49 protein-coding genes and 2 tRNA genes (2 of these 51 running past the window's edge) are annotated in these 57,671 nt (G+C 58.5%); 20 read left to right on the top strand and 31 right to left on the bottom strand.

Annotation, left to right across the window (positions count from 1 at the left end; genetic code table 11):
• The 6 genes from RFER_RS06920 to RFER_RS23395 all read right to left on the bottom strand — a co-directional run.
• Positions 1-2,018, bottom strand: partial view of a hybrid sensor histidine kinase/response regulator gene (locus tag RFER_RS06920; RefSeq protein WP_011463677.1) — the start only. It extends 3,649 nt beyond the left edge of the window; only the first 2,018 of its 5,667 coding nucleotides appear in the window; the start codon lies at positions 2,016-2,018; its stop codon lies off the left edge, out of view.
• 44 nt (positions 2,019-2,062) lie between these two features.
• Positions 2,063-4,342 (bottom strand): methyl-accepting chemotaxis protein, encoded by a 2,280-nt coding sequence (locus RFER_RS06915; protein ID WP_011463676.1) that lies wholly within the window; start codon positions 4,340-4,342, stop codon positions 2,063-2,065.
• A gap of 20 nt (positions 4,343-4,362) precedes the next feature.
• Positions 4,363-4,893, bottom strand: coding sequence for a chemotaxis protein CheW (locus RFER_RS06910; RefSeq protein WP_011463675.1), 531 nt, complete (start codon positions 4,891-4,893; stop codon positions 4,363-4,365).
• Between the two features lie 15 nt (positions 4,894-4,908).
• Positions 4,909-5,274 (bottom strand): response regulator, encoded by a 366-nt coding sequence (locus RFER_RS06905; protein ID WP_011463674.1) that lies wholly within the window; start codon positions 5,272-5,274, stop codon positions 4,909-4,911.
• On the bottom strand, positions 5,274-5,672 hold the full coding sequence (locus tag RFER_RS06900) for a response regulator (RefSeq protein WP_011463673.1): 399 nt from the start codon (positions 5,670-5,672) through the stop codon (positions 5,274-5,276). The genes RFER_RS06905 and RFER_RS06900 overlap by 1 nt, the downstream gene beginning before the upstream one ends.
• 61 nt (positions 5,673-5,733) lie before the next feature.
• Positions 5,734-5,886, bottom strand: a complete 153-nt coding sequence (locus tag RFER_RS23395; RefSeq protein ID WP_011463672.1) for a rubredoxin — start codon at positions 5,884-5,886, stop codon at positions 5,734-5,736.
• Positions 5,887-6,142: 256 nt separating this feature from the next.
• On the opposite strand from RFER_RS23395, the gene hemL reads away from it, so the two are divergent.
• Positions 6,143-7,453, top strand: a complete 1,311-nt coding sequence (gene hemL, locus RFER_RS06895; RefSeq protein WP_011463671.1) for a glutamate-1-semialdehyde 2,1-aminomutase — start codon at positions 6,143-6,145, stop codon at positions 7,451-7,453.
• Between the two features lie 405 nt (positions 7,454-7,858).
• Here hemL and RFER_RS06890 read toward each other — a convergent pair whose 3' ends face one another.
• Genes RFER_RS06890 through RFER_RS06870 form a run of 5 tightly spaced genes read right to left on the bottom strand, consistent with a single transcriptional unit; the run spans position 7,859 to position 15,934 of the window.
• On the bottom strand, positions 7,859-8,479 hold the full coding sequence (locus RFER_RS06890) for a hypothetical protein (RefSeq protein WP_011463670.1): 621 nt from the start codon (positions 8,477-8,479) through the stop codon (positions 7,859-7,861).
• Entirely contained in the window at positions 8,476-12,345 is a 3,870-nt protein-coding gene (locus RFER_RS06885; RefSeq protein ID WP_011463669.1) for a type I restriction enzyme subunit R domain-containing protein, read from the bottom strand. The genes RFER_RS06890 and RFER_RS06885 overlap by 4 nt, the downstream gene beginning before the upstream one ends.
• An 18-nt stretch (positions 12,346-12,363) precedes the next feature.
• Positions 12,364-13,632, bottom strand: a complete 1,269-nt coding sequence (locus RFER_RS06880) for a restriction endonuclease subunit S (RefSeq protein WP_011463668.1) — start codon at positions 13,630-13,632, stop codon at positions 12,364-12,366.
• Positions 13,633-13,646: 14 nt separating this feature from the next.
• Positions 13,647-15,740, bottom strand: coding sequence for an HsdM family class I SAM-dependent methyltransferase (locus RFER_RS06875; protein WP_011463667.1), 2,094 nt, complete (start codon positions 15,738-15,740; stop codon positions 13,647-13,649).
• On the bottom strand, positions 15,737-15,934 hold the full coding sequence (locus RFER_RS06870) for a hypothetical protein (RefSeq protein WP_011463666.1): 198 nt from the start codon (positions 15,932-15,934) through the stop codon (positions 15,737-15,739). Before RFER_RS06870 ends, RFER_RS06875 begins: the two co-directional genes overlap by 4 nt.
• 114 nt (positions 15,935-16,048) lie before the next feature.
• Here RFER_RS06870 and RFER_RS06865 point away from each other — a divergent pair, with 114 nt between their 5' ends.
• From RFER_RS06865 to RFER_RS06815, 10 genes are all read left to right on the top strand, one after another.
• The gene (locus RFER_RS06865; protein ID WP_011463665.1) at positions 16,049-17,305 is read left to right on the top strand and encodes a hypothetical protein; all 1,257 of its coding nucleotides are present in this window, start codon (positions 16,049-16,051) and stop codon (positions 17,303-17,305) included.
• Entirely contained in the window at positions 17,302-18,090 is a 789-nt protein-coding gene (locus RFER_RS06860) for a hypothetical protein (protein WP_011463664.1), read from the top strand. The genes RFER_RS06865 and RFER_RS06860 overlap by 4 nt, the downstream gene beginning before the upstream one ends.
• A 199-nt stretch (positions 18,091-18,289) precedes the next feature.
• A complete protein-coding gene (locus RFER_RS06855) occupies positions 18,290-18,547 on the top strand; it encodes a helix-turn-helix transcriptional regulator (RefSeq protein ID WP_011463663.1) in 258 nt (85 codons plus the stop codon).
• Positions 18,548-18,644: 97 nt separating this feature from the next.
• A complete protein-coding gene (locus RFER_RS06850) occupies positions 18,645-19,463 on the top strand; it encodes a toprim domain-containing protein (RefSeq protein ID WP_011463662.1) in 819 nt (272 codons plus the stop codon).
• Positions 19,460-21,088: a YfjI family protein gene (locus tag RFER_RS06845; RefSeq protein ID WP_011463661.1), complete on the top strand. Its 1,629-nt coding sequence runs from the start codon at positions 19,460-19,462 to the stop codon at positions 21,086-21,088. The genes RFER_RS06850 and RFER_RS06845 overlap by 4 nt, the downstream gene beginning before the upstream one ends.
• A gap of 218 nt (positions 21,089-21,306) precedes the next feature.
• Positions 21,307-21,642, top strand: a complete 336-nt coding sequence (locus RFER_RS06835) for a hypothetical protein (protein WP_041790321.1) — start codon at positions 21,307-21,309, stop codon at positions 21,640-21,642.
• Positions 21,623-22,420 carry a hypothetical protein gene (locus RFER_RS06830; protein ID WP_011463659.1) on the top strand — a complete coding sequence of 266 codons (798 nt, stop codon included), beginning with the start codon at positions 21,623-21,625 and terminating at the stop codon, positions 22,418-22,420. Before RFER_RS06835 ends, RFER_RS06830 begins: the two co-directional genes overlap by 20 nt.
• 138 nt (positions 22,421-22,558) lie before the next feature.
• On the top strand, positions 22,559-23,164 hold the full coding sequence (locus tag RFER_RS06825; protein WP_011463658.1) for a hypothetical protein: 606 nt from the start codon (positions 22,559-22,561) through the stop codon (positions 23,162-23,164).
• Positions 23,165-23,357: 193 nt separating this feature from the next.
• Positions 23,358-24,203 (top strand): ParA family protein, encoded by an 846-nt coding sequence (locus RFER_RS06820; RefSeq protein WP_011463657.1) that lies wholly within the window; start codon positions 23,358-23,360, stop codon positions 24,201-24,203.
• Positions 24,204-24,212: 9 nt separating this feature from the next.
• A complete protein-coding gene (locus RFER_RS06815; RefSeq protein WP_041790318.1) occupies positions 24,213-24,803 on the top strand; it encodes a hypothetical protein in 591 nt (196 codons plus the stop codon).
• A 1,109-nt stretch (positions 24,804-25,912) separates the two neighbouring features.
• On the opposite strand, the gene RFER_RS06810 is transcribed toward RFER_RS06815, so the two are convergent.
• The 7 genes from RFER_RS06810 to cysS form a co-directional block, all read right to left on the bottom strand.
• On the bottom strand, positions 25,913-27,127 hold the full coding sequence (locus RFER_RS06810; protein WP_011463656.1) for a tyrosine-type recombinase/integrase: 1,215 nt from the start codon (positions 27,125-27,127) through the stop codon (positions 25,913-25,915).
• Between the two features lie 186 nt (positions 27,128-27,313).
• A tRNA-Ser gene (locus RFER_RS06805) sits at positions 27,314-27,406 on the bottom strand.
• 37 nt (positions 27,407-27,443) lie between these two features.
• Complete coding sequence (locus tag RFER_RS06800) at positions 27,444-28,712, bottom strand: aspartate kinase (protein ID WP_011463655.1); 1,269 nt, start codon at positions 28,710-28,712, stop codon at positions 27,444-27,446.
• A 12-nt stretch (positions 28,713-28,724) separates the two neighbouring features.
• A complete protein-coding gene (gene tilS, locus RFER_RS06795) occupies positions 28,725-29,663 on the bottom strand; it encodes a tRNA lysidine(34) synthetase TilS (RefSeq protein ID WP_085998771.1) in 939 nt (312 codons plus the stop codon).
• A gap of 63 nt (positions 29,664-29,726) precedes the next feature.
• Positions 29,727-30,704, bottom strand: coding sequence for an acetyl-CoA carboxylase carboxyltransferase subunit alpha (locus tag RFER_RS06790; RefSeq protein WP_011463653.1), 978 nt, complete (start codon positions 30,702-30,704; stop codon positions 29,727-29,729).
• A 129-nt stretch (positions 30,705-30,833) separates the two neighbouring features.
• Positions 30,834-31,484, bottom strand: coding sequence for a DNA-3-methyladenine glycosylase family protein (locus tag RFER_RS06785; RefSeq protein WP_011463652.1), 651 nt, complete (start codon positions 31,482-31,484; stop codon positions 30,834-30,836).
• A gap of 45 nt (positions 31,485-31,529) precedes the next feature.
• A complete protein-coding gene (gene cysS / locus RFER_RS06780; RefSeq protein WP_041790315.1) occupies positions 31,530-32,909 on the bottom strand; it encodes a cysteine--tRNA ligase in 1,380 nt (459 codons plus the stop codon).
• Between the two features lie 184 nt (positions 32,910-33,093).
• Here cysS and RFER_RS06775 point away from each other — a divergent pair, with 184 nt between their 5' ends.
• The 5 genes from RFER_RS06775 (at position 33,094) to RFER_RS06755 (ending at position 37,380) form a co-directional block, all read left to right on the top strand.
• Positions 33,094-34,128 carry a L,D-transpeptidase Cds6 family protein gene (locus tag RFER_RS06775; protein WP_011463650.1) on the top strand — a complete coding sequence of 345 codons (1,035 nt, stop codon included), beginning with the start codon at positions 33,094-33,096 and terminating at the stop codon, positions 34,126-34,128.
• 69 nt (positions 34,129-34,197) lie between these two features.
• Positions 34,198-35,442 carry a L,D-transpeptidase family protein gene (locus RFER_RS06770; RefSeq protein WP_011463649.1) on the top strand — a complete coding sequence of 415 codons (1,245 nt, stop codon included), beginning with the start codon at positions 34,198-34,200 and terminating at the stop codon, positions 35,440-35,442.
• Positions 35,439-36,038, top strand: a complete 600-nt coding sequence (locus RFER_RS06765) for a peptidylprolyl isomerase (RefSeq protein WP_011463648.1) — start codon at positions 35,439-35,441, stop codon at positions 36,036-36,038. The genes RFER_RS06770 and RFER_RS06765 overlap by 4 nt, the downstream gene beginning before the upstream one ends.
• Before the next feature lie 3 nt (positions 36,039-36,041).
• The gene (locus RFER_RS06760; RefSeq protein WP_011463647.1) at positions 36,042-36,548 is read left to right on the top strand and encodes a peptidylprolyl isomerase; all 507 of its coding nucleotides are present in this window, start codon (positions 36,042-36,044) and stop codon (positions 36,546-36,548) included.
• Position 36,549: 1 nt separating this feature from the next.
• Entirely contained in the window at positions 36,550-37,380 is an 831-nt protein-coding gene (locus RFER_RS06755) for a UDP-2,3-diacylglucosamine diphosphatase (RefSeq protein ID WP_011463646.1), read from the top strand.
• 55 nt (positions 37,381-37,435) lie between these two features.
• On the opposite strand, the gene RFER_RS06750 is transcribed toward RFER_RS06755, so the two are convergent.
• From RFER_RS06750 to RFER_RS06700, 11 genes are all read right to left on the bottom strand, one after another.
• Positions 37,436-37,512: transfer RNA gene (locus tag RFER_RS06750), tRNA-Pro, on the bottom strand.
• A 38-nt stretch (positions 37,513-37,550) separates the two neighbouring features.
• Positions 37,551-38,000: a MerR family transcriptional regulator gene (locus RFER_RS06745; protein ID WP_011463645.1), complete on the bottom strand. Its 450-nt coding sequence runs from the start codon at positions 37,998-38,000 to the stop codon at positions 37,551-37,553.
• Positions 38,001-38,103: 103 nt separating this feature from the next.
• The gene (locus tag RFER_RS06740) at positions 38,104-38,439 is read right to left on the bottom strand and encodes an integration host factor subunit alpha (protein ID WP_041790313.1); all 336 of its coding nucleotides are present in this window, start codon (positions 38,437-38,439) and stop codon (positions 38,104-38,106) included.
• 37 nt (positions 38,440-38,476) lie between these two features.
• A complete protein-coding gene (gene pheT / locus RFER_RS06735) occupies positions 38,477-40,909 on the bottom strand; it encodes a phenylalanine--tRNA ligase subunit beta (RefSeq protein WP_011463643.1) in 2,433 nt (810 codons plus the stop codon).
• A 24-nt stretch (positions 40,910-40,933) separates the two neighbouring features.
• The gene (gene pheS / locus RFER_RS06730) at positions 40,934-42,007 is read right to left on the bottom strand and encodes a phenylalanine--tRNA ligase subunit alpha (protein ID WP_011463642.1); all 1,074 of its coding nucleotides are present in this window, start codon (positions 42,005-42,007) and stop codon (positions 40,934-40,936) included.
• A gap of 171 nt (positions 42,008-42,178) precedes the next feature.
• Positions 42,179-42,538, bottom strand: a complete 360-nt coding sequence (gene rplT / locus RFER_RS06725) for a 50S ribosomal protein L20 (protein ID WP_011463641.1) — start codon at positions 42,536-42,538, stop codon at positions 42,179-42,181.
• Between the two features lie 25 nt (positions 42,539-42,563).
• A complete protein-coding gene (gene rpmI / locus RFER_RS06720) occupies positions 42,564-42,767 on the bottom strand; it encodes a 50S ribosomal protein L35 (RefSeq protein ID WP_041791621.1) in 204 nt (67 codons plus the stop codon).
• 194 nt (positions 42,768-42,961) lie between these two features.
• Positions 42,962-43,543, bottom strand: a complete 582-nt coding sequence (infC, locus tag RFER_RS06715) for a translation initiation factor IF-3 (protein ID WP_084795458.1) — start codon at positions 43,541-43,543, stop codon at positions 42,962-42,964.
• Between the two features lie 89 nt (positions 43,544-43,632).
• Positions 43,633-45,558, bottom strand: a complete 1,926-nt coding sequence (thrS, locus tag RFER_RS06710) for a threonine--tRNA ligase (RefSeq protein ID WP_041791618.1) — start codon at positions 45,556-45,558, stop codon at positions 43,633-43,635.
• Between the two features lie 262 nt (positions 45,559-45,820).
• Positions 45,821-47,140, bottom strand: coding sequence for an isocitrate lyase (gene aceA, locus RFER_RS06705; RefSeq protein ID WP_011463637.1), 1,320 nt, complete (start codon positions 47,138-47,140; stop codon positions 45,821-45,823).
• Between the two features lie 385 nt (positions 47,141-47,525).
• Positions 47,526-48,770, bottom strand: coding sequence for a nitronate monooxygenase (locus RFER_RS06700; protein WP_011463636.1), 1,245 nt, complete (start codon positions 48,768-48,770; stop codon positions 47,526-47,528).
• A 314-nt stretch (positions 48,771-49,084) separates the two neighbouring features.
• On the opposite strand from RFER_RS06700, the gene RFER_RS06695 reads away from it, so the two are divergent.
• Positions 49,085-49,993, top strand: coding sequence for a CoA transferase (locus tag RFER_RS06695; protein ID WP_011463635.1), 909 nt, complete (start codon positions 49,085-49,087; stop codon positions 49,991-49,993).
• A gap of 40 nt (positions 49,994-50,033) precedes the next feature.
• On the opposite strand, the gene ispD is transcribed toward RFER_RS06695, so the two are convergent.
• Entirely contained in the window at positions 50,034-51,290 is a 1,257-nt protein-coding gene (ispD, locus tag RFER_RS06690) for a 2-C-methyl-D-erythritol 4-phosphate cytidylyltransferase (RefSeq protein ID WP_011463634.1), read from the bottom strand.
• Between the two features lie 110 nt (positions 51,291-51,400).
• On the opposite strand from ispD, the gene mfd reads away from it, so the two are divergent.
• The 3 genes from mfd (at position 51,401) to serB (ending at position 56,526) form a co-directional block, all read left to right on the top strand.
• Positions 51,401-54,886, top strand: coding sequence for a transcription-repair coupling factor (gene mfd / locus RFER_RS06685; protein ID WP_041791615.1), 3,486 nt, complete (start codon positions 51,401-51,403; stop codon positions 54,884-54,886).
• A gap of 57 nt (positions 54,887-54,943) precedes the next feature.
• Positions 54,944-55,744 carry an NRDE family protein gene (locus tag RFER_RS06680; protein WP_011463632.1) on the top strand — a complete coding sequence of 267 codons (801 nt, stop codon included), beginning with the start codon at positions 54,944-54,946 and terminating at the stop codon, positions 55,742-55,744.
• 68 nt (positions 55,745-55,812) lie between these two features.
• A complete protein-coding gene (gene serB / locus RFER_RS06675) occupies positions 55,813-56,526 on the top strand; it encodes a phosphoserine phosphatase SerB (protein WP_011463631.1) in 714 nt (237 codons plus the stop codon).
• Positions 56,527-56,543: 17 nt separating this feature from the next.
• Here the strand turns inward: serB and RFER_RS06670 are convergent, their stop codons facing one another.
• Positions 56,544-57,671, bottom strand: partial view of a TrpB-like pyridoxal phosphate-dependent enzyme gene (locus RFER_RS06670; protein ID WP_011463630.1) — the 3' portion only. 243 nt of this gene lie beyond the right edge of the window; 1,128 of the gene's 1,371 nt are visible here — the last part of the coding sequence; the start codon falls outside the window, past its right edge — the gene reads right to left on this strand; the stop codon is at positions 56,544-56,546.

Raw genomic sequence — 57,671 nt, 5'->3', positions numbered from 1 at the left:
TCAAGCCCGGCATGAAGCACTTCACGCGCTTCTTCAAGGAAGATATCCTTCAAGTCAGTCTCATCGTCATCGTCTGCCGGCTCGGCCAGCACCAGGGTGACCGGTTCTGGCGCCAAGACCAGCGCCGGAGCTGGCTCTTCGGCAGGAACTGCTGCCGACAAGCTCTCAGGAGGCGCTTCCACGGCAGCCAGCGCATTGTCGGAAACCTTGTCAACGCCAGGCACCGACGGGCTCTCTGCGGTCCGATCGCCCGTCTTTTCACGCCCCATCAAGGGCTTGAACTCACCCAAGTCCTCGTCGTACACAAAGAGTTTCTTGGCCAGCGTGCGCTGGTAACTCAGCATGTCAATCAGAAACCCGAGGGCCCCCAGGCTGTTGCCCAGCTTTTCAAAAACGCCCGCTCGCGCAGCATCAGCGTCAATATCGTCAACCAGAAATTTCTCGACACTGTCACGCATGCGCAGCGTTGCCAGGGCTGCCTGATCAAGACCCAAAACCGAAAAGACTCCCCGCATCTGTGCCAGCTGACTAGGCACCTCGTGCAAAGGAACCTTATCAAGAGGATTACGAAAGAATGAATCCAGCGATTTTTCAACGCCCCCAAGCGTCATTCGCAACTCGTCAACGACACTACCCATGATCTGACGATCACTGACCCTGCGGTACAACTCCTCCATCCAAGCCTCGAGCGGCTCCGGTTGCCCGCCCGCGTTGACATTCTCCATCCGGGCTGCAAGACTGGCACTGCGCTCTTTCATCTGCGAGTCGGTCGGATCCAGATCGTCATAGGCGGCCTCAAGATACAGCACAACGGTTGCAACTTCCATGGCAAGTGCGGGGGCAGGCGCCTCACCAGATAGCGCCGTCTTTTCAATCGCCTGCGTCAATGCCCGCACCAAATCGGCACTCTCGGGATGCATTTTCAATACTGAATCGGTCACCAGAGTGAATTGGTCAAGGGCCACCTTCAAGCGATTGGTATCGCCCCCGGCTAACGCGGACCAGGTTTCGGTGGCGGCCGCAATACGCTTGCGGGCCTGAACCAGTAGCGCTGGATCGAAACGTCCAAACTGAGGCCGTTCGTAATCAAATGATTTCGTCTGGGTCAACCCATACGCAGCACGAACCGCAGCCAGTACGGGCGCATCAGCCGCCTGAGCAGGCACCGCCTGTGCACAAAAGAACAACAAATCCTGCACCAATCGCTCGGAAATTCCCGGTTCGCCTCGCGCCAGGGTCCTGTATTGATGAAGGATTCGGGAAGCTGCCAGCTTGCCGTAAACATCCGGCGGGCACAGACCCAAGGACAGAGCTTCAAAATAGGCCGCAGAAATCTTCCAAAAAACGCGTGCTTCCAATGTCTCTTGGGCCGCTGCAAACCCCAGACTGATACCGCGCATGGTCTGTGCAGCGGCGACGTCGCCTGACTTGACGATTTGCAGAACTGCCTTATCAAGGCGGGTGCGAACCAATGAATCATAGCCAAGCGCCAACGCTTCTTGTGGCAAAACGACGTCAATCCAGCGCAATTCGAGTGGCCACAAGTCCGCAGGATGAACACGATCATTGCCCACCAGCTCCAAAACATCGCGGTACTGGGGAAACAAGGCCACCGGCGAAGCGTTTTTCCCTTTGAGAACCCCTTCCAGATATTCAGTCAGGGCAAAACTGGCACGCTCTACCTTGTTAGCGGCCTCGTCACTGCACAACTCGGGGCGCTGCACAAATCGCTGCGCCAGCGCTTCCATCGATCGCAATATCTTGGCCGGCACAGCCATGCCGACCATCTCCAGGGCGCCAACCGCCTGATGCAATTGCTGGCGGGCGATGCGCAACTGACTGGCGTCCAGCGCAGCCAGATCAGAACCTCGCGCCAACTCGGCATCACGGACGAACCGGCGAAGGGCTTTGGTCGCACCGCTCAACGACTTACGCAGCTCTTCGAGCACCCAGGCCAAAGGCCCAAGGTCGTGGGGCACCGGTTCACTGGTGCCGGTCGGGGCAGCGTTTACTTGCATGGGATCGTGCACTCCTGAGGGCGACAAGGTCAGATTGAAGAAGGTCAGGCAATCTTGAACCGTGACACTGACTGCCGCAACTCTTCAGCCATTTTCGAGAGCTCGCGGACCTGGGCTGCCGTGGAACGAGTCCCCTCACCCGTCTGTTCGGTAACCGCAAAAATGTGCTGGATATTGTCAGCCACCACGTTGGCCAGGTTCGCCTCGCGGGAGGTTGAACTGGAAATTTGTTCGATCAGCTCCGCCAGGCGCCGGGACACCTGGTCAATTTCAGTCAACGCAGTACCGGCGTTGTCCGAAAGCTTGGCGCCTTCCACCACCCCTTGGGTTGACCGCTCCATGGCACCCACCGCATCCTGCGTGTCGGTTTGAATCGCTTTGACCAGTGCCGAAATTTGACGCGTCGCGTCGGCTGATCGTTCGGCAAGCCGCTGTACCTCCTCGGCCACCACCGAGAAGCCCCGCCCGGCTTCACCGGCCGACGCGGCCTGAATGGCGGCATTGAGCGCCAACACGTTGGTCTGTTCGGTAATGTCGGAAATCAGTTCCGTGATTTCACCAATTTCCTGCGACGACTCGCCCAGGCGCTTGATGCGCTTGGATGTCTCCTGTATCTGGTCCCGAATCGAGTTCATGCCGCCAATGGTGTTTTGCACCGCCTTCAAACCCACCTCCGCAGCCTGCAGAGACTGCCTGGCAACCGAGGCAGATTCCTGTGCCTGCACGGAGACGTCATTGATTCGTGACGCCATATCCACGACCGAGCGGCCGGTTTCCCGAATTTCATGCAACTGTTCATTGGAGGCTGCCAACAACTCTGTTGACGTCGTGTCCACTTCAGCGGTCGTCTGCGCCACACGGGTGACCGTACTTTGCACGTTACCCACCAGCGATCGCAACTCCTCCACCGTGTAATTGACCGAATCGGCGATGGCCCCCGTGATGTCCTCTGTCACAGTCGCCTCTTGCGTCAAATCGCCTTCGGCGACAGTTTGCAACTCGTTCATCAAACGCAAAATGGCAGCCTGGTTCGCATCGTTCACACGTTTGGCCTCCTTCTCCTGACGCTCGGCCTCCAGGCGCTGCGCTTCGGCCGCGACCTGACGCTTGCGGCTGTCAAGCAATTGAACATAGGACAAGCCACCAGCACAAAGCAGCGCCAGCAAAACAGAACCCACCAGCATCGACAAAGCGCCAGCACCGAGACCTGCGTGTGCTGACAGTTTGCCCTGCAGCTCTTCAAGATTTCGACGCAGAGGTTCACTGTCCGCAATAATGGAAACCTGTGCTTCACGGGCCGAAACAAGCCCCTGCAGATTACCCAAAATGGCCCCCGCCTGCTTTCGGGTCTCCTCAAAAAGATTGATCAAGGCAGCCAACTGCTCACGTGTTTGCGGGTCTTTCGTCGCACCCAAACGCAACTCGGGACTGCCATCAAGCATGCCTTGGGCGATTTCCTTGAACGAGTTCAAGTCCTTGCCCAACAGAAAAACCGCCTCCGGACTCACGCCCTCAACCGTCAGGAACTCATTTGAAGACTTGCCAATACGCTGTGTCAACATCACCAACTGACCGGCCGCCGATATCTCTGCGGCGGCGGCGTTTTGTTGCAGCTTGAGGGAGGACGCCGTCTCTGCTATTTCCAGTAAATCCGACGATTGCCGGTTGATCAGCCGAAGCGCGGCACCGACCTGCGTCAATATTTTTTGTTGGCCCAACACAATCGCCGCATTCTTTTCTGCCCTCTCCATCAGCGGCGTGATCTTGTCAAGCTCGGGCAAATAATCTGGACTCAAGGCACTCAATCCCATTTGCCCATCACCGGCTTTCAGACCGCGGACTGACTTGGCCAAAACGCCCGAGCTCTCCACCACGTCGGGGAATGCCTCTGCACCACCCACCAACGCCTGAGAAACCGACTTCGCCAGACGCTGTGACTGCATCAGCGACTGTCCCGTGGCCCCTAATTGCTGCGCCACCTTGTTCGCTTGGTTTAACGCAAACAAAGTCACAACTACGAGCAAAACCAAGGCCAGACCCAGCAGTATCGAAAGCAGGCGCTGATGCTGGACTACCGTTTTCTTTCCCAAAATCGGAAGGGCAATCAGGTTGGCCGCCTCGTCATCAATCGCCTCACCCGTGTCGCCACTGGATCGCCCTGGCGCAACCGGTCTTTGTTGTCCGGATTCTGTTGTGCCCGTCATTTGATCCAACTCCATCGGATATAGGGTGGCGCCCGGCACGCCAAGGCTCAAGCGGGAATCTTGATCAGACTCAGGTACTTTTTTGACAAAAAAATTTTTCAGTTGATCAACGACGGACATGATGAAACCCTAGGTAAAACTTAAGCGCTAATGCTGAGAAATTCTGGAAGTTGAGACAAGGACTGCAAGTTGATTTCCTGCCAATGCGCGCCGTCGCGGTCAGTAAACCGGGTGCCAAAAAAAACCGGAGAACCCTCGGGTGGCGCCTCGGCACCGGCAAACGCATCACGCTTGCGAAGTCCGGCCAGGCCGTCCACCATCAAAGCACAATTGAGCTCCAGCGCCGAGTTGATCGTGATGACACTGGACTCAGCGAGCGACTGTTCGGTTCTGCCCCGAGTCGATCCGCCGCTCATGAAACTTGCCAGATCGACAACGCCAAAAAGGCCACCACGAAGATTGACGACACCCATGAACCATTGACGGCAATAGGGGACAACCTGAACGTTGGTCAGTGGAAATATCTCGCCGGATTGCGCCAGCGGAAAAAGGTAGTTTGACTCGCCCGCCTTGACAGCCAGCCACGCAACTGACACGTCCCCGGAGCGAGCTGCCTGCAATCGACTGGCAAGGCGGGTCTGGAGTTCTCGAAGTGCTTCGCGATTAGCCATGCGATCCTGGGGAGTTCAGCCCAGTGCCTTGATCTTGACCAACAACTCGGCTGCATCAACCGGTTTGGTGATGTAGTCGCGCGCGCCTTGGCGCATACCCCATACGCGGTCTGTCTCCAGACTTTTACTGGTGCACATAATGATGGGGATATCCGAATACTCGGGCGTACGATTGATGGACCGCGTCAGTTGAAAACCGTTTTGGCCCGGCATCACCACGTCCATGAGGATCAGATCGGGTTTTTCTTCTGCGAGTCGGCGCAGCGCTTCATCAGCGCCCTCTGCCGTGCGCACCGACATACCGTTTTTTTGCAGCAAATTGGTCATGAACATCAACTCGGTTTTTGAGTCGTCCACGATCAGAACTTTATGGATAGCCATCAGTTAACTCCTTGCGCCACTTTGCCGAACTGCTGTACAGCTTGCAATAACTGGTCTTTGGTAAATGGTTTTGTCAAGTAATCTTGCGCCCCGACCATGCGTCCGCGTGCTTTGTCAAAAACGCCGTCTTTCGACGACAACATGACTATGGGCACGTCTGAATACTTGGCATTTCGCTTGATGATCGCACAGGTCTGGTAGCCATCCAATCTGGGCATCAGGATGTCGCAAAAAATGAGCTGGGGCTGGTAGTCATTGACTTTTGCCAAGGCATCAAAACCATCTTCAGCCAGCATGACTTCGTGTCCGCCTTGCTTCAAAAAAATCTCGGCACTGCGCCGGATGGTGTTGCTGTCGTCAATCACCAGAACTTTGAAAGTCGATCCAGTCGTATTCACAAAACAAGACTCCTGAAATGGTGATAAATCTCGCTGATGGTACACATTTCAATAATGGCGCCTAAATTTGCACCATTTCGAAATCCTCCTTGCGCGCACCACATTCAGGGCAAGTCCAGTTGACCGGCACTGCTTTCCATTCTGTCCCCGGGGCAACGCCGTGATCGGGATCCCCCCTGTCTTCGTCATAGATCCATCCACAAATCAGACACATCCATGTTTTGGTCGATTCCACAGCTTAAAAGGCCTTCGAATAGAATGCAAGCATCGAAAAAAAAGCGGCATTCGCAATGCTTCGCCGCACGCCACGCTATGTGATATTTTGCCTGAAGAAACACACTGGCCCGCTCACACCAGCCCCCATGGTTTCCCTAGTAGCCAAATACTTGAACGAGTCATTGGCAGAGGTCCGCCAAACCAGCGCGTTACCCTCATCTGTCTTTTTATCCCCACTCTGAAACCCCCTTCCCATGACACTTAACACTGATAACAACCAAATTTTGTTCGAACGTGCCAAACGCGTAATCCCCGGCGGTGTCAATTCACCGGTCAGGGCCTTCAAGGCAGTTGGCGGCACGCCACGTTTTGTCAAACGCGCCCAAGGCGCCTACTTCTGGGATGCCAATAACCAGCGTTACACCGACTTTATTGGCTCTTGGGGCCCCATGATTCTGGGACACGGGCACCCGGCGGTCGTAGAAGCGGTGCAGGCCGCTGTACTTGAGGGCTTTTCTTACGGCGCGCCAACTGAACGCGAAGTTGAGCTGGCCGAAGAAATTCTGCGCCTGGTTCCGTCCATGGACATGGTGCGCCTGGTCAGTTCCGGTACCGAGGCCGCCATGAGCACTATCCGCCTGGCGCGCGGCGCCACCGGCCGCAGCAAGCTCATCAAATTCGAGGGCTGCTACCACGGTCATGCTGATGCACTTTTGGTGAAGGCCGGTTCAGGTCTGGCCACTTTTGGTAACCCGACCAGCGCCGGCGTGCCACCTGAAGTGGTGCAACACACAGTGGTGCTGGAATACAACAACATTGAGCAATTGGAGGAGGCCTTTGCCATGCAGGGCAGTGAAATTGCCTGCCTGATGATGGAACCCATTTGCGGCAACATGAACTTTGTGCGCGCCAGCGTGCCATTTGTGAAACGCTGCCGCGAGCTCTGCACCCAGTACGGCGCACTGCTGGTTTTTGACGAGGTGATGACTGGTTTCCGGGTGGCGCTGGGCGGCGCACAGAGCGTTTATGCCAAGGAAATCCCCGGCTTTGAACCCGACATGACGGTGATGGGCAAGGTGATTGGCGGTGGCATGCCACTGGCCGCTTTCGGCGCCAAACGCGCTGTCATGGAACATCTGGCACCCTTGGGAACGGTCTACCAGGCCGGCACACTGTCAGGCAATCCGGTAGCGACCGCCTGCGGCCTGGCCACCCTGCGAGAAATCAGCAAACCCGGATTTTATGAAAGTCTTGCGCGCACCACCCGCTCACTGACCGACGGCCTGAAGGCTGCCGCGACCGCCGAAGGCCTTGCTTTTAGCGCCGACAGCGAAGGAGGCATGTTCGGCTTTTTCCTGCTGGATACCCTGCCGCAAAATTACGTCCAGGTCATGAAATCCGACAGCGCCCGCTTTAACCAACTTTTTCACGGATTGTTGGATCGCGGTGTGTACATTGCTCCGGCCTTGTATGAAGCGGGGTTCGTGAGCGCAGCCCATACCGCTGAAGACATTGCGGCCACTGTGGCAGCGGCGCGCGCGGTGTTCAAGATAATCTCAAAATAACAGGGTGAAATTTTCGCCCGACATGGCTCAACACCCCAACTCCAATTTAATCGTCGGCTAGGGTGTGCCGGTCAAGACCCAAAAAAATAGCCCCGGCTCCAATGAGGAACCAGGGCATTTTTTTGGGTCATTTTTTCAAGTCACGGAGACTGTCAAAAATAGTCAATTTGGCGGAACGGAGTCGTTCACATAAAGCCTTAAAACCCGCATGGATGCTAGGTTTCAAGATTTGAACAATCACCAATACCCCCAAAAATACCCCCAATGAATTTAGCGACCCTCTTTTCATCAGGCTTCGGGCAGTTTAGCGTCCGACAAGCGACAACAATATTTTTCACGATGTCGCCAAAGTCCAACGCAAAACATTCGTCCAGCTTCGTCACGCGCGGTCAGACCGAAGCAGCACTATGCAGAACCCCCGTCAACATGCAAATTGCAAGCAACGTGACTAATGCGGATGTTGTCACCACAAGAATGGAAGTGATTGGAATCGAAAGCCCACTTCAGTACATGCGGCGTGGTCAGCCCCCGTTGATCTGCCGGTTTCTCCTCATCCATGGTGTCGCGAACCTTCTTCATCAGTCCTGAACCATTTGCATCACGCATGTAGATCACCATCAGGCCTCGAAGCTCCCTGCCGGTCATGTATCCCAACAGTTGCCCAACTCCGTCAATGTGATACTTCGGACCACGATGAATCTTTGCTTCACCAAGAATTCTGCGCGAAATTCCCAACCGATACGACTCGAATGTGAGATCAGCGTGACCGTTTGAATGTTGCTCCAAAGAGACTGATAAGCCAGGGACCAACATGGCAAGGCGCAGAACCGCAGAAAGCGCGGGCTCCTTCAAGGCCTGAAAACCGTCCTTACTCTCCTCAAGTCCCGCCAGGGCTTTATTCAAGAGCGAATCAAATGCAACCTGAAATTGATCGTCAGTCAAAGAAGCGAAAAGGTCCAGATGCTCGGGTGACTTCTGACGCAACTGATCGGTTAAATCAAATAGAGTGCCGCCTTCGAGACTCATTTGGCTGCTCCTTGCGCTACCACGGGTGACCATGACACCGCATATTGCGATGCCCACGCTTTCCATTCGGCATCCGTCATGGTCTTACTCTTCCACCACGCAGCCAGCTTTTGCGACACCTCCTCTGCCGGAACTTCAGTGCCGTCTGGTGCACGCAATTCCATACGCAAAAGTGCGGCCTTGGGCGCTCCAAGCAAACCCAGCACCGCCAATAGCTCCGATTGCTGCCACCCGCCAGCGTCCGCAATGGGGCTCAAATCCGCAAGGCAAAGCACCCTTCGGTCACTTTTCACAATGACAGACCAAAAGGCGTCATTGATTTGGCTCCACTTCGAATCGACTCCGAGCTGTAGCCGAAGAAACTCAGCCGATCTCTGCTTGATGCTTCTGAGCTCGTCGAGCACTTTCGATGCACTTGTTTTGACTACTTCGCGTTCAACAGGCTGGTCGCCCATCGCAATTGAAGCCCCCTCCGACACAACCCACTCTTCATAGTCTGCCATCATCAGTTCAGGCCGCTTCAACAGTGGCAGCAGCAGCGCTTTGCGGTCAGGGTGGGTGAGTATTTTCAAATTGGTGGCCGTGGTATCCAGCAGCCCCTTGAATTTGGTAAAGCGCTCATCCCATGGAAAATCCGCGCCCTCGTTCGCCATCGCCTGAATCATCTTGCGGTGGATGTCGTTATTGCGCTTCGCGCCTTCGTTGTCGATGACCTGAAACAACGCAATCAGAAACGACTTTAGCTTTTCGATGAGCTGGAGCTTTTGTTGTTCGGTGAGCTGCAAGGCGGCGAGCAATTCAATGGCGTCCAGCGAGGACATTAACCCGCCCACGGAATGCGGCAAGCCCGCCTCGCCCTTGGGTTTTTTCTTTTTCTCCTCGGCCTCCGGGAGTTCATCCAGGCCCCAACCGACCGCATCCTCCACCAGGTCGATGTCGAACACCGCGCCGACGCGATCATCATCGTCACGCAGCTTGCTGGCGAGATGCTTAACCACCTGTTCGGCGAACGCTGCCCGCTTCTCGTCGGCGTGCTTGGCCAGTGCCGGTTTGGTGAAGTCGAGAATGCCGGATAACCGCTCGCGGCTGGACAACCAGGCTGAACCGGCCTTTCTGATGGTCTTGGCGCGCTCCACTTCGTTCTTCACCAGCCCATCCAGAAAATCCGAAAGGCCGGTTGCCGATTCCTGATCCTTACCGCCGGATGAAGTGGCCTTCCAGGCGCGCCAATGGGCATTGATGTCCTTTTCATCGAAAAAAACCTTGAACGCCGCGTCCATTTTGTCCTTCAACTCCATCGCGTCCAGGCTCGAAACCGTGAGGCCGCCATACTTGGCAAACACCTTGGGCAAGTTTTTCGAGACTACGCCGTCATGGGAGAAATCCACCAGCAGGCAATCGTTTTTCCACTTGCGCCAGCGGTTCACGCGGCAGGCGGCCTGGAACAGCAGCACATCGTCCATGCCTCGGTCGATGAACAGCGTGTGCAGCGTCGGTTCGTCAAAGCCGGTCAGCAGCTTGTCCACCACCACGATGAGCGCGTTATGCACCTTCGCGCCCTGTTTCGCCCCTTCACCCTTGCGGCGGAATTCGTCGATGATGGCATCCTGATTCCTGCCGCCGTTGAGGGAAGCGCATGAGGCTTCCCCCTGCTTGTCGGTATAAAGCAGCAGCACGGGCGTGGCCTTGATTGCCTGCGCGTGCTCGACGAAGCGCGGATCGTCCGCCAGCTTGTCCAGCTCAGCGCGCAGCAGCGGTTGATAGGCAATCGCCGCCTTGATTGAATGCGCCGCGAACATCGCCTTGCCATCGCCCAGGGCGCGCCCTCCCGGCGGGCGTATCGCCATCATGGTCTTGGCCACAAACACCAATGCCGCATTTTTGGCGACCATGCTTTGCCGGTCTGGGTTCTGGTAAATCTCGTCCGAACTCGGCGGGCGCAACTCATCGCCGGGCCTCAGCTTCTGCACCGTGTCGGTAATCCGGTACTGCAAATGATCCTCGAAGCGGATCACGTTCTGTATCGGGTTCAGAATCACCCTCTCGCGAATCGCCTGCGTCATGGTGTAGGCGAAATACGGCGCCCAGCGGATGTCATCCCCCGCCGCCCGTGGCGCACGCCATTCGCCGAAGCGAGCAAGCACCTCGTCGCGCGGGGTGGCCGTCAGGCCAATGATGAGATTGCGCTTGGCGCCCGCCGGACGGAGGCTGCCCCACTCGTCGAAAATTTCGATAGTCGCATCGTGCAATACACCGCCTTGCGAGCGATGCACCTCGTCGATGATGAACGCTACCCGCTTGCCAGTCAGAAGCTTGGACAGCGCTGCATCGTCCTGCGCCAGCCGCTTGATCGAGGGGAATTTCTGGATATTCACCACTACCACCCGCGCTCCGTCTTGCAGGCTGTCGTACAGCCCCTTGAAGGTTTCCGCCTCGGCGACGATGTTCTTGGTCGCCCCCAGGCGCGCCGCCTCTTCCGCCACGTTCTGGCGCAGCTCGGTGCGGTCAGTGAGCAATATGCACAAATCGAACAGCGGTGATGCCGCCTTGCTGCGCGGGTCGGGCATGTCCGAAAGCGCCTGCGCCAGCCAGACAATCACATTGGTTTTTCCCAGCCCGGCAGCGCCTTGTAACAGGATGGAATGCGACTCCTGCCCGTTGCGGTGCAGCAGGGTTTTGGCCACGATCTCGTTAACCTTTTTCGGGTCGAGGTCGGGCAACGATTCTGCGAGCGCCGCGCGGATGTCCGGCTCGTTGATCTTGGATTTACTCTCGTCGGCGTACAGCGCGCACACCCGCTTGACCGACTGATGCAGCATCGCCCGCTGCGCCGGGCGGGGGCGCAGAATCTCGGTGCCGGTGGTGGTGCGGCTGGGGCGTATCTGGTTGAAGAAATAGATCTCCCGATCCACGCCATCCGCAGCGGAAAAAAACGAGGCCAGATGGTCGGCCAGCGCCTCCGAGGCAGGCTTGTCGCGCATCTCGGCGGCGCGCATGAAGGCGTCCATCACCTTGCCCGGCAACGTCTCCACCAGCGCCTGGGTATCGTTGGCCTCGATGGCGTCGTCGATTTCCGGCAGCAGCCATTCGATGTCCGACAGGATCATCATCGCGCCCATGTCCACGCAACTGATGTGCGCGGCTTTTTCGTACAGGCATATCGACTGACGGATTTCCTGGCGCTCCTTTTCGCGCAGATCGCGGTGGCGAAAGCCCGGCCACTTGCCGCCCTGTGCCGCGTAGCGCTCGCGCGCCTCCTGCAAGGCCGCGCTGCCCGCCTCGATGCAGTCGTGGGCAATCTTCTTGCGCCCGTGCCCGGCGGCGGTCTGCCCGGTCTGCGCGGTTTTCAGCTCGGCATAGGAGAGGTACAGCCCATTGACGAAAAACACCACGTCGGGGCGGCGCTTGATGCGCTTGTTGCTGTGCGGAAAGACGCGCTCGAACGGCGCTTCGGGGATCACGCGCAGGTAGTTCTTCTTGAACAGGTCCGCCGCGCCGGAATCTGCCCCGGTGCGCGGCGCTTCGTTCCACAACACGAAAGACTGCCCGGCAAAGGTGATGCTCTCGCGCAGCACAAAAGCGGCATTCGCCTTGGCCTCGATCTTGGGCAACAACGCATCAAGCAGAAAGGCTTGCAAAAAATCCATGTCGGAGCCGTACCCCTTGCTGGCCTTGGCAAAGGCAGCAACATTCAGCGGGCAGCCGTCGCGCAGAAAGTGCAGCAAATCCCCCGGCACGATCCAGCGCGCGGCGTCGATGTCGGTGGGCTTTCCCTGTATCCAGTCCAGTCCACCTGGTTGGGGCGCGGTCAGGTAGGGGATGAAAATGCCGTTCTGAAAGTCGCTTTCCTTGAAACCGTGTGCCATGGGTATTTCCTCTGGGGCTCAGGCGGCCTGCGCCTCTGAAGTTTGCGGCACGTAGCCGGATAGGTCGATCTTGCCGGTCACCGCCTCGTGGATGATGGCCTTGCGCAGTACCTTCAACACCTGAGCCTGCTCGTCCAGCGTGGCAAGCTGGGTATCAATAAGCGCGGTTTGCCGGTCGAGATAGTCGGCGATGGCGCGTTGTTCGGCGGGCGTTGGCAATGAAAACAAAAGCTCGGCCAAATCCGCAAATTTCATGGATTGCCGAACACCACCGCCCAAGCCATAAAACAGTTTTTGAATGTCGCCGACATCATGCAGAAGATACGCAGAATATCGATCATTGAGTGACCGGCTCGATACGCACAAATAGGCAGATGTGATAATTCCTTTGGTCGTTGCGCGACCTACACGCAAGCTTTTCTGGTCGTTTTGCAGATCAGTCAGACGCAATACAACGTCGCCCGGATGTACACCCTGATATGAATCGAAACTTTCAGGTGTAACGCCTTTCTTTTCCTCCATGTCCTTGACGATCACTTTACCGTAGCTCAACGACAAAACCGTCTTGTTCGGCTGGGCGCGGCTGTTAGAGATAAAGCAGTCTTTCATTCGCTTGATTTCCCACCCCTGCGGAATCTCCCCGATCCACGCCACCCCGGAATCTTTCATCGGGGCGTTCTTGTTCAAGCCCTTGGTCACAGCCTCGTGGATAGTAGCCTTGCGCAGTTCGGCCAACACGGCTTTCTTTTCGGCAAGGGTGGTAAGGCGCTGGTCGATCAGCGCGGTTTGCCGGTCGAGATAGTCGGCGATGGCGCGTTGTTCGGCGGGCGTTGGCAATGAAAACAAAAGCTCGGCCAAATCCGCAAATTTCATGGATTGCCGAACACCACCGCCCAAGCCATAAAACAGTTTTTGAATGTCGCCGACATCATGCAGAAGATACGCAGAATATCGATCATTGAGTGACCGGCTCGATACGCACAAATAGGCAGATGTGATAATTCCTTTGGTCGTTGCGCGACCTACACGCAAGCTTTTCTGGTCGTTTTGCAGATCAGTCAGACGCAATACAACGTCGCCCGGATGTACACCCTGATATGAATCGAAACTTTCAGGTGTAACGCCTTTCTTTTCCTCCATGTCCTTGACGATCACTTTACCGTAGCTCAACGACAAAACCGTCTTGTTCGGCTGGGCGCGGCTGTTAGAGATAAAGCAGTCTTTCATTCGCTTGATTTCCCACCCCTGCGGAATCTCCCCGATCCACGCCGCGCCGGAGTCTTTCATTGCCCTTGTCACGCTCATGCCCCCGAGATGCTGGCGGTGAAGTCTGCTTCCTGTTCCGCGCCCTTGGCGTTAAGCCGGTGCAGTTTTTCCAGTAAGTCCTTGACAGTGCCCACTTCGCTTTTCTTGGGAAACTGCTTATTGAAGTTGATTTCGCAGCCGACCGTGACGGCGTCGGGCACGCGCTCGAACGGTTCTTTCACCCAGGTGGCGAGAAAGTCGCGGATGATGGCATCGTTGCCGGCCGGGTCGAACGAAAAGGCTGTGGTCTCGGTATCCTTCTCTTTTAGCGGGCCGAGGGTGACTTCGACCTTGAGCACTTCCGCGCCCCTGGCCTTGGCGACCTTGGCCTTGACAGCCAGCACGCCCAGGCCGAGTTCGGAGAGGGTCGTGCCATCGTCAAGGCGGATCGCACCAGTTTCGTTGTCGCGTGTGTAGGTGAGCTTGCCCGATTGCACGGTGAGGGTTTCCGCCGCCTTGATGGCCTCGTTGAACGCGGCGGCAGCTTCCTTAGTGGTCAGGTGATCCGGCTTGATCAACGGGCCATTCTTGATGATGTGGCTTTGCCCTCCAATTGTCACAGTGATGACCTCGCCATTGAGGGCGGTTTCTTCCTGGATGGCACGCCCTTCCGCGTCGTGGCGGTGCAGGATGATTTCGACCTTGTTGTAGAGCAGTTGATCGACCGTGAGCACTTTAGAGATGGGGCCGTCTTTGCAGGCGCGGAAGGCTTTCACAATCGCTGCGCAGTTGGCTTCGTCGATCTTGCAGTTCTTCTTGTTGAGATTCTTCTTGAGTTTGACGAACTGGTCTTCGGCATTGATGAGTAGCACTTTGCCCTTGCGCGCCTGCGGCTTGGCGCGGTTGAGTATCCACAGGTAGGTGGAAATGCCGGTGTTGAAAAACTCGTTCTTGGGCAACTGGATGATGGCTTCGACGATGTCCTGTTGCTGGATCAGCCAGCGCCGGGTTTCGGATTCACCCCCACCGGCATCGCCGGAAAACAGGGTTGAGCCGGAATGAACAATCGCGGCTACCCCAACCTCGGACAGGTGAAACGCGGCGTGCTGCAAAAACAGGAGCTGACCATCGGAGGTGGGTGGCATCCTGTCCTTGGCGAAGCGCCCCGAGGCATCCATGCCCAGGCTTTGCTTGAAGTCTTTCCAGTCCACGCCATAGGGCGGGTTGGCGACAATGGCGTCGAATTTATCGAGGAGGAAAAGATCGTTGGTGAGGGTGTTGCCCCATTCGATTTGGGCATCCTCGCGGAAGCGGGCTTCGATGGATGCCAGCGCGAACAGCGGATCATTCAGTTCTTGGCCACGGGTGCGCACGGAAAGCTTGGGGAAGGCGTCGCGCAGAGCATCTTCGGTGGCGAACAGAAAGTTGCCGCCGCCGCAGGCCATGTCATACACATCGGCAATGCCGGTGCCGCCTTTGCCTTCGCGGCGCAGTTCGATGATGATAGCGGTGGCAAGGTCGATGACATCGGAAGGCGTGTATTGCTCTCCGGCGGTTTCCGCCGAGATGTCCGCCCACTTGCGCTTGATGTGTTCCTCGATGGTGGTGATCTCGGAGTTATCGAAGGGCGTGAGGTCTATCGACGCCCACTTCTGCGCGAAGGGATAGAGCGGGTTGTTGTCGCGGGCGTTGAGGTCGGATGCCTTGCCCTGCATGTCGAGAAACTTGGCCGATCCTTGCGCGTAGTCGATGCCCAGCAGCTTCTTGGTGTCAGGGTCGTATGAGTTCAGGTGCGATAGCAGGCGGTTGAGAAAGTTGCCGCCCGGCACCAGACAGGTTTCGCGCAGGCCCTTGTCGTGAAGCAGCAGGTCTTTGTGGTAGCCCTTGCCGACGGCTTTGGCGGTATCGTCCAGCCATTTGGCGTGGGTGGCGTCCTCGGGATCAAAGGCCGCGCCAGTTTCCTCTTCATACTCGGCAATGCGCTCTTGCTTGAAACGGCGCAGGCGCGATTCGAGCATCATCAGCGCGAAGAACGGCATCATGTAAGTAGGCCATTCGCTTTCCTTGATCCCCGCGCCGCGCAGCGTGTCGGCGGTATCCCAGATTTTTCCGGCATATTCGAGCAGTCCCGCGCCAATTTTTTGTGTCATTTGGTTTTTTTCTTGTCAATGTCAAGGGTGACAGGCGCCTGGATTGGAACCTGTACCCGCCCGCAATAGTCCCGAATCATGATTTCAATCATGTTCGCAATGCTCCGGTGTTCCAGCTCAGCGGCGGTGCGCACCGCCTCTTTTAGTCCCGGCTCAATACGAAAAGTCAATGTGGTGGTCTTGGTGGAGGCCATGGTGTTACCTCATACAGCATTTGTACTGTGGATATACTGCACTGTACAACAAAGCTCAGAGGCGTCCGATGGCGTGGGTTCCACGCTGATTTCACCGTCGAGCAGGGAAACAACATGACCCGTCACTACTCGACCCGAGACTTTTTTCGGCACATGCCCAACGCACTGTTGGCCCGCTATTTTGCGGGGCGCGCGGTGTTTGGCGAGTTCGATTTCGCCGCCATGTCCGAGACCCGGCACGACGAATTGTTTGCTGCCTGGCTGGCCTTGCCAGAAGCCCAGCGCAACACCATGGATGCGGAGTTTCGCGACATCTTTGAGATGAGCTGCGAGAAGGGTTGCCGGGCCATTCTGGACGAGGCCCAATGGCACCTGGCCCAAGATGCCGACCCCAACGCCGCCATTGCCTTCACCGAAAAGCTGGCCGCACTGGCCAACCACTTCGAGCGCGCCATGGTCACATATCTGGACCACAACCTGTTTTGGCGTGGTGCCATGCACTTCTACCATGCAGACACCCTGTCGCACTGGCGCAAGCGCAAGAACCTGCCGCACAACGCCGCTCAAGTGGACACCACCAGCACCCAGGCTCTGGCCAACCGCATCCGCACCTACTTTCACCACACCGAGGGCCGGGGCAACAACTGCGTGGTGGAGCCCTTTCGCCGGGGCGACCTCGATTACTTTTTTGCCTACCCTGAAGACTACTCACAACAAAGCCCCGAGTGGGTCAACGGGCAGTTTGGCATTCGCCCGCACAACCCGGCGTTTGAGGTGATCTTTGTCTACTCGCAGTCTGAAGGCAAGCTGGACCTGAACTATCGCGGCGCCTACAAAGCTATCGAGCCGCTGCAAGCCATGTTTGCCGAAACTATTCTGCAATTGCCCGAACTGCCACCCGACCCCAAAGACTCGCGGGTGTATGACCTGGGGCCGCTGCGGCAGCGCAATTTTGAATTCACCTATGACCTGGGCAGCGGTATTGAAAGCGTTGTCGTGAAGAAGCTGCGCCTGTCGTCACGGGCCACCCGAGGCGAACGCATCTCGCTGGAAGCCGACACCAGCCAAGACCCGCAAGCCGTGTACGCTTTGCTGGATCGCATCCAAACCGCCATGCCCATGGCCCAGTACAGCGTCACCCAAGTGGATTTGGCCGTGACGATAGTGGTCGAGGCCGACCGGCCACCCAAGACGGTCAACATCCATATCACCTACCCCAACTCTTGCTCGCTCAAGTACGACGAGTTGGGCTTGAAACTGCGCGACATGCTCAGTGCATCGGGCATTGAGCCGCGCGAACCCACTGACTTGGTCACGTCTGACGCCACCACGGTCCATGCACCCACACCTGTAGCCGCACTGGTGGAATGACCCCGCAGGCCGCCTTGACTGAATTGCTGGGCCGCATCGGTGCGCGTAACGGCGCGTCAGTCACGATCAGCAGGCAAGAGTTGAACCAGTGGCCCGCAGCGGCGGTATCCGCGTTGAAGTCACAAGGTCTGCTGCTGAAAGCGCGCCCTGTCAAAAGCGTGGTCTGCCCCGGCTGCGAGCAAGAATGCAGCATGCCGGTACACACCCCGCCAAGCGCCAACACACCCGCCACATCCTTCGTGGTGTGTGACAAGCGCAGCGACATCAACCGCGTGGCCATCCCTACCGCAATGTTGTCCCTGTGGCGCAGTGATGCCCAAGCGGTGTGCGGATTTGTCGCCGCCAGTCTCGGCCTTCAACAAACCACCGTACAGCCATCCGAAGACCGTTTGCTGCCCATTGGCATGGCGCGCGGAAACAAACGCACCCAGATGCTCTGTCTGCGCCTGGATGGGCATTTGGCGCTGGTTGCCGGTGCGGCTGCAATGCCGCTGGCGGATGTCATCGCCTTCGAGGATGCCAGCTTCACTTTGGATCAGGCGGTGATTCGCCAATTAGTCGATGCAGCCACCACCGCAGACCCGCACCACACGCCCAGCACCGCCAAGCGAGAGGCGCGCAAGATCGACACGCAGGCCATGTACGTCGCCTGGCAGAAGGCATACCGGGCTTTGCTCAAGAAGAGTCCGGGAAAATCAGACGTTTGGTATTCGCAGCAAATCGCCAAGGCGGACAAAGTACATGTCCGCGACCCCAGCACCATCAAGAAACGCATGAAATCTTGAAATAGTTGGGCGGAAAGTTTTCGCCCAACTTTCACGCCTGAGAGCACGCCGTTGGCCCGGTTTTGTTCCAGGCAGTTCGCCCCTCTTTTCCCTCTGAAACACAGCTCGCAGCAAGCTGCCGCGTGGGCCTTTTGTCGCCCAAAACGCCCAACCAAACTTGCGTCTGAGTTCATTCCATACCCGTCAAAGAGGACCCAACATGACGACCACCATACTGCGTATCCCAGCCGCCAAAACCCAATCTGGCTACTCCCGCTCCACCATCTACCTGCGCATTGCGCAGGGCTTGTGGACCAAACCCGTCAGCCTGGGGCCGCGCGCCGTCGGTTGGCCCTCCAATGAGATTGAGGCGCTGAATGCGGCGCGCATCTCGGGCAAGACCGATACCCAAATCCGCGAATTGGTCGAGACGCTGCACACCAAACGCAAAGAGCTGATGGCAGCTTGGGGGCTGTAGCCATGAAAACCGCTCTTCATGCCCTCGCCTATTGGTTGATCCAGTCCGCGCCGTATGCCATTGCAATCCTGTTGGGCATTGCGTTGAAAGGCTGCGTATGAACGACCTGATCGACCAATTCAGGCAGGCCATTTCGGCGGCGGGACTGACACCACCGACCGAAATCGTTGACGACGGCGCAATCCACCGTTTCAGCACCAACGGCAAGCCCACCCATAAAAACGGTTGGTACATGCTGCACGCCGACGGCATCGCCGCAGGGGCGTTTGGCGACTGGCGCGAGGGCTTCACCCAAAACTGGTGCAGCAAGGCGGACACCTCCATGACCGACGCGGAACGGTTTGCACACCGTGAGCGCGTCAAGACCATGCAGCGCCAGCGTGAAGACGACCTGGCACAGCGCCAGCAATTGGCAGCAGCCCACGCACTCAAGCGCTGGACGGCAGCCACGCCCTGTACTCAGCACGACTACCTGACCCGCAAAGGCATCCTGCCCCATGGCGCAAAGATGGAGGGCGACAAGCTGTTGGTCCCGATGCGTGACACGGAGGGCACGGTGCACAGCTTGCAGACCATAGCGCCGGACGGCACCAAGATGTTTATGTCGGGCGGCAGGGTCAAAAGCTGTTACTTCGGTATCGGCAAACCCAAGGGTGCGCTGATCGTGTGCGAGGGCTTTGCCACGGGCGCAAGCATCCATGAATGCACGGGCCATGCGGCCGCTGTCGCATTCAATGCGGGAAACCTTGAGGCTGTCGCCGTGGCACTGCGCAGCAAGTACCCCGCTCTCAAAATCATCATCGCCGCCGATGACGACCACCAGACCCCAGGCAACCCCGGCATGACCAAAGCCACGGCAGCGGTGCAAGCAGCGGGTGCCACCCTCGCCGTACCGGTGTTTAAGGCAACAGCATGAACAACATGACGGACTTCAACGACCTGCATCTATTGGCGGGGCCAGACGCGGTCAAGGAATACATTGATTTCGCTATCAACTCAGTAGCTGCTTGCACAAGTGATACGAGGGCTACAGGCCAATTGACCATATGGCCGGAGCCGAAGGAGATCAAAACTGATCTTCCTCTTGCTCCAGCCTTCGACGCGAAGACTCTACTGCCCCCCACGCTGGCAGACTTTGTGCTGGACGAAGCCGACCGCATGCCCTGTTCGCCGGACTACATCGCGGCGGCGCTGATCGTCTGCCTGGGCTCGGTCATTGGTGCGCGCTGCGGCATCAAGCCCAAGCGCCGGGACGACTGGATCGTCACCCCAAATCTGTTTGGCGGCATTGTGGGCGACCCGTCTTCCAAGAAGTCGCCCGCCCTGGGCACGGTGACGCGCTTTCTTGACCGCCTGGAGGCCAAAGAAGCCGAAAAGCTGGAAGATGCCAAGAAGATATTTGCTGCTGAAACCGCAGCCTTTGAGGCGCACCAATCCGCCGTCAAGGCCAGCATGAAGAAGGCCGCAGGCGGCAAAGGCGACCACCTCAAAATGAACGCCGCCATTGCGGACTTGCAAGACCTGCAAGCCCCGGAAGAACCCAAAGAGCGGCGTTTCAAATCCAACGACTCCACGGTAGAAAAGCTGGGCGACCTGCTGGTGCACAACCCGCAAGGAATGCTGGTTTATCGGGACGAGTTGATCGGCCTGCTTGCATCTTGGGAAAAAGAAGGCAAAGAAGGCGATAAGGCTTTTTATCTGGAGGGTTGGAACGGCACCGCCAGTTTCAACATTGACCGCATCGGGCGCGGTAGCCTGCACATCAAAAACCTGTGCATCTCGGTGTTCGGCGGCATCCAGCCGGAATTGCTGGAACGCTATCTCGCCGGTATCACGACTTCGCTGGACAACGATGGCCGCATCCAACGGTTTCAAGTGATGGTGTACCCCAACGCCGTCGCCTGGGAATGGCGCGACCGCTATCCGGTCAAGGGCGCACGCGAGGCGGTGCGTGATCTGTTCGACCGGCTGGCCGTGTTTGACCCCGTGCAGGACGGCGCGGCACCTAACGACGACTTTGTGAAGCTGCCCCACTTCTGCTTTGATGATGCGGCGCAAGACATCTTTGTGGAGTGGTGCACCGAACTGCACACCGTGCATATCGCCCAAGAGCAAAACCCACTGATGCAGCAACACTTCGGCAAGTTTGAGAAATTGTTCTGCTCCATCGCGCTGATCCTGCACTTGGCCGAAGGCTCCATCGGCCCGGTGACGGCCCCCAGCGCATTGCGCGCAGCCGCCTGGTGCGAATACCTGACAGGCCATGCACGACGCATCTACGGGCTGGTAGAGGCCGCCAAAGTGACCACCGCCCGCATGATCAGCCGCCGACTGGCCGAGGGCAAGTTAGACGACGGCTTCACGGTGCGCGACATGGTGCGCAAGCAATGGTCAGGCGTGACCAGCGCCATGCAGACAGAAACCGCGCTGGCCATCTTGGAGGAAAACGGCCATGTGCAAAGTCAGGACGGCATCAACCCGCTGGGCCGCCCGACGGTCCGCTACTACGTCAACCCGCAAATCAAGAAGGTGGCGAAATGATCACCTGGGCGGAACGTGCAAAGGCGGCAATTTCACAAACGGACCGGAGCGGCACTGTCAAAACTGACGAAACCTCTGTTTCAAGACTTTTGGCAGTTTCGGCAGTACCTACCGAGGCCGTTTCTGCAAAGCCAGAGCAACTTTCGTCAGTTTTGGCAGTGCCCTCCCCCGCCGTATTCGAAAACCCCGACCGCTGGTGCTGGCCGTATTCATCGGCCATGAATGGGGTGGAAATTGACACCTTCGCGGCGCGCCTGCACAAGTTCGCCGACTGGGGCTTGGCCCGCAACGATGGCGAAACGCTGGCCGACAAGCTGGTGCTTCGCGACCGTGACCAAGACGACCGGCGCGTTTGCCTGGAGTGCAAGCACTTTGCCGGGCATCGGGCCGGGTCATCGCGCTGTGGCAACTGGCAGGCCGCTGGTGTTGCTATCCACTCGCGTGATGCGCAATTGCCTGCCGATCTGGTGATCCAACTCCAGCGCTGTGACGGATTCAATGCGCACCCCACATCAACACCACAAGGAACCGACGATGAACACCCCCACCACTGAAAAAACTGACGAAATAGCCGCACTGAACGCCCAGCCCTATGAAGTCGTCCGCTTCAACGCACTCAAGCACGGCATCCTGAGCCGCTACACCGTCCTCAGCCACGAGAGCCATGCCGACTATGAAAGTCTGGTCAGCTCGCTAATGGATGAGCACCTGCCCGCTGGCGCGACCGAGCAGCATTTGATTGAGGAACTGGCCAGCGTGATCTGGCGCAAGCGCCGAGTGCTGCAAGCCGAGGGGGCCACCATCAACAAGGGCTTGAAGGAATCCGCACGCAGTGCCAAGACCGTGATACCGGCGGCGGCACCGTTTGAGATGGGGTTGTCGGGCGAAGGCACCGACATTCGCGACCTGATGGATTTGAAACCCGAAGACGTGACCGAAAGCCAACGCGCTGCCCGCCACGACCTGGATGCCACCAATAAGGCCAGCGCCATCCTGCGCAAAGGCGGCGACCGCGCCTATGACAAAGCGCTGCGCGCCCTGTTGCCTGACTCGCGGGAGTGGTGGGAAAGCTACGTGGAGGAAGAGGAATACGCCGCCGATGCCGAAGGACTGGCCAGCTTCATCACCGAGCACTTGTCACCCCTGTGCCACCAACAGGAAAAAGAATCACGCCACCACGACGCCATCGTGAATCAAACCATTGGCGAAGGGCTGCAAGCCTACAGGCTGGAGAAGCTTTCTCGCTACGAAACTCACCTGGATCGCAAATTTGAGCGCACTTTGGCCATGCTGATCAAGCTAAAAGACCTCAGAAGCAGCCGCGCAGCGTAAAGACATGCGTATTTTTCGGCGACACGCAAAACACTTGAAACCTAACATCCATGCGGATTAAGGCGAGATTCATGCGTTTTCAGGTCGCAACACCTGTTCAACTTGCCAAATGATTTCGGCAAAAACCGGAGAATAGAAATGGGCGGACGCGGAAGTGGACGGCGCAGCAGCTACAGCGGCAAAGCCGAAACCAACGATTCCATGCCGCTGGACATTCGCAAGATCACCCGCAAAGGCTTGCTGGTGCCGGGGAATGGCTTTAGCTGGCAGTGGCTGGTGAACGACCGTCAGGTGGCGGGCATCAGCATCCGGGTGGATTTTGAAAGCATGGTGCTGTCCTACCGCATGAAAAGCACCGGCGAAGTTGTCGAGCAACGTGTGCAAACGCAAACCTCACCCTGCCACCTGGGCGGCCAGCGCCACTGGTTCACCTGCCCCCGGTGCAGCAAGCGGGTGGCAGTGCTCTACGCGCCGGGCCGGTACTTTGCCTGCCGCCAGTGCGGCGGGCTGGGCTACGCCACGCAGAATGAAGGCGCGGGGGACAGGGCATCTACCAAAACCGACAAACTGCGCAAACGCATGGGTTGGGAGGCTGGCATCTTGAATGGCGACGGCGCCAAACCCAAAGGCATGCACTGGAAGACCTACCACCGGCTCAAGGGCCGCCACGATGCGTTGGTGCAAGTCAGCTTGCATTACATTGGGCGCAAGCTGGGTTTCCTGCACAAGTTGCTGGAGAGGTAAATCTGTTTCGCAAAATGGGCCCTAATAGTGTCGTTCACCGAAATACGGCAACTTAGCGGGATGTCTGAGGCAATCCATTTCGCGGCATTGCCCCGCTGCGTTGGATGCTGCCACCCGGAGTTCGTCCAACGCCGTGCAGGCCGTATGATCATCCCTTCGTTACAAGAACATCAATCAGGCGGGAGAACGCGCAATGGCAAGACCGAATGGGCCCCTGACAGTCTGTGTGATCAACCTTAAGGGTGGCGTAGGAAAGTCAACAATCTCCGCTCTGCTCGCCAGATACGCGCTCTCGACCAGACAGCGCGACGTGCTTGCGATTGACTTGGACCCTCAGGCAAATCTGAGCCAAGCACTGATGAGCAGCAACTACAACTCCTTCTTGGAGGAAAGAAGGCCTTCGATTGTCGAAATCTTCAACGGTTATCGCCCTGCCTCACCCGGAGCGTCGGGCTCACTATTGGCCCCAAACACGGGCGTCGAACTGATCACAAAGGTCGGAGCGAACACGCTGCAACTTATTCCTTCGAGGTTCGATTTTTCCGACAACCTAACAAACTCGCTACGTCCGGACCCGAAAGTGCTCGCGCGCTTCTTGGCCGGAAACTTCCAGCACAAGGACTTGATCATCATCGACTGCGCTCCCACTGAATCAATCCTCACGCACGCGGCCTACCACGCGAGCGGTCTGGTCTTGGTGCCGGTAAAACCAGAGTTCTTTGCGACTATTGGTTTTCCGTTGCTGCACGAATCACTAGAGAGCTTCAGACGGAGCAACCGTGGACACACCCTCGACGTTGCCGGCGTGGTGATCAACAACGCTTTCTATCATGGGGGGAATGACGGCGGGCCGGAGAAGGAACGAGCTCTCAAAGAGATTCGGACTGAAGCAAAGACCAACTCGTGGCCTATTTTCAAGACACAGATACCGTTCTCACGAGGCTTCCCAAAGATTATGCGCGGGGACCACAGCTATTCCGGAAATGCCGTTTTGTTCCCTCGGTTCGCAAAAGAATTTTTTGACTCAATTGGGCTATAGGATTTCGTGATGATTGAAAAGAAGAGCAAACACCCCCTGCTCAAATCTCTGTTGGTCCCCTTGCTACAAGAGTGGGGATACGACACGGTTCGGCAATGCCTAGCCGATGTCCATGCCGAACAGGCCTATCGAGGTCCTTTGCTTGGTGTACATGAACGCAAGCCAACGAAGGAGTACCGTAAACCAAGTGCATCGGAAACGGTAGAGCGGCTTGATGCCGCTAGGGATCGGAAGGAGCCCCTTCGTGCGCTTGCTTCAAGGTTCGACGCCAAAACATTCCTCCCGACAGCCTCGGATGTGAGGCACTTCCTTGAAATGCGGGGCCAAGACCCTGGCACCATCAAGCAAAGACAGGACTCGTTCAGGAAGGTTCTCGACTTGTTGTTGAAGATGCCTGACGATGAGCTGATGCTGCTCCGCGCGTCGGGTCCGCACCTGGGGCCTACTCAGCTTGGGCCACTGTCCGACGCGATCAAAGCCACGAGTGCTGCGGTCAGAACCGGAGAGTCGAATGCGGATTCAACTGCCGCAGAAAAATCGGTAGATACACGAGTCGATCCGGTTGGTGACAGGCGAGGTGGGGACCCCGTTTCTTCGTGACACTACATCACGTACTTCGCATTCATTCCGTGAACGGCACATATATTTGCCAAATCAGCCGCTAGCCCTCGTAGAACGTGCGTAAGAAGCTACTAAATATATAGCAAATCTCCTGCAAAGGAAGCCAGCGGCCACGCTGGCTGCAGGCCGTTTGGCCTGTAGCCTCGTATTCCGTGCGTGACCAGCTACAAGACCTGTAGCAAAGCCAACCCAGTGGGCGCGCGGGCTGAGGGAGCCCCCATGGGGGGCGGACGGGCAGACCAGCGCGCAGGGCTGATGCCGCGCAGCGGCGAAGCACAAGGGTGGGCGGGGGCACACACCACATGACTGGCCGCAGGCCACTGACCAAGCGCACAGCGCGCAGCGCCTGACCAATGCCACAACGCCACGACAACCACAAGGGCGCGCAGACGGCGGCGCGTAGGGCGTGCAACGACCGGGAAGCGCAGATGGCTGTGCGACCGACTCCAGCGAAGGCCACTTTGCATAACGCCTGTTGTCTTCACCCGACAGGGCGCGCAGCGGTGACCGGCACCAAGCGGAGCTTTAGCGCAGCGACTGGCGGGCACTGAGGGCAATGCGGCGTTATGTAAAAGCGAAGCGGGTGGCCGTAGCGGGCGTGTGCCACAACTGCCACGCACACCACGCGACAGCCTTGTGGTGCCTGGGCATGGCGGTACTCCGCCGTGCCCACTGACTGAGACTACAGAGCATCGAACAGGGTCAAGCGGTGATGTGCCGTTGCCACCAAGCGCAGCGACTGGCGGCGACACATGGCCGCGCTGCTCGTCAACGCCACGCGACAGCCTCGTGGCGCCTGGCCATTGCGGTACTCCGCATTGGCCACTAACCAGAGCTACAGACTCACGCAATACGAAAGCGGTGATGTTGGGTGCGCTGCCACCAGCGCGCAGCGCAGGTCAGCAGGCAGCGTGCCCGGCATGACCGCGCTGGTGGAGGTCACAGACACGCATCGAGCGCCGAAGGTTCGTCACTGCCTGCCGCATTCGCGGTAGCTGACCAAGCCCCTGCGCAGCACACTTATATGTCAAATCAGACGCTAGCCCCGTACTCATTGCGCAAGCAGCTATCACCATAATAGCAACGCTTCACGCTGCGGCACGTTGAAACGCCAGCACCTGGCCCGTCGTGCAGCTATCCAGGTAGTCCGCCCAGTGCTGCATCATCTTGGTCCGCTGCTTGAGGTAGGTCGCGTGGTTGTAGGCCGCGCTCACCTCGTTGCGTTCCTGGTGCGCCAGTTGCAATTCAATGTGGGCATGGTCAAAACCCATTTCATGCAGCAACGTGGAAGCCACGCCACGGAATCCGTGGCCGGTCATGCGCCCCTTGTAGCCCATGCGGTCCAGCGCACCCAAAATGGTGTTGTTGCTCATGGACTTTTCGTGGTCGCGCTCGCCCGGAAACAGCAGCGTGCCGCGCCCCGACACCAGTTGCAGCGTTTGCAGCACGTTCACCGCCTGGGTGGACAGCGGCACGATGTGCGGCGTTTTCATCTTCATGCGCGAAGCGGGAATGTCCCAGCGCCGCGCTTCCAAGTCAAACTCGGCCCAGCGTGCGCCGATCAGCTCCGACGTGCGAACAAAGGTCAGCGCCATCAACTTCATGGCCAAGCGCGTCACGGCAGCGCCCGCATAGCCTTCGATGTGCCGCAGCAACTCGGGCAGCTCCTTGGCGCTGATACGCGCGTAGTTGGCGGCCTTGCGGGACGCCAGCACATCACTGGGCTTGATGTCGCTGGCCGGGTTGCGTTGGGCAAGGCCATGGGCCACCGCGTACCGGAAAACCTGTCCAGAGGTCTGCAAAGCCCGTTTGGCAATATCCAAGGCCCCGCGCTTTGAAATCGTCTGCACCATTCCCACCAGCTCATGTGCCTGTATCTCCGACACCGGGCGCGCCCCAATGGCGGGGAACACATCAGCCTTGAGGCGACGCATCACATCATCCGCATGCCGCGCACTCTTGGCACCATGCCAGTGGTCCCACCACAGCAAGGCCACGGACTGGAAAGAGTTTTCAGCGGATGCCTGCTTCGTGATCTTGTCGGTAGCCCGTTGCGCCATAGGGTCCGTGCCGCTGGCCAATAACTTGCGCGCCGCGCCCATGCCATCACGCGCCTGGGCAAGGGAAACGTCCGGGTAAGCGCCCAGCGACATGACCTTCTCTTTGCCCAGAAACCGGTATTTCCAGCGCCACAGCTTCGAGCCAACGGGATTAACCAGCAAGTACAGGCCCTTGCCGTCGCTCAGTTTCACAGGCTTGTCGCCCGGCTTGGCCTTCTTGATGGCGGTATCAGTCAGCGACATAGGGCACTCCAAAGGTTGTTCTTTTGGCGATACCCCCACTTGAATACCCCCATGCCCCCAAAGATACCCCCAACGGGTGCAAGCTGGCAATACCGCCCCTTGGACGTTAAAAAACAAAAAAGCCCCGTAAACACTCGGTTTGCGGGGCTTCTGAGGGGCTATGTAGGACTACATAAAACCCATTTTTGGCGGAAACGGAGGGATTCGAACCCTCGATGAGGCTCTACACCCCATACTCCCTTAGCAGGGGAGCACCTTCGGCCACTCGGTCACGTTTCCTGAATTGGCTGGATTATCTCACGAGTCGGGCCGTATTTTAAGCAGGCGCCTGTTCAAGCTCAAATGCCTTGTGCAAGGCACGCACCGCCAGTTCCATGTACTTCTCGTCAATCACCACGGAGGTCTTGATCTCGGAGGTTGAAATCATCTGAATGTTGATGCCTTCTTCACTCAGGACGCGAAACATTTTGCTGGCCACACCCACGTGACTGCGCATGCCAATCCCGACGATCGACACTTTGCAGATTTTGGTGTCGCCCACCACCTCTTGGGCCCCCAGCTTGGGCAGCACTTTTTCTTTCAGCAAATCGACGGTCTTGGCATATTCGCCCCGGTTAACCGTGAAGCTGAAATCGGTCTTGCCATCTTTGCTGATGTTCTGAATGATCACATCGACATCAATATTGGCATCGGCCACGGCGCCCAGAATCTGATAGGCAATTCCAGGCTTGTCGGGCACGCCCAGGACGGAGATTTTGGCTTCATCGCGGCTGAACGCAATGCCGGAAACAATGGCTTGTTCCATGTGTTCGTCTTCCTCAAAAGTGATCAAGGTGCCGGAGGCGGCTTCCTCGTTGATATCAATATCCCACGGCGTAAAGCTGCTCAAAACACGCAGCTTGACTTTGTATTTGCCGGCAAATTCGACCGACCGGATCTGCAGCACTTTGGAGCCCATGGAGGCCATTTCCAGCATCTCCTCAAAACTCACGGTCTGCAGGCGGCGTGCCTCGGGAACCACACGTGGGTCGGTGGTATAGACACCATCGACGTCGGTGTAGATCAGGCATTCATCGGCCTTCATGGCGGCTGCCACGGCCACGGCAGAAGTATCCGAGCCACCACGCCCCAGTGTCGTGATGTTGCCCAGTTCGTCCAGACCTTGAAAGCCGGTGACGATGACCACGCGGCCAGCGTCGAGATCAGCGCGCACCTTGGTGTCTTCAATCGACTCGATACGTGCTTTGGTGTACGCACTGTTGGTGCGAATGGGCACTTGCCAGCCAGCGTAGCTCACTGACTCCAGCCCTTCGGCTTGCAGCGCAATGGCCAGCAAGGCGCTGGAGGCCTGCTCGCCAGTGGCGGCCAGCATGTCGAGCTCGCGGCTGTAGGACTCAGTTGCTTTCGCCGGCGCCAGTTCTTTCGCCAGCGCCAGCAAACGGTTGGTCTCGCCGCTCATGGCGCTTGGTACGACCACCATCTGATGGCCAGCGCGCGCCCATTTGGCGACGCGTTTGGCGACGTTGCGGATGCGCTCGGTTGAGCCCATCGACGTGCCGCCATATTTGTGAACGATCAATGCCATTGGTAAGATTTATTAGAGCAAAACCGCAGGATTGTACCAATGCAGCACAGCACCCCTGCGCTCGCAGAGGCCGGTGCCAACCTTGATCCTGATCTGGTGTCCACGCGTGGTGCAGACGGCAATCTGGTCCAGCAGCTCGGCCAACTGCGCCGTGCTGGGCACGGCTTGAAAAGCGGTGTTGAGCCAGTGGCGCAGCACATTGGCCTGGCGCGGGCGACTTAAGGCCTGCAGTTGCGTAATCGCCGGCGGATCACCAATGTGCGCCAGGTCCTGCGCCGCCACATCAAGCAACACGGCCTGCGCCTGCGCCGCATGAGCGGCGCTGCGGACAAAGGTGTCGCGAAATTGCGGGAATGTGGCGTCCAGCGCCGGCAACAGCCGCGCGCGGATGCGGTTGCGGGTGAACTGTTCATCGACATTGGTCGGGTCCTCAATCCAGGCCACGCCACGACCGACAAGCCAGCGCCGGATATCTGACGCTGCGACCCCCAGCAGCGGACGATGGTAAGTGAGTCCCGCGCGCCGCCAGCTCGCCGGCATGGCGCTCATTCCTGGCAAACCCGCACCCCGACTCAGGGCCAGTAACAGTGTCTCAACCTGATCGTCGGCATGCTGCGCAAGTGCTATACTTTTTATAGCCACTTGCGCATATTCCACGAGGGCTACAGCCTCAAAAGCCTTGTATCTGGCGCGGCGTGCGGCGTCCTCCGGGCTCTGGCCTGATGCGTGACGCGCATCCACGCGCTTGACCACCAGCGGCAGGCCCAGTCGCACACAAACAGCCTGGCAATGCCGCTCGAAGTCATCGCCTGCCGCCTGTACCCCATGGTGAATGTGGATGGCGTGGACCTGCCCCGGCCATTTTTCGGCACAGGCCAACAACAAAGCGGTGGAGTCGGCCCCGCCACTGAAAGCCACCGCCAGCGGCAAGGTCGGCGTGAAAGCGGCCATGGCGTCGGCCAACGTTGCAGTCAAACGGCCACCTGACTAAAAGCGATAGAAACGCGCCATCCGCTACTTCGCCGCTGCCTTGGTATCGATGAAGCGACCATAGCTTTGCAGGCGGTCGTAGCGACGGTCCAGCAGCTCCTTGACCTTGAGGTCGCTGACCTGGCGGTAGGCGTCGGTCAGGGCGCGCTTGAGGAAAGCCGCCATCTGCTTGTAATCGCGGTGCGCACCGCCCACCGGCTCATTAACGATCTTGTCAATCACACCCAGCGCCTTGAGCCGGTGCGCGGTAATGCCCAGCGCGTCCGCCGCTTCCTGCGCCTTCTCCGACGTCTTCCAGAGGATGGAGGCGCAGCCTTCGGGGCTGATGACCGAATAAATCGAATACTGCAGCATCAGCACCTGGTCGCCAATCGAAATCGCCAGGGCGCCGCCCGAGCCCCCCTCGCCGATGATGGTGGTGATGATGGGCACTTCGAGCTGCGCCATCTCGAAGATATTGCGGCCAATGGCCTCGGATTGACCCCGTTCTTCAGCATCGATGCCGGGGTAGGCGCCGGGCGTATCGACAAAGGTGAACAGGGGCAAGTTGAACTTTTCTGCGGTTTTCATGAGGCGCAGGGCTTTGCGATAACCCTCCGGCTTGCTCATGCCAAAGTTGCGCAGGCCGCGTTCTTTGGTGTCACGCCCTTTTTGCTGCCCCAGCACCATGCAGGGTGTGCCATTGAAACGCGCCAGGCCACCCACAATGCTCAGGTCGTCGGCAAAATGGCGGTCGCCGTGCAGCTCGACAAAATGGGTGAAGATGTCGTTGATGTAGTCCAGCGTGTAGGGTCGCTCGGGATGACGGGCAATTTTGGTGATTTGCCATGGGCTCAAGTCGCTGTAAATGTCTTTGGTGAGTTGCTGACTTTTCTTAGCCAGTTGGCCAATTTCAGTCGAAATGTCCACCGCCGACTCGGTCTGCACATAGCGCAGTTCTTCAATCTTGTTTTCGAGATCGGCAATCGGTTGCTCAAAATCGAGGAATGTTTTCTTGGCCACAAATGACTCCTATACGGTTGGGGACAGTGCTTGTTCTCTTGGCGTCACTGCGGTCTGTCCCCAAGTTCTCTAAGCAGTTGGGGACAGAGCTTGTTCGCTTCGCGTCACGGCGGTCTGTCCCACAAGGTCTCAATAGTCCACCGGCAGTGGATCCAGCGAGCGCCAAATATACCAAGTTGCAACACTGCAATACGGCGCCCAGGCGGCGGCTACTTCGCGGGCGTCACTGCGGCTGACCACGTCGCCTGAAAAATAGTTCTTGCTGATGCCATTGATCAGCCCCACGTCGTCAAGCGGCAACACATTGGGGCGCATCAGGTGAAAGATCAAGAACATCTCAGCCGTCCAACGGCCAATGCCACGAATGGCAATCAACTCGGCGATGATCGCCTCATCGTCCATGGTCTCCCAGGTCTCGACATGCACCGTGCCACTGTCAAAGTGCAGCGCCAGGTCCACCAGATATTCGACCTTGCGCACACTCAAGCCCGCGGCGCGCATGTCATCAACTTTGAGCTTGAGCACGTTGGCCGCTGTGATCTTCTTGGGCAGCAGCGCAAAACGATTCCATACGGTTTGAGCTGCCTTGACCGAAATCTGCTGACCCACCACGCTGCGCGCCAGCGTCACAAAAGCATCGCCCCGGGTTTGCAGGCAGGCGTCGCCAAACTGCGGAATGAGCCGCTTCATCACCCGGTCTTTTTTCATCAGGTGTTTACACGCGTCGCTCCAGTAGGCGGGAGCCGCGGCCACTGCCGCTGTAGTGCTGGTAGCTGACATTGCACTATCCACGGGGGCTAGAGGCCAAAATGACCATTATAAAAATCATGCCACCACTTCCCAGACGGTGCCTGCGGCTGAATCTTTCAAAACAATACCCCGTGCCAACAAGTCCTGGCGAATGCGATCAGCCTCGGCGAAGTTCTTGGCTGCCTTGGCCGCCGTGCGTTGCGCAATCAAGGCCGCAATGGACGCCGCGTCGAGCGTGGCGCCGGCCTGCAAAAAAACCTTCGGGTCGCCTTGCAGCAAGCCAAGGCAGGCGCCCAGCGCCTTCAGCAGACCCGCCAATTTGGGGTCGCGGGTTTTATTGACCTCGGTCGCCAGCTCAAACATCACCGCCACTGCCTCGGGGGTGCCGAAGTCTTCATCCATCGCCGCCTTGAAGCGCGCGGCAAAAGGCTGGCGCCAGTCAATCTCAAGCAGCGGTTCGGGCGCCACCAAATCAAGCGCGGTGTAGAGGCGCTTGAGCGAATTGCGCGCATCATCCAGATGCGCGTCGCTGTGGTTCAGGGCGCTGCGGTAGTGCGCGCGGATGATGAAAAAGCGCGTGGTCTCAGCGTCATAACGCGCCAAAATATCGCGGATGGTGAAAAAATTACCCAGACTTTTGGACATTTTTTCGTTGTCGCGCGTCACAAAGCCGTTGTGCATCCAGATGCTGGCCAGTGGTTTGCCGGTGGCACCCTCGCTTTGGGCAATTTCATTCTCGTGATGAGGAAACTGCAGATCAGCGCCGCCACCATGAATGTCAACCGTCTCGCCCAGCATCTGGCCACACATGGCCGAGCACTCGATGTGCCAGCCCGGGCGACCCTGGCCATAAACACTGTCCCATTTCGCATCCAGCGGCTCGTTCGGTTTGGCCGTTTTCCAGAGCACGAAATCAAGCGGATCATCCTTGCCGTCCGCCACCGCCACCCGTTCACCGGCGCGCAACTCATCGAGTGACTTGCCGCTGAGCTTGCCGTAACCGGGGAACTTGCGCACCGCGTAATTCACATCGCCATTGACCGCCTGATAGGCCAAGCCCTTTTGTTCAAGTCGTCCAATCAGGCTCAACATTTGCGGCACAAACTCGGTCGCACGGGGCTCATGCGTGGGTCGCTCAATACCCAAGGCATCGGCATCCTGATGCAATGCATCCACCATGCGCTCGGTCAGTGCCCGGATGGATTCGCCATTCTCCAAGGCACGTTTGATGATTTTGTCGTCAATATCGGTGACATTGCGCACATAGGTCACCCGCAAGCCGCTGACCTTGAGCCAGCGCTGCACCACGTCAAATGCGACCATGGCGCGTGCATGGCCCAAATGGCACAGGTCGTACACCGTCATGCCGCAGACGTACATACGCACGTGGCCAGGTTGCAGCGGAATCAAAGGTTCAATGGCACGCGACAGCGTGTTGTAAATGCGCAAACTCATGGGTGTTTCAAACAACGGCGTCAGGGTAGTCAACCGAACGGTGGCCTCGCAAAGACAGCAAATGGGGGGTAATTATGGGGCGCTGAAAAACAACCCCTAAGCTACAATTCTTTGCAGTATATAGCCCGGTCGGCTCGCCCGCCGCAATTGGCGGGCGTTCACCCTGCAGGAATCAAAAAACCCCATGACGCTCGCCCGCACTACCCTTTTCACCACCCTGCGCCTGCTGACGCTCGCACTCGCCTGTGCCACTTCAGTTGCCTACGCAGACGACTATGGTGATGTCAGCCAGTTGGTGCGTGCCGGCAAGCTGGACGAGGCCATGGTCAAGGCCGACAGCTACCTGGTTGGCAAGCCGGCCGACCCGCAGATGCGCTTTCTCAAAGGTGTCATCCAACGCAATCTGGGCAAGCAGGCAGAGGCCATTGCCACCTTCACCAAGCTCACTGAAGATTATCCCGAGCTGCCCGAGCCCTATAACAACCTGGCCGTGCTCTACGCGGGCCAAAGCCAGTTCGACAAAGCACGTGCCGCGCTTGAAATGGCCATCCGCACCAACCCCAGCTACGCCACGGCGCATGAAAATTTGGGCGACATTTACGCCCGGCTTGCCAGTCAGGCCTACAACAAGGCCTTGCAACTCGATGGTGCCAACGCAGCGGTGCCGCCCAAGCTGGCCCTGATTCGGGAGTTGTTCAGCCCCAACAACAAGGGGCAGCATCCCGCTACCACGGCGCTGGCCGCTGCCCCGGCAGTGCCTGTCGCCAAACCGTCAACGCCGGCGCCTGCAGCTCCGACTGCCGTTCCAGCCGTCGTAGCTCCGGCCACAACCCTCAGAGCTGCACCAGCAAAACCCGTCGCCAGCGACAGCGCAGCCCAAGAATCCAGGCAAGTCGAAGAGGCCGTGCAGGCCTGGGCCAAGGCCTGGTCGACCAAAGACATAACGGCTTACCTGGGCGCTTATGGCAAAGAGTTTGATCCGGCCGGCCAGCAGAGTCGCAAAGCCTGGGAAGAAGAACGCCGCAAGCGCATCGTCGGCAAGACCAGCATCAGTGTCAAGCTGGAGAAACTGAGCGTCACAGTCAATGGCGCCAAGGCGATCGCGAAATTCCGCCAGGACTACCGCGCGGGTGCGCTGGCGGTATCGAGCCGCAAAACGCTTGAATTGGTCAAAACCGGCAACCGATGGCTGATCGTCAAGGAAAGCACGGGAAACTGATGCGCGCGGTCGGATCACAGCGAACCTGGCTGACGACACCGCTGTTGTCATTGGTCGACTGACGCCCTTATGAAGCGGTATTTCCTGACCCTATTTGTGGCAGCCCTGGTCACTCTGGCCATGAGCACTGACGCGACCGCTCGCAAGAAGCCGGCGACCAAAGCCAAGCCTGTCGCGAGCGTTGGACACCAACAGGGGGCCAATGGCGACCTGGCTGAAGCACGCCTGATGGGCATTTACCAGCTCATGGCCAAAGCACAGGGCCGTGAAGCCTTGGCCCAGGCCGAGCAACTGGTCAAAGACCACCCTCACTTTCAGCTCGCGCAACTGGTCTACGGCGACCTGCTGGCCGCGCGCACACGACCCGTTCGAATGGTAGGCGACGTACCGGAGCCCATGCGCAAAGCCGCTGCACCGGTGCTCGATCAACTCCGCGATGAGTCGCAAATGCGCTTGAAGGCGCTTCGTGAACGCCCCCCTTCTGGCGCACTCCCGTCGCAATTTCTGGCCTTGTCAGCTCGCAACAAACACGCCATTGCCATAGATGCGTCCCGCTCACGCCTGTATCTGCTGGAAAATCGACCCACCGGACTGACACTGATTGCCGACTATTACGTCTCCATCGGGAAATCCGGGCTGTCAAAAAACGCCGAGGGTGACTTGCGAACGCCCATGGGGGTGTACTTCATCACCAGCAACCTGGACCCCAAGTCGCTGAAAGACTTTTACGGCTCAGGTGCCCTGCCCATCAATTACCCGAACGTGCTCGACAACCTGCGTGGCAAAACAGGCGGCGGTATCTGGCTGCACGGCACGCCGCCCGGCCAGTTTTCGCGCCCCCCCCTGGCCACCGACGGCTGTGTCGTTTTGGCCAACCCCGACTTGATGGCACTGATCCGGACCGTCGAAGTTCGCACCACGCCGGTCGTGATCTCGCAGAGTCTGAAATGGGTAACACCCAACACGGCTCGTTCCGAGAGCAAGCCCTTTGAAGAGGCATTGACGGCTTGGCAAAATGCCAAATCCAGCGGCAACATGAACCAAGTGCTCAGTTTCTACAGCCCCAGCTTCAACAGCAATGGCAAGTCACTGACAGAATGGACACCGGCACTGCGCAGCGAGTTAAACAAGGTGCAGGGACGCGCGATCCAGCTCAAGGATCTGTCCTTGCTGCGCTGGACCGATAGCGCCGACACCATGGTGGTCACTTTTGGCGAGGTCACGGATGGCACCCGTACGGGGCCGACCAAACGCCAATATTGGGTTCGCCAAGGCAGTGACTGGAAAATATTTTACGAAGGAGTTATTGGATGAAATATATACGTTTATGGGCTATAGCCCCCGCAGTTGCTGGACTTTTAGCTATATTTTCAATAGCATCAGAGGCATCGGCGCAGGCACCAGCCCAGGTCAAGTTTGCCACCACGGCAGGCGACTTTGTGGTCGAGGTTTACCCCGACAAAGCACCCAAAACAGTCGACAACTTTTTACAGTACGTCAAAGACAAACATTACGACGGCACGATCTTCCACCGCGTGATTCCCAACTTCATGATCCAGGGCGGTGGCTTTGATGCCCAGTACGTGCAGAAAAAAACTCGCGCTCCCGTGCCTCATGAAGGCCGCGAAGCACTGGCCAAGGGCGGCCAAAGAAATGTGGTCGGCACCTTGGCCATGGCCCGTACCAATGACCCGCAATCGGCGACGGCACAGTTCTTCATCAACGTCAAAGACAATGCATTTCTGGACCCCACGGCGGATCAATATGGCTACACCGTGTTTGGCAAGGTCACCAGCGGCATGGATGTGATCCAGAAAATCAAGGCCGTGCCCACCGGCCCGGCCGGCCCTTTTGGCTCCGATGTTCCCAAAACCCCAATTCTTATCAACTCTGCAACCCTGGTGAAGTAAATCATGAGCAACCCACAAGTCGAACTCCACATCGCCAATTACGGCGTCATCACCCTTGAACTCGATCAGGACAAAGCACCCAAAACAGTGGCGAATTTTTTGAGCTACGTGAAAAAAGGTCACTACGACAACACCATTTTTCACCGTGTCATTCCCGGCTTCATGGTGCAAGGCGGCGGCATGGAACCCGGCATGAAAGAAAAGAAGGGCGACCAACCCATCGTCAACGAAGCTGACAACGGCTTGAAGAACCTCAACTACACGGTCGCCATGGCCCGCACCGGTGACCCCCACTCAGCCACCGCGCAGTTTTTCATCAACGTGGCCGACAACGGCTTCCTGAACCACACCGCCATTTCAGCCCAGGGCTGGGGCTACGCCGTGTTTGGCAAGGTCGTGTCGGGCACTGACGTGGTTGACAAAATCAAGACGGTCAAGACCGCCCGCAAAGGCTACCATGATGACGTACCGGTGGACGACGTGGTGATCGAAAAGGCCGTGGCACTCTGACATGAGCGCATCCCGGCCCAGGAACACGACGCCAACCGTGGCGCCATCCTGGCCGGTACTGCAAGCGCCCGCGCACTGGCGGCAACTTGATTTCATCTCTGACTTGCACCTGCAGGACAGTGACCTCGCCACCTTCAGCGCCTGGCAACACTTTATGCAGACGACGCGGGCCGACGCCGTGTTTATCCTGGGTGATCTGTTTGAAGTGTGGGTCGGTGACGATGTGTTGGCAACGCCCGGCTTTGAAACCCGCTGTGCTCAGGTTCTGCAAGCTGCCTCGCATCGGCTGACCATTTTTTTGATGCGCGGCAACCGCGATTTTCTGCTGGGCGACGCCTTTGCCCAGGTTGGCGGCCTGACCCTGCTGGACGACCCCTGCGTACTGGACTTTGCCGGACAACGCTGGCTGCTTTCGCATGGCGATGCTTTGTGCCTGGAAGACACCGACTACCAGCAGTTTCGCTCGCAGGTGCGCAGCGCGGCCTGGCAACAAGACTTTTTGAGCCTGGCTCTGACGCAGCGCCAGCAGTTGGCGCATGACATGCGGATGCAAAGCGAAGCACGCAAGCGCAGCGGTGCGACGTATGCCGACCTTGACGAGCCAATGACCTGCAGCTGGTTGCACATGGCCCAGGCCAGCACGCTGATTCATGGCCACACCCACAAGCCTGCTGACCACCAGATGACCGATGGCCTGCGCCGCATCGTCCTGAGCGATTGGGACGCCACCGCTACGCCAGCGCGTGCTGAAGTGTTGCGCCTGAGCGCGGCTGTTGCGGGTCAAGCCGAGGGCAGCACCGTGCAACGCCTGCAGGCCACTCGGGCAGAGTGAAGCCAAAAAGACAAAGGGGTTAGCAAGCGATAAAGCTGCTAACCCCCGTATTTATTGGTCGGTGTGAAAGGATTCGAACCTTCGACCCCTTGCACCCCATGCAAGTGCGCTACCAGGCTGCGCCACACACCGTCTAAGGGCGAAATTATAACCGCTAGCCAAGCGCAACTTCAGCGCGCCGGCGAGAGGAGTTCACGAATCTCAAATAACTCCCTGCGCACGAGCAGCAACGGGTCCAAAGCGCCGTCGGACGCCGGGTCCAGCTGGGTGTCTTCAAAGTCGTTCAATTCGGAATCGTTGAGCTCAATCACCTCGATGCCATCCAGCGACATTTCACCATTGCACTTTTTGTCACGCTCGGTCTGCAGGATTTCCTGCATTTTTTGGCGCGCCCCGCTGATGGTGAAACCCTGGTCATAGAGCAAATCGCGGATCCGCCGAATCATCAGCACCTCGTGGTGCTGATAGTAGCGACGGTTGCCGCGCCGTTTCATGGGCCGCAGTTGCGTGAACTCTTGCTCCCAATAACGCAGCACATGCGGTTTGACGCCACACAAATCGCCCACCTCACCAATGGTGAAATAGCGTTTGGCAGGTATGGAAGGGAGGGAGTTCTCCATTTAAATCAATGCGGCCGGAGAAGAATTTTGCAGGTTACCCCAAGTCACCACCGTGTGTAAAGCAGCAAATCAGCTCCAGACACCAAATAACCACAACCCGACCCTATGGCGCCAAAGGCACCAGCTCTTGATCCTGAATTTGCTCTTTGAGTTTATAACCCGCATGAAACGTCACCACCCGGCGCGCCTGAATGGGAATGGTCTCACCGGTGCGCGGATTTCTCCCTGGGCGTGGCGCCTTGGTGCGAATCTGAAAATTTCCAAAACCTGAAATCTTGACGTCCTCACCCTTTAGCAGGCTGTCAGCCACCAGGTCAAAGAACGCGTCCACCATGTCTTTGGATTCGCGCTTGTTCAAGCCGATTTTCTCAAACAGCAGCTCAGCCAGTTGCGCTTTAGTCAGTGCTGGCATCTCCAGGCTTTCAACCGATAGGTCCATGGGGTACTCGCTTTTTGTTCGGGTTGAGGGTGAAGGGTCAGGTTCGCTGACGCGCACCCAATTTGCTCAGGAGTGAAGCAAGCACCGCTTGCGTCGCATTGTCAATTTGTTCTTCGGTCAGCGTGGCATCGTCGCTGTTGAGCGTTAAACGTATCGCATAGCTTTTTTCCGAGCCGGGCGCGTCCAGATCCTTGGCACTCTTGGGTCGATAGATATCAAACAAAACAGCGTTGCGCAGCAGTCCCGCCGTGGGCGCGGACCAAATGGCGTCCATCAGGTCAGCATGTGATGAAAGCTTTTCACTCACCATCACGGCAATGTCACGGTCCACCGCTTGATGCTTGGCCACGCCTTTGAATACGGACACCTCGCGCTGCAGCAAGGCGTCAAGATCGAGTTCAAACATGAGCGGCGCTTGCGCCAGATCGTAGGCCTGCCGCCATTTGGGATGCAACTCTCCGACGAAGCCAATCGCCACACCGTCGAGCATGACGCGGGCGCAACGCCCTGGGTGCATGGCGGGATGCTGCGCAGACTCAAAGACAGGACGGCGTGGCGCCAGCAAAATCTCCACATCACCCTTGATGTCAAAGAAATCGACCGGCCGCTCCTTGTGCCCCCACTGGAGTGCGTCGGCACTGCCACACACCAGACCTGCCACGCGCATGGGCTGATCAAAACCTTCTACCGTGGCATCGGTGTTTTTGACGGCAGCATCGCGCAAGAAAACGCGGCCGAGCTCAAAGACGCGCACCCGCTGCGCCTTGCGGTCCAGGTTGAACTTCAGAACCTGCAACAGCGAGCCCAGGAGCGACGAGCGCATGACGCTCATCTGGCTGGCGATCGGGTTCAGCAGCTTGATCGGATTCGGGTTGGCGCAAAGCTCATGCTCCCAGCGCTCTTCAACAAAGCTGAAGTTGATGGTTTCCTGATAACCCAGCGCGGCGATGCTGCGGCGCAGGGCAAACGGACTGCGCTGCGTTTCACGGCGAACCTTGGCGGTGATCGGTGCCAGGGGCGGTGTCTGAGGCAGGTTGTTGTAGCCCACCATGCGGGCCACCTCTTCAATCAGGTCTTCCTCAATTTGCAGGTCAAAGCGGTACGACGGCGGCGCCACGGTGATGATGCCATCGCTCTGTGAGATCGCCAATCCGAGACGCGTCAGCGCGTCAGCGCATTGCGACTGCGTGAGCGCCATGCCAATGACTTTGCTGGCCCGTGCCACGCGCAGGCTGACGGTTGGCGCAACCGGCAGATTCACCTGCTGGTCGTCCATGGGGCCACACGTGGTGTCGGCCGTGCCACAGATGTCAATGACCAACTGCGTGATGCGCTCGATGTGCTCCACGGTCTGACTCGGGTCGACACCGCGCTCAAAGCGGTGACCGGCGTCGGTGGAGAAGTTGAAGCGGCGGGAACGCCCGGCGATGGCTTTCGGCCACCAAAAAGCGGCTTCAACATAGATATTTTGCGTATCGTCAGACACCGCAGTCGCGTCACCGCCCATGATGCCCGCGAGTGACTCTACATGGGCTTCATCGGCAATCACGCCAACCTGATCGTCCACCGTGACCGTGTTGCCATTGAGCAGTTTGAGTTGTTCACCGGGCTTGCCCCAGCGCACATCGAGGCCACCGTGGATTTTGTCCAGATCAAAAATATGCGACGGGCGCCCCAGCTCGAACATCACGTAGTTGGAGATATCCACCAAGGCCGTGACACTGCGCTGGCCGCACCGCGCCAACCGCTCCACCATCCAGTCGGGCGTGCTGGCCCGGGGATTGACGTGGCGCACGATGCGGCCGGAGAAACGCCCGCACAGATCGGGTGCGCTGACCTTCACTGGCAATCTGTCTGCTCCGCTGACTTTGACAACCGGAAAGCTGGGCGCTTTCAGAGCAGCGCCAGTTAAAGCCGCCACTTCACGCGCCACGCCGTACACACTCAGGCAATGCGCCAGATTGGGCGTGAGTTTGAGCGTAAACAGGGTGTCGTCCAGGTTCAAATGCTCGCGAATGTCTTGCCCCAGCGGGGCATCGCTGCGAAGCTCCAGCAAACCGCCATGGTCGTTTGACAGTTTGAGTTCCCGGGCTGAACAGAGCATGCCGTAGCTTTCAACGCCGCGCAACTTGCCCACCTTGATCAGAAAAGGTTTGCCATCTTCACCGGGGGGTAACTCCGCACCCACCAAGGCGCACGGCACCTTGATGCCGACCCGGGCATTCGGGGCGCCACAAACGATGGTGAGCAGTTCAGCCTGCCCCACATCCACCTGGCAGACGTGCAGCCGATCGGCATTGGGATGCTGCGCTGCTTCTTTGATCTCACCCACCACGATCCTGGTGAACGGCGGGGCAACGGGCTTGAGTTCTTCGACCTCAAGACCGGCCATGGTGAGTGTTTGCGCGAGTTGTTCAGTGGACAGTGGCGGGTTGCAGAATTCGCGCAACCAGGATTCAGGAAATTGCATGATGACTCTTTGATCAGTTTCTTATTATTGGAATTGCGACAGAAAGCGGACATCACCGTCAAAAAACAAGCGCAGGTCATTCACACCATAACGCAGCATGGCGAGTCGGTCCGGCCCCATGCCGAAGGCAAAACCAATGTATTTTTCGGGCTCCAGGCCCATGTTGCGAATCACATTGGGATGCACCTGGCCCGAACCGGCTACTTCCAGCCAGCGACCCGCCAGCGGTCCGCTTTGGAACTGGATGTCGATCTCGGCACTCGGCTCGGTGAACGGGAAAAAACTGGGACGAAAGCGCAGCACCAGGTCATCTGACTCAAAGAAAGTGCGACAAAAATCGGTAAAGACAAATTTGAGGTCTTTGAAACTGACGTTCTCACCGACCCACAGGCCTTCGCACTGGTGGAACATGGGCGAATGCGTGGCGTCGCTGTCGACGCGGTAGGTGCGCCCGGGCGCAATCACCCGAATCTCGGGCATATCGCCTGAAAAAAGCCCTTCCACTTGCCCGACGCCCACTGCCGCACGGTGCCGTTTGACATGCTGCACCGCATAGCGGATCTGCATCGGGCTGGAATGCGTGCGCAACAGGTTGGGGGCAGTGGCGGTACCGCCCTCGACATAAAAGGTGTCATGCATGGAACGCGCCGGGTGGTCCTCGGGCGTATTCAGGGCGGTGAAGTTGAACCAGTCCGACTCAATTTCGGGACCTTGTGCGACATCAAATCCCATTGAGCCAAAGATGGCCTCGATGCGCTCCAGGGTGAGCGACACCGGGTGCAGACTGCCCTGCCCGCGCTGGCGGCCCGGCAGGGTCACATCCAGCGCCTCAGCCTGGAGCTGTGCCTGCAATTCAGCGTCCGCCAGTGCCTGGCGGCGATTATTCAATGCCACTTCAATGGCCTGCTTGGCAAGGTTGATGGCGGCACCGCGGGTCTTCTTCTCGTCCACAGCCAACGCGGCCATGCCCTTCATCAGCTCGGTGATGCGGCCCGACTTTCCAAGAAACAACGCTTTGGCGTTTTCCAGGTCTGCCGGGGTGCGGGCTTGCTCAAAGGCGGCTTTGGCACTGTCAACGACGCTGTTCAACTCGTTCATAAATTCTCTTGAACTCTCTTGAATTCTCTTGCAGTTCCGACATCACTTGCGTGCAAGTCAGTCTTCTCTGAAACTTCGTTTTCATTGAAAAAGGGCTAGTGCCTTTTAAAGCTCTAGCCCTTGTCTTTATTGCATAGTATGCTATTAATAAAATAGCATACCAGCGTGAACTCAAGCTGCCAGCTTGGCCTTGACTTGATCCACGATGCTGGCAAATGCAGCCATGTCATGCACAGCGATATCGCTCAAGACCTTGCGGTCAATCTCGATATTGGCCTTCTTCAGTCCGTTGGCGAATTGACTGTAGGTCATGCCGCACTGACGTGCAGCGGCATTGATACGGGCAATCCACAACTGACGGAAGACGCGCTTTTTGGTACGGCGATCGCGGTAGGCATATTGCCCGGCCTTCATCACCGCTTCTTTGGCAACGCGATAAACATTACCGCGGCGACCGCGGAAACCTTTGGCAAGGGCTAAAACTTTTTTGTGGCGGGCGCGAGCCGTTACACCACGTTTGACGCGAGGCATGTGAGTACTCCTTGTTCGTCGTTAATTAAATGCCACGGCCGGGCAACATCTGTGACATGCGACCCATATCGGTCTCATGAACAGCGGTCGATCCGCGCAATTGGCGTTTATTTTTGGTGGTCTTCTTGGTCAGGATGTGACGTTTGAAGGCTTGGCCGCGTTTGACGGTGCCACCTGGACGGACGCGGAAGCGTTTCTTCGCCGCGCTCTTGGTCTTCATTTTGGGCATGTTCATGCTCCTTTTCATTGTGCTCGTGAGGCGTCTGCAAACTATTTGCAGTCTTGTTGGCCCCGAGCCACTTTTGAGTGGTGAGTGTTACTTCACCACTATCCAGCAACGCTATTTAGAGCGTCACTGTCGCAGCGGGTATTAACCCACCACATTTGCTACGCACCAGTTCAGCAAACAGTGCGCAAAATTCTTCAAGCCGCCGTGTCTGCCACCGGCTTCGTGGCAATCTTCTTCTTGCCCGGCGCGATCATCATGATCATCTGGCGCCCTTCGAGCTTGGGAAACTGCTCAATCAAAATCAAATCACCCAACTCCGTGCGAATGCGGTTCAACAAGGCCATGCCAAGATCCTGGTGCGTAATCTCGCGACCCCGGAACCGCAGCGTGATCTTGCACTTGTCGCCTTCAGCCAAAAAGCGCTTGATGTTGCGCATCTTGATGTTGTAGTCGCCCTCGTCAGTGCCCGGACGGAACTTGATTTCTTTGATTTCAATGACCGTCTGCTTGGCCTTCGCTTCCGCCGCCTTCTTCTGTTCCTGGTATTTGAACTTGCCGTAATCCATCAAACGACAGACCGGCGGAACCGCCGTGGCGGAGATTTCAACCAGATCAACATCGAGATCACCCGCCATCCGCAGCGCCTCCATCAGGCTGACCACACCGAGCGGCTCGTTCTCAACTCCCGAGAGTCGGACTTCCGGGGCCATGATTTCCCGGTTCAGGCGATGTTTGCGTTCTTCGCGGTGACGGCGGTCACGATATTCAGTAGCGATGGCTTAATCCTTCACAATTTTTGCTACGATAAACGTAGCTCAAACCGTCTAGCGCACGCGGGCAAACTGTCATTTCGCTTCAATTGAGCTCAACCAACAGACTTGTGAGTGATGTCACTGGATATTTTTTGCACGAATGCATCGAGGGACATCACACCGAGGTCTAAACCACCTCGGGCGCGCACTGCAACGGTACCTGCTGCTTTCTCTTTGTCACCAACGACCAAGATATAGGGCAGCTTTTGCATTGAATGCTCGCGTATTTTAAACGTAATTTTTTCATTCCGCAGATCAGCGACCGCCCTAAGCCTTTGATCTGGCAATGCATTTTTTAATTTTTCAACAATTTCGCGACAATATTCAGCCTGCGCGTCGGTGATATTGAGCACGGCAACCTGCACCGGAGCCAGCCAGGTTGGCAAAGCGCCGGCACTTTCCTCGATCAAAATTCCGATGAAACGTTCCAGACTACCGACGATGGCACGATGTAGCATCACCGGCCGGTGACGGGCACCGTCCTCGCCTACATATTCGGCATCCAGCCGCTCAGGCATTGAAAAGTCCACTTGAATAGTGCCACATTGCCAATGGCGTCCAATCGCATCCTTGAGCGTGTATTCAATCTTGGGCCCATAAAACGCGCCCTCCCCCGGAGAAATCTCAAACTCGCGACCAGACGCACGCAGGCTTTCAATCAAGGCAGCTTCGGCTTTGTCCCATACGTCATCGGAGCCAATGCGTTGCTCCGGACGAGTGGCAACCTTGTAGATGATGTTCTCGAAACCAAAATCGGCATAGACTTTTTGCAGCAGCGCCGTGTAATCGACACACTCCTGCAAGATCTGGTCTTCGGTGCAAAAGATGTGACCGTCATCCTGCGTGAAGCCGCGCACCCGCATGATGCCGTGCAAGCCGCCCGAAGGTTCATTGCGATGGCACTGGCCGAACTCGCCATAGCGCAGCGGCAGATCGCGATAGCTCTTGATGCCCTGTTTGAAGATCAGGATGTGGCCGGGACAGTTCATCGGCTTGAGGGCGTATTCGCGCTTCTCCGACTCGGTCGTGAACATGTTCTCCCGGTATTTGTCCCAGTGGCCGGTCTTCTCCCACAAAGACTTGTCGAGGATCTGTGGCCCTTTGACCTCCTGGTAACCGTTGTCGCGGTACACCTGGCGCATGTATTGCTCCACGCCCTGCCACAAGGTCCAGCCCTTGGGGTGCCAGAACACCAGACCCGGCGCATGGTCATCAATGTGAAACAGATCAAGTTCGCGCCCGAGTTTGCGGTGATCGCGCTTCTCGGCTTCTTCGAGCATCGTCAAGTGCTGCTGCAATTCATCCTTCGTGGCCCACGCCGTGCCGTAGATGCGCTGCAGCATTTCGTTGCGATGGTCCCCGCGCCAGTAGGCGCCGGCCAGCTTCATCAGTTTGAAGAACTTCAGTTTGCCAGTGCTGGGCACATGCGGGCCACGGCACAAATCTTCGAACTTGCCTTCGCGGTAAAGCGACACGTCTTCGCCCGCCGGAATGCTGGCGATGATTTCCGCCTTGTAGTTCTCACCCAAGCCTTTGAAGTAGGCCACTGCCTCGTCGCGCGGCAGCACGCGGCGGGTGACGGGCTCGTCTTTGGCGGCCAGCGCAGCCATCTTCTGCTCGATCGCGAGCAAGTCCTCTGGCGTAAACGGGCGCTTGTAGGAAAAATCGTAGAAAAAGCCGTTTTCAATCACCGGGCCGATCGTGACTTGCGCATCCGGGAACAATTCTTTGACCGCGTAAGCCAACAAATGCGCGGTCGAATGGCGGATGACCTCCAGCCCCTCGGCGTCTTTGGCCGTGACGATGGCCACCGCGCTGTTCGCTTCGATCAGATAACTGGTGTCCACTACCTTGCCGTCAACTTTACCCGCCAAGGCTGCCTTGGCCAACCCAGACCCAATGGAGGCGGCCACCTCGGCCACTGTCACCGGAGCGGGATAGTCGCGTTGGGAACCGTCAGGAAGTGTGATTTGAATCATGATGAAAACCAGAAAGATGTAGGGCAAAAAAAAGCGCGGAACCGGCCGCGCTCTACTATGATTTTTGTAACTGCCAGCGCACAAGGCGCGCGGACTAGCGGCTTGCAGGCTGTATGAACTTTGCCGGTGTAGTTCGCGGTGTCATAACCAGACTGCCTTTCTCGCTCTTTTTGCAGGAATGAAGTGGCAAGTTTAACAAAAAAGGCCTGTGCCACCCATCACTGGATGACACAGGCCCATTTTCCTGGACCCGCAATGCGGCTTAATGGAACTGTTCTTCTTCAGTGGAACCGGTCAGCGCGGTCACATTGGACTTGCCGCCCTGAATCACGGTGGTGACTTCGTCAAAGTAACCGGTGCCCACTTCTTGCTGGTGTGACACAAAGGTGTAACCCCGAGCGCGTGCAGCGAACTCGGGCTCCTGGACCTTCTCGATATAAGCCGTCATGCCACGTTTGACGTAATCCTGCGCCAGGTCAAACATGTTGAACCACATCGAGTGAATGCCGGCCAAGGTGATGAACTGGTACTTGTAGCCCATGGCGCCGAGTTCTTTCTGGAACTTGGCAATGGTGGCGTCGTCGAGGTTTTTCTTCCAGTTGAACGACGGCGAGCAGTTGTAAGCCAGCAATTTGCCCGGATGTTTGGCGCGCACGGCCTGTGCAAATTTGCGGGCAAATTCGAGGTCAGGCGTGCCGGTTTCGCACCAGACCAGGTCGGCGTAGTCAGCGTAGGCCACGGCGCGGCTGATGGCTTGGTCCAGGCCTTTGCGGGATTTGTAGAAACCTTCGGCGGTGCGCTCACCGGTGAGGAAAGGTTTGTCGTTTTCGTCGTAATCACTGGTCAGCAGGTCAGCAGCCTCGGCATCGGTGCGGGCGATCACCAGCGTCGGCACGCCGCAGACGTCAGCTGCCATGCGGGCTGCAATCAGCTTTTGAATCGCTTCATTGGTGGGCACAAGCACCTTGCCGCCCATGTGGCCACATTTCTTGGCCGATGCCAGTTGATCTTCCCAATGCACGCCCGCAGCGCCGGACCTGATCATGTTCTTCATCAATTCAAAACCATTGAGCACACCGCCAAAACCGGCTTCGGCGTCGGCCACGATGGGTGCAAAGTTGTCGACATAGCCGGTGTCACCGGCGTCAATGCCGCGCGAGTGCTGGATCTCGTCGGCGCGGCGGAACGCATTGTTGATGCGTTCGACCATGGTGGGCACCGAGTCAACCGCGTACAAGGATTGATCCGGGTACATCGACATAGACGTATTGCCGTCAGCGGCGACTTGCCAGCCCGACAGGTAAATCGCCTTCACGCCGGCCTTGACCTGCTGCATGGCTTGACCACCGGTCAAGGCGCCCAGGCAATTGACATAGTCTTCGGTGTGCAACAAGTTCCAGAGCTTTTCGGCACCGCGGCGCGCCAGGGTGTACTCAATCTGGAACGAACCGCGCAAGCGCACCACATCGGCGGCGCTGTAGCCGCGCTTGATACCCTTCCAGCGCGGGTTGGTGGCCCAGTCTTTTTCCAGTGCGGCGACTTGTTGTTCGCGGCTCAATTGCTCGTTGATGGTGTGTGGCATGAGATCACTCCTTAAGTTGAAAAAAACGTTGGCATTGGCGCTTTGCAGCTCCGTTGCCTCAAGAGTAATTTTAGGTCTTGTATAAGACTAAAAATAGATCTTATGTCTTATAGAAGACATTTTTTAAATCAAACAAAATCAATGACTTGCAACCATTAATCCGCAATGTGGAAATTAATTTTTCACAACGAGAAAAATTTTTGCAATGCGCTTAATGAGTTTTTTACATTCCGGAATCACTTTTCCGCAATGTGAAAAAATTGAAAGGCAGCCACGCTGCCCGAATGCCAGGCCGCGCCCACCCAACGCCGCGGCATCAATGACGCGGGCTGCCGCGCATCAGCTGTCGATCGAGTTCAGAAAAACCGGGGAAACCGCCAAGGGATCAAACCGGCAGGGCCACTTTCTGATCGACGCTGAACTGGTAGTCTTTGAAAATGTGCTCGGCACTCAAAGTCTGGTAACTGCCATCGGCCAGGCGCCGGGTTGTGTCCTTGAGACGGTAGGTGTAGTGGCCGCAAGTCCAGAGCTTGAAGTTGCGCATGTGGGTGCACAGGCAGGTTTTGTCCATGACCGAGATGGTTTTGGAATCCGGGTGCAAGGCCACTTCCCGGTTGTAGGCGGTGATGTAGGCACAGTTGCCGTTGCCATCCAGCAAATAACCGTAAGCCTCACAATTGGGACGGATGCCAGCGCCAATGGCCGGCGAGCCTTTGAGCATGCGCATCGGGTAGCCGGTCGGCGAGATCGTGTTGACCACAATGTCAGCCTCGCTGGCTCTGAAGTAATCCTGCTTGACCTCGGCGGGCAAACCACACTCATTGGCCACGGTAAACCGGGTCGCCACCTGCACGGCGGCCACACCCTGCTCCAGGAACGACACCGCGTCGCTGCCGGTAAAGATGCCTCCGGCTGCAATCACCGGAATATCAAGGTGCTCGGTTTTCATGAACTGCACCACTTCAGCCACGATCGTGGCCAGATCGTATTGCGCCCAGTCCATGCCAAAACCCAAATGGCCCCCGGCCAGCGGGCCTTCCACAATCACATAATCGGGCTTGCGCTCCAACCTGGCGTTCTTGCGCAAAAACAACTGCAGGGCGCGCACCGAGGACACGATGATGCCCAGCTTGGCATCGCGAAAGCGGGGATGGTCTGCAATAAGCCCAAACGAGCCCAGGTGCAAACCGGCGCTCAAGGTAATGCCATCAATGCCGGCATCCAACGCGGACGCCATGCGCACCTGCAAGGTCTCGCGCGGCCCGTTCATGGTCAGCTTTTCCATGCAGTTGACAAAAATCAGGCCCTCGCTCCCCTTGGCCTGCATGGTGGCTTCAACGTGGCGCCGGGTGGCCTCGGCCAGCACACCCAGATCGAACTTGATGATGGACTTGTCGGAGTTGTCGATGTTGGCCTTGTAGAAACGGGTCTTGTCTTTGACGAAACTGGTGTCAAAGCGACGATCCGACACGTCGGGCACCATAGCATCAGAGATATGGCCGATGCCGCCAAGCCGGGCGGTTTCCAGGGCCAGTTCGGCGGTTGAAATATCAACACCCATGCCACCGACGATGATCGGGACAAACTCTTTTTTTCCGAACTTCAGGCGGAAATCATCAACACGTTTCATGAGAATCCTCGGGGGGACTCCAACATCTCGGGTACCCGTCCTGGACGCGGACCCCCCAAGGGGTTCGGAGAAGCTGAAAGTCGCAAGACAATATAGTCCTGTAAGCGCGGAATTCTACCCGCCCGCCCCCTCAAATCTGCCGGATTGATAATTCCCCTTGCCGACTCAAGTTCTTCGCCGAGGCCATCCGGCCCGGCGTTCGGGCGATCTCGGGCCCACGCAGCGCGTGACGCGTTGACCCGCAGACGCTCACGTAAGATGGACGCCCAAAGCCTCCTATTCAAATAGCCACAGTTCACAAGGCATTGACCCCCATGGCCACTTCATCCAGCAAGCCCCTGCGCCCGCTCAAGGGCGTGCGCATTCTCAGTCTCGCACTCAACCTGCCAGGCCCGGCTGCCCTGATGCGCTGCCAGCAAATGGGCGCGAGCTGCGCCAAACTCGAACCGCCAGCACCCTTTGGCGCGCCGCCCGGCGCGTCGGGCGATCCCATGGGTTTGTACAACCGGATGGCCTATGACGTGCTGCACCAGGGTGTTCGCATCAAGGTCGCCGACCTCAAGACGGAACAAGGTCAAAAAGCCTTGCACCGGGAATTGGCCAAAACCGATGTGTTGCTGACTTCTTTTCGACCATCGGCACTGACCAAGCTAGGGCTGAACTGGAAAACGCTGCACAAGCGTTACCCGGCCCTGTCACAGGTGGCGATTGTCGGAGCTCCCGGCGCGCGCGCCGAAGAACCGGGGCACGATCTCACCTACCTGGCAGAAAACGATCTCATCAGTGGTCTGGACTTGCCGCCGACCCTGTACGCCGACATGGGCGGCTCGCTGATGGCGTCAGAAGCAGTGCTCACAACGGTGCTGATGCAGCAGAAAAATGGCAAAGGCTTGTTGCTTGAAGTCGCGCTGTCAGACGCCGCGGGCTATCTGGCCTTGCCGCGCAACTGGGGCCTGACCCAGCCTGGCGCGGCCGTCGGCGGGGGTCACGCCGGCTACCGCGTCTACCCCTGCAAGGACGGCCGGGTGGCGGTGGCGGCACTGGAGCCGCACTTTGCCAAAGCCCTGTGCGCCGCAGCCGGGGTTCCCTATGCCAATATCCTGACCCTGTTGTCACCTGACACGCATCAGGCCATTGCCAGCTACCTGCTCGGCATGACCCGCCAGGCCCTGGATGCGCTGGCCAGAGAAAAAGACATTCCCCTGCATACGCTATTAAATTAATAGCTATTAAGCAAGGAAATACGGGGGCTAGAGGCCGTTTTTATATAAATTTCCGCAACAGCACCGTGGCGCGCGCTTCCATGGCCTGACCCAGCCCCACCGGGCCCATTTTTTCTGCCGTCTTGGCTTTGACATTGACTTGATCGACCTCAAGCGCCAGCGCCAGCGCAATTTGCGCTCGCATGGCGGCCATATAGGGCATCAACTTGGGCGCCTGCGCGATCACCGTGCTGTCGACATTGCCGATCTCAAAACCCTTGGCGCGCACGCGCCGCGCGGCCTCCGTCAGCAAAACCAACGAATCGGCGCCCTTGAAGCGCGCATCGGTGTCCGGAAAATGCGTGCCGATGTCCCCCAGCGCGGCGGCGCCCAGCAGGGCATCGGTGATGGCGTGCAACAGCACGTCCGCGTCCGAGTGGCCGAGCAGCCCGAGGTGATAGGGAATCTCGACGCCCCCCAACAGGAGCTTGCGCCCCGCAACCAGGGCATGGATGTCCCAGCCTTCTCCGATTCTGAAATTCATGTCACTGGCCCTTTTAAATTCGCTTGCCGACTGTTGCGGCGCAGAATCGCCCGATGAGCGCGTCATCAACACCGCTTCGGCCAGGCAGAAGTCTTGCGGGTAAGTCACCTTGAAATTCTGGGCGCTACCGGGCACCAGCTTCGGGCTCAGGCCCATGGCTTCCATGGCGCTGGACTCGTCGGTGACGGTGGTGCCTGCCACCTGCAACGCGTCCAGCAGACTGCCCAGGCGAAACATCTGGGGGGTTTGCGCCAGCCACTTGTCGGCACGCTCCAGGGTGGCGGCCACCCGGCCAAGGGATTCACGTTTGAGGGTGTCAGGCAAAGGCAGTGCCAGCAGGCCGCCCACGTCATCTTGCCAACAGGCATCGATCAACTGATCGATCTGGTCCGGACGAATCAGACAGCGTGCGGCGTCGTGCACCAGCACCCAGTCGTGCCGGGCAGCACCTTGCCCCAGCAGAAAATTCAAGCCATTCAATACGCTTGCAGCCCTCGTGGAACCTCCACAAGCAGCTACTAAAAAGCGAGCATCAGTCAAGGTTTGCGAAGCAAAAAATGCATCGTCTGGCGCCACCACCACCAGTGTGCGGGCAATACGCGGCACCGCCGCAAAAGCCGCCAGGGTGTGCAGCACCATCGGCTTGCCGGCCAGCAGCTGGTACTGCTTGGGGCCTGTCGCCCCGGCCCGCGAGCCGGTGCCCGCGCAGGGAATCAAGGCCCAACAGCGCGGAGTCGTGTCGGATTGGGGGATAAGTGCGGGGGTGTCTGCCATGGTGTGGTCCGCATTCTAGAATCCTCCCCAAATCACCCTGGCTTGACAAGCGCAGGGTGTTGGCGTTTTTGTCACGCATTGGCGCTTTAGCCACCACCTGCCCTGCATTCATGGAATTACCCAAACTCATCCCCGGCAAGCGCTTCACCCTGCCGCGCCCGGTCGGCTCAGCCGATGCGCTCTTACTGGCCCAACTGGGGCTGCGCGAGAAGAGCCAGCACAAGGTCACGGCCATCATCACGGCCGATGCCCTGGACGCGCAGCGCCTGATCGACGAAATGGCGTTCTTTGCGCCCGAGCTGCGTTGCGTTCTGTTTCCGGATTGGGAGACTTTGCCCTACGACACCTTTTCACCGCACCAGGACCTGATCAGCGAGCGCCTGGCCACCTTGTGGCGCATCAGCCAGCGCAACAAAGAAACCGGCGCCGATGTCGTGCTGGTGCCCGCCACCACCGCGCTCTACCGGCTGGCACCCCCGTCTTTTCTGGCCGGCTATACCTTTCACTTCAAGGTCAAACAAAAACTCGACGAAGCCAAACTCAAGGCCCAATTGACGCTGGCCGGCTACAGCCACGTGACGCAAGTGGTGAGCCCGGGCGAATACGCGGTGCGCGGCGGCCTGATCGACCTGTTTCCGATGGGCAGCGCCGTGCCCTACCGCGTTGATTTGTTTGACGACGAGATCGACAGCATCCGCACCTTTGACCCCGACAGCCAGCGCAGCCTGTACCCCGTGCCCGAGGTGCGCCTGCTGCCCGGGCGCGAGTTCCCGATGGACGACGAGGCGCGCGCGCGCTTTCGCAACCGCTGGCGTGAGTTGCTGGAGGGCGACCCGACCCGCAGCCGCATCTACAAAGACATCGGCAACGGCGTTGCCACCGCCGGCATTGAGTACTACCTGCCGCTGTTTTTTGACGACACCGCCACGGTGTTTGACTATTTGGGTGAGGCTGCCACGGTGGTGCTGCACGGCGACCTGGAGCCCGCCTTTGCCCACTTCTGGCAAGACACGCGCGAGCGCTACCGGCTGGTGCAAGGCGACCCGGAGCGCCCGGTGCTGCCACCGGGAGCCCTGTTTTTAAGCACCGAGCAGTTCTACGAGCGGGTCAACCAGCATGCGCAACTGGCCTTGCGGCCCGCCCTGGACACTGCCAGCGCCTACGCCGAGTTTGAGGCGCTGCCGCCCTTGAGCGTGGTGCGCGGCGCCGAAGACCCGCTGGCCCGCCTGAAGGCCCACATCCGAAACACCCAGCAGCGCACCCTGGTGCTGGCCGAAAGCGAGGGCCGGCGCGCCAGTCTGCTGGACTTCTTGCACAGCAGCCAGTTCGACCCGCCGGCGTTTGACTCGCTGGCGGAATTCGAGCGCAGTGATGAGCCGATCGGCATCGCCACCTCCAGCCTGAGCGCGGGCTTTGGCTGGCTGGAAGCGGGCATCGACTTCGTCACCGAAACCGAACTCTTTGCCGCCGGCCCGACCACGCGACGGCGCAAAAAACAGGAACAGGTCAGTGACGTCGAAGCCCTGATCAAAGACCTGAGCGAGCTCAACATCGGCGACCCGGTGGTGCACTCGGCCCACGGCATTGGCCGCTACCGCGGCCTGATCAACCTGGACCTGGGCAACAGATTAGCCAATGGCGAGCCCGAGGTGCAGGAGTTCTTGCACCTGGAATATGCCGACAAGGCCACGCTCTATGTGCCGGTCAGCCAGTTGCAGCTCATCAGCCGCTACACCGGCGTGGCCGCGGACGAAGCGCCGCTGCACAAACTGGGCTCCGGCCAGTGGGACAAGGCCAAGCGCAAAGCGGCCGAACAGGTGCGCGACTCGGCCGCCGAGCTGCTCAACATCTATGCCCGGCGCGCCCTGCGCGAAGGCCATGCCTTCCGGTACTCGGCCGGCGACTACGAAATCTTTGCCAACGACTTCGGCTTTGAAGAAACCGCCGACCAGAGTGCTGCCATTCACGCCGTGATTCAGGACATGATCAGCCCGCGCCCGATGGACCGGCTGATCTGCGGCGATGTCGGCTTTGGCAAGACCGAGGTCGCCCTGCGCGCCGCCTTCATTGCCATCACCGGCGGCAAGCAGGTGGCTTTTCTGGCACCGACCACGCTGCTGGCCGAACAGCACTACCAGACGCTGGTCGACCGCTTCAGCAAATGGCCGGTCAAAGTGGCCGAGATGAGCCGCTTCCGCTCGGCCAAGGAAATCACCGCCGCCATGAAAGGCATTGCCGACGGCACCATCGACATCGTGGTCGGCACCCACAAGCTGCTGAGCAAAGACACCCATTTCAAAGACCTGGGCCTGCTCATCATCGACGAGGAGCACCGTTTTGGCGTGCGCCACAAAGAGCAGATGAAAGCGCTGCGCGCCGAGGTCGATGTGCTCACGCTCACGGCCACCCCGATCCCGCGTACGCTGGGCATGGCGCTGGAAGGTCTGCGCGACCTGAGCGTGATTGCCACCGCGCCGCAACGCCGCCTGGCCATCAAAACCTTTGTGCGCACGGAAGGCGCAGGCGTGATCCGTGAGGCCGTACTGCGCGAACTCAAGCGCGGCGGCCAGGTTTACTTCTTGCACAACGAGGTCGAAACGATCGAAAACCGCCGCGCCAAGCTGGAGGAACTGCTGCCCGAAGCGCGCATTGCCGTGGCGCACGGTCAGATGCCGGAGCGCCAGCTGGAGGCCGTGATGCGCGACTTTGTGGCCCAGCGCTTCAACCTGCTGCTGTGTTCCACCATCATCGAAACCGGCATTGACGTGCCGACTGCCAACACCATCGTGATGGCGCGCGCCGACAAATTTGGCCTGGCGCAGTTGCACCAGTTGCGCGGCCGCGTCGGTCGCAGCCACCACCAGGCCTACGCCTACCTGATGGTGCCCGACCTGGAGGGCCTGACCAAGCAGGCGCAACAACGGCTGGACGCCATCCAGCAAATGGAAGAACTGGGCAGCGGCTTCTACCTGGCCATGCACGACCTGGAGATTCGCGGTGCCGGCGAGGTGCTGGGGGAAAACCAGAGCGGCAACATGCTGGAAGTCGGCTTTCAGCTCTACAACGAGATGTTGAGTGAAGCGGTGCGCTGCCTCAAGGCCGGTATTGAGCCCGATTTGCTCAGCCCGCTCAACGTCAGCACCGACATCAATCTGCACGCCCCGGCGCTCTTGCCGAATGATTTTTGTGGCGACGTGCACCTGCGCCTCTCGTTCTACAAAAAGCTGGCCACCGCGAACAATACCAACCAGATTGATGCGCTGCTGGAAGAACTGGTGGACCGCTTCGGCAAACTCCCAAACCAGGCGCAGACCCTGATCGACGTCCACCGCTTGCGCGTTCTGGCCAAACCGTTTGGTGTGGTCAAGGTCGATGCCGCCCCCGGCGTGATCACCATCACCTTCAAGAAAAACCCGCCGATTGATCCGATGAAGATCATTGCGATGATCCAGAAGAACAAGCACATCAAACTGGCGGGTAATGAGAAGCTGCGCATCGAGCGGGAACTGCCTGAAGCCAAAGACCGGGCGCAGATGGTGCGCGATGTGCTGCGTAATTTGGGGCAGCCGGTGGCGCCTGTTGCGACAATCGCATAGAAAAGCAAGCCCACCTGACAGCCAACCAGCCACCAACCCACAGAGGTCTCAACCCGCATGTGCCTGATCGCCTGGAACTGGCAACCCGCCAGCCACACCCCGCTGTTGCTCATCGCCAACCGCGACGAGTACTACGCGCGCCCCACTGCACCCCTGCACTGCTGGGATGACGCGGACATCCTGGCCGGGCGCGATTTGCAGGCGGGTGGCACCTGGCTGGGCATCAGCCGCTCGGGACGGTTGGCCGCATTGACCAATCACCGCAATCCAGCGGCCCTGCGCGCGGATGCACCCTCACGCGGCGAACTGGTCAGCGCTTACTTACAGACCGACGCCAGCGCGCTGGACTACCTGATGGAACTGGCCGGGCGCGCCGGCGACTACAACCCGTTTAACCTGCTGGTTTTTGACGGCACCCGCCTGCTGGGTCTGGAGAGCCGCCACGCCAAGGTGACTGCCATGCAGCCGGGGCTGGGCGCCGTGTCCAATGCGGATTTTTTGACACCCTGGCCCAAGCTGGCCAACATAAAAGGTGGTCTGCAAACCCTGCAAGGGCAAGAGCCGCCCAGCGATGCCCAGTTGCTGGCGCTGCTGCAAAACCCAAGCGTTGCCGCCGATGCCGACTTGCCAGACACAGGCATCCCGCTGGAATTCGAGCGCGCACTCTCGGCCGCATTCATCGCCCTGCCGGATTACGGCACCCGCGCCTGCAGCATCGTGCGATTTGAGGCAGATCACATCACGTTTCTGGAACAGAGCTTTGATGCCCATGGCGCCACAGGTACCCGCCAACTCACGACCGCATGGCGCCGCGTGCCCTCCTTGCGCACGGAGAACCGGCCACCACCAGTCTCATAACAAATAGGCCTCTAGCCACCGTCCTGCTTTCATAAGCAGCTACCAAAACAATAGTAAATTTTCCCCTCATGCACCCTACTGCCATCGCCCCCGGGCTGATCATTCAAGGCTTTGCCCCACCGCTGCGTTTGAGCGACTTCAAACTGATCGCCTTCGACATGGACTCCACACTCATCAACATCGAGTGTGTGGATGAAATTGCAGACGCGGTCGGGCGCAAGCGAGAAGTCGCCGCCATCACCGAAGCGGCCATGCGGGGTGAGATCACCGACTACAAAGAGAGCCTGCGCCAGCGCGTGGCGCTGCTCCAGGGGGTGACCGAAGTGCAGATGAACCAGATTTATCAGGAACGGATGCAGTTCAACCCCGGTGCTGCCGAGCTGGTCGCGGCCTGCAAGGCAGCCGGGCTCAAAGTGCTGCTGGTCTCGGGCGGATTCACCCACTTTACCGACCGCGTGGCGCAGCGCCTGGGCATTGACTACACCCGCTCCAATGTGCTGCAGATTGAGAACGGCGTCCTCACCGGCCGCATGGTCGATCAGCCCTGGGGCGACATTTGTGATGGTGCTGAAAAGCGCAAGATGCTGCTCGAAACCTGCGCCCTGCTGGGTATTGCGCCCAAGCAGGCGATTGCCGTGGGCGACGGCGCCAACGACCTGCCGATGATGCGTGAGGCGGGTTTGTCAGTGGCGTTTCACGCCAAATCTGCCGTGCGCGAGCTCGCCAATGTGTCCATCGAGTCAGGCGGGCTGGACCGCCTGCTTGAGCTGTTCCAGCCCTGAACCGGACGTTCTTGCCGTCACACCGTTTCCGGCACGTTCGGCAAACTGGCCAGCGCCAGCGCCAACTCGGTCTCGTCGTAATGCTCGTCGGTCAACTCACCGGCAAAGTACTTCTGGTAGGACGTCATGTCGAAATGACCGTGCCCACTCAGGCAAAACAGGATGGTCTCTGCCTTGCCCTCGCGCTTGCAGCGCATGGCCTCTTCAATCGCGCCCTTGATCGCGTGGTTGGACTCGGGCGCGGGCACGATACCCTCGTTGCGCGCAAACAGCACGCCGGCTTCAAAACACGCCACCTGGTCATAGGCCACCGCCTCTAACAGCCCCAAGGCCTTGCAATGCGACACCAGGGGTGCCATGCCGTGGTAGCGCAGGCCGCCCGCATGAAAGCCCGGCGGCGTGAACTGACTGCCCAGCGTGTACATCTTGGTCAAAGGTGTCATGTGCCCGGTGTCGCCAAAGTCGTAGGCGTATTTGCCGCGCGTCAGCGTGGGGCAAGCCGCCGGTTCAACCGCCACGATGCGTGGTTTCTGGCCACCTCGCAAGCCGTGCCCGATGAAGGGAAAAGCAATGCCCGCCAGATTGGAGCCGCCGCCGGCACAACCCACCACCACATCGGGCCAGTCATTGGCCATTTGCATCTGCAGCATGGCCTCTTGCCCGATGATGGTCTGGTGCAACAGCACATGGTTGAGCACCGAGCCGAGCGCGTATTTGGTGTCCTCGCGCTGCACGGCGAGCTCCACCGCTTCCGAGATCGCAATGCCCAGGCTGCCCGGATGGTTCGGGTTCTTGGCCAGCACGGAGCGGCCATACACCGTCTCATGGGAGGGTGAGGCGACACAACGCGCACCATAGGTTTCCATCAAGGCGCGCCGATACGGTTTTTGGTCGTACGACACACGCACCTGAAACACTTCAACTTCCAGGCCGTAGAGCGAGCCGGCAAAGGCCAGCGAGGAGCCCCACTGGCCGGCCCCGGTTTCGGTCACCAGCCGCTTGATGCCGGCCTCTTGGTTGTAGAACGCCTGCGGCACGGCGGTGTTGGGCTTGTGGCTACCCGCCGGGCTGCCACCCTCGTATTTGTAATAAATCTTGGCCGGCGTGCCGAGCGCTTTTTCAAGGCGGTGGGCGCGAAACAGCGG

Origin of the sequence: Rhodoferax ferrireducens T118 (genome assembly GCF_000013605.1) — a bacterium.
GTDB classification, from domain to species: Bacteria; Pseudomonadota; Gammaproteobacteria; order Burkholderiales; family Burkholderiaceae_C; genus Rhodoferax; species Rhodoferax ferrireducens.
This window is presented reverse-complemented; position numbering and strand designations above follow the sequence as displayed.

What these genes read in the sequence shown, in the direction of transcription:
- RFER_RS06865 (WP_011463665.1), top strand. Translation starts at nt 16,049, where the DNA reads ATGACCCGTCACTACTCGACCCGAGACTTTTTTCGGCACATGCCCAAC.
- RFER_RS06800 (WP_011463655.1), bottom strand. Translation starts at nt 28,712, where the DNA reads ATGGCATTGATCGTTCACAAATATGGCGGCACGTCGATGGGCTCAACC.
- RFER_RS06820 (WP_011463657.1), top strand. Translation starts at nt 23,358, where the DNA reads ATGGCAAGACCGAATGGGCCCCTGACAGTCTGTGTGATCAACCTTAAG.
- RFER_RS06755 (WP_011463646.1), top strand. Translation starts at nt 36,550, where the DNA reads ATGAGCGCATCCCGGCCCAGGAACACGACGCCAACCGTGGCGCCATCC.
- serB (WP_011463631.1), top strand. Translation starts at nt 55,813, where the DNA reads ATGCACCCTACTGCCATCGCCCCCGGGCTGATCATTCAAGGCTTTGCC.
- RFER_RS06870 (WP_011463666.1), bottom strand. Translation starts at nt 15,934, where the DNA reads ATGGCCTCCACCAAGACCACCACATTGACTTTTCGTATTGAGCCGGGA.
- tilS (WP_085998771.1), bottom strand. Translation starts at nt 29,663, where the DNA reads ATGGCCGCTTTCACGCCGACCTTGCCGCTGGCGGTGGCTTTCAGTGGC.
- RFER_RS06830 (WP_011463659.1), top strand. Translation starts at nt 21,623, where the DNA reads ATGAACACCCCCACCACTGAAAAAACTGACGAAATAGCCGCACTGAAC.
- RFER_RS06815 (WP_041790318.1), top strand. Translation starts at nt 24,213, where the DNA reads ATGATTGAAAAGAAGAGCAAACACCCCCTGCTCAAATCTCTGTTGGTC.
- RFER_RS06835 (WP_041790321.1), top strand. Translation starts at nt 21,307, where the DNA reads ATGAATGGGGTGGAAATTGACACCTTCGCGGCGCGCCTGCACAAGTTC.
- RFER_RS06775 (WP_011463650.1), top strand. Translation starts at nt 33,094, where the DNA reads ATGACGCTCGCCCGCACTACCCTTTTCACCACCCTGCGCCTGCTGACG.
- hemL (WP_011463671.1), top strand. Translation starts at nt 6,143, where the DNA reads ATGACACTTAACACTGATAACAACCAAATTTTGTTCGAACGTGCCAAA.
- mfd (WP_041791615.1), top strand. Translation starts at nt 51,401, where the DNA reads ATGGAATTACCCAAACTCATCCCCGGCAAGCGCTTCACCCTGCCGCGC.
- RFER_RS06765 (WP_011463648.1), top strand. Translation starts at nt 35,439, where the DNA reads ATGAAATATATACGTTTATGGGCTATAGCCCCCGCAGTTGCTGGACTT.
- ispD (WP_011463634.1), bottom strand. Translation starts at nt 51,290, where the DNA reads ATGGCAGACACCCCCGCACTTATCCCCCAATCCGACACGACTCCGCGC.
- RFER_RS06875 (WP_011463667.1), bottom strand. Translation starts at nt 15,740, where the DNA reads ATGACACAAAAAATTGGCGCGGGACTGCTCGAATATGCCGGAAAAATC.
- RFER_RS06825 (WP_011463658.1), top strand. Translation starts at nt 22,559, where the DNA reads ATGGGCGGACGCGGAAGTGGACGGCGCAGCAGCTACAGCGGCAAAGCC.
- RFER_RS06915 (WP_011463676.1), bottom strand. Translation starts at nt 4,342, where the DNA reads ATGTCCGTCGTTGATCAACTGAAAAATTTTTTTGTCAAAAAAGTACCT.
- RFER_RS06680 (WP_011463632.1), top strand. Translation starts at nt 54,944, where the DNA reads ATGTGCCTGATCGCCTGGAACTGGCAACCCGCCAGCCACACCCCGCTG.
- RFER_RS06760 (WP_011463647.1), top strand. Translation starts at nt 36,042, where the DNA reads ATGAGCAACCCACAAGTCGAACTCCACATCGCCAATTACGGCGTCATC.
- RFER_RS06810 (WP_011463656.1), bottom strand. Translation starts at nt 27,127, where the DNA reads ATGTCGCTGACTGATACCGCCATCAAGAAGGCCAAGCCGGGCGACAAG.
- cysS (WP_041790315.1), bottom strand. Translation starts at nt 32,909, where the DNA reads ATGAGTTTGCGCATTTACAACACGCTGTCGCGTGCCATTGAACCTTTG.
- RFER_RS06740 (WP_041790313.1), bottom strand. Translation starts at nt 38,439, where the DNA reads ATGGACCTATCGGTTGAAAGCCTGGAGATGCCAGCACTGACTAAAGCG.
- RFER_RS06700 (WP_011463636.1), bottom strand. Translation starts at nt 48,770, where the DNA reads ATGAAACGTGTTGATGATTTCCGCCTGAAGTTCGGAAAAAAAGAGTTT.
- thrS (WP_041791618.1), bottom strand. Translation starts at nt 45,558, where the DNA reads ATGATTCAAATCACACTTCCTGACGGTTCCCAACGCGACTATCCCGCT.
- aceA (WP_011463637.1), bottom strand. Translation starts at nt 47,140, where the DNA reads ATGCCACACACCATCAACGAGCAATTGAGCCGCGAACAACAAGTCGCC.
- RFER_RS06850 (WP_011463662.1), top strand. Translation starts at nt 18,645, where the DNA reads ATGAACGACCTGATCGACCAATTCAGGCAGGCCATTTCGGCGGCGGGA.
- RFER_RS06860 (WP_011463664.1), top strand. Translation starts at nt 17,302, where the DNA reads ATGACCCCGCAGGCCGCCTTGACTGAATTGCTGGGCCGCATCGGTGCG.
- RFER_RS06745 (WP_011463645.1), bottom strand. Translation starts at nt 38,000, where the DNA reads ATGGAGAACTCCCTCCCTTCCATACCTGCCAAACGCTATTTCACCATT.
- RFER_RS06695 (WP_011463635.1), top strand. Translation starts at nt 49,085, where the DNA reads ATGGCCACTTCATCCAGCAAGCCCCTGCGCCCGCTCAAGGGCGTGCGC.
- RFER_RS06770 (WP_011463649.1), top strand. Translation starts at nt 34,198, where the DNA reads ATGAAGCGGTATTTCCTGACCCTATTTGTGGCAGCCCTGGTCACTCTG.
- RFER_RS06910 (WP_011463675.1), bottom strand. Translation starts at nt 4,893, where the DNA reads ATGGCTAATCGCGAAGCACTTCGAGAACTCCAGACCCGCCTTGCCAGT.
- rpmI (WP_041791621.1), bottom strand. Translation starts at nt 42,767, where the DNA reads ATGCCCAAAATGAAGACCAAGAGCGCGGCGAAGAAACGCTTCCGCGTC.
- RFER_RS06845 (WP_011463661.1), top strand. Translation starts at nt 19,460, where the DNA reads ATGAACAACATGACGGACTTCAACGACCTGCATCTATTGGCGGGGCCA.
- RFER_RS06890 (WP_011463670.1), bottom strand. Translation starts at nt 8,479, where the DNA reads ATGAGTCTCGAAGGCGGCACTCTATTTGATTTAACCGATCAGTTGCGT.
- RFER_RS06885 (WP_011463669.1), bottom strand. Translation starts at nt 12,345, where the DNA reads ATGGCACACGGTTTCAAGGAAAGCGACTTTCAGAACGGCATTTTCATC.
- RFER_RS23395 (WP_011463672.1), bottom strand. Translation starts at nt 5,886, where the DNA reads ATGTGTCTGATTTGTGGATGGATCTATGACGAAGACAGGGGGGATCCC.
- RFER_RS06785 (WP_011463652.1), bottom strand. Translation starts at nt 31,484, where the DNA reads ATGTCAGCTACCAGCACTACAGCGGCAGTGGCCGCGGCTCCCGCCTAC.
- pheT (WP_011463643.1), bottom strand. Translation starts at nt 40,909, where the DNA reads ATGCAATTTCCTGAATCCTGGTTGCGCGAATTCTGCAACCCGCCACTG.
- rplT (WP_011463641.1), bottom strand. Translation starts at nt 42,538, where the DNA reads ATGCCTCGCGTCAAACGTGGTGTAACGGCTCGCGCCCGCCACAAAAAA.
- RFER_RS06855 (WP_011463663.1), top strand. Translation starts at nt 18,290, where the DNA reads ATGACGACCACCATACTGCGTATCCCAGCCGCCAAAACCCAATCTGGC.
- pheS (WP_011463642.1), bottom strand. Translation starts at nt 42,007, where the DNA reads ATGAACGAGTTGAACAGCGTCGTTGACAGTGCCAAAGCCGCCTTTGAG.
- RFER_RS06880 (WP_011463668.1), bottom strand. Translation starts at nt 13,632, where the DNA reads ATGAAAGACTCCGGCGCGGCGTGGATCGGGGAGATTCCGCAGGGGTGG.
- RFER_RS06905 (WP_011463674.1), bottom strand. Translation starts at nt 5,274, where the DNA reads ATGGCTATCCATAAAGTTCTGATCGTGGACGACTCAAAAACCGAGTTG.